The sequence below is a fragment of the Thermogemmatispora sp. genome (genome assembly GCF_042408735.1).
In the GTDB taxonomy this organism is placed as follows: Bacteria; Chloroflexota; Ktedonobacteria; order Ktedonobacterales; family Ktedonobacteraceae; genus Thermogemmatispora.
In genome coordinates this window covers 57,672-101,520 of sequence record NZ_JBHOQV010000198.1, presented here as the reverse complement: position 1 = coordinate 101,520, position 43,849 = coordinate 57,672, and the positions used below count along the sequence as shown (strand labels likewise).

The following is a 43,849-nucleotide window of genomic DNA, read 5'->3' as shown; positions in this document are numbered from 1 at the left end:
CCGCTCCTCGGGCGCCTTATCAATCTGGTCAAAGGCAATATACTTATTGACCGCGCTCGGAAGCACCCGCGACAGCACCCGCGTGATCGCGGCCGTCAGCGTCGTCTTCCCGTGGTCAATGTGCCCGATCGTGCCCACATTCACATGCGGCTTCGTCCGCTCAAACTTCTGCTTCGCCATAACCTCAAAGGCTCCTCCTGCAATTCGACCGTACTCGTGCGATGTAGTGATGAAGAGATAAGAAAAGAGCGACCGGCGCTAGACACACAGCAGCCGTCTCCTGAGACTCTCACTCAGGACACACGCCTCGTTGCGGCACCCGCGTATTGCTCTTTTGGCCAGGCTACTTCTTATTATGCTTATGCTTTCCGGCGTATTTTCAGGCGGATCGACGAGCGAGTGACCGAGCGCACGGGCCGGTCTGGCATCCGACCTGGCTTCTCTCGCCCTTTCGGATTCTTCGCCTCTTCTCAGGATGGTTATTGACGCAAGCCACCGGGAGAGGAAAGAATCTTCGAAGAAGGAGGGAAGCGGCGACGGTATCAGAAGACGGCAGCGAAATGTAGAAAGATCCGGCGCGGATATTCGTGAAGATGCATGCCTTAGAAAGCAGCAAGGCATCATCAGAAACCACGGGAGCCCGTGATGGGAATCGAACCCATGACCACAGTCTTACCAAGACTGTGCGCTACCGCTGCGCCACACGGGCCAGTCAGATCATCAGCGCATTCACACCAGGCGGCGGGCGTTTGCTCTCCTCCTCCAGCCACCTCTCTCTGCCTACGCGCTCGCGCTCAGCTTCTCCACGCTCGCACAGGTGCACCGCTGCCCTACAGCCGCCACTCCCTTTCGCCCACTCCCCTCGTCCGTCCGAGCGTACGCCCTGTTGAGGCATGCCGCTTGTGCGCTGGTGGGCAGTGAGGGATTCGAACCCCCGTAGGTTTCCCAGCTGATTTACAGTCAGCCCCGTTTGACCGCTCCGGAAACTGCCCACGGGAAATCAGTCAGTTGCAGTCAGCAGCTCGCTGTCTGTCTGGCTGACGTGTCCATTATAGCTGACGGGGCAGATGATGTCAAGCACTTTTCTGGGGAGGTTGGCGAAGAGCACTGCTGTTTAGGAAAGTCTGGGGGCCTGCCATTGTCGCAGGGCAGTTTTGCTGGTATAATCTCCTGCGTCGAAGAAAATGCGCTTCCCCACCAGCACGGGTGTGACCCTCGCGCCAGCCTGCAGCAGTTCGGCCCGGTGGCGCCGGATGCTGTTTTCTGGTCAGGACGGAACAGGACGAAGGAAGGAAGAAGGAACGAGGTATTCTCTATGGCGACGAATTGCGACTTCAAGCGCTCTTCTTTGCTCGCTGAGCAGTATCAGCAGGAGATGGAGCTGATCTCTCAGGCCCTCCTGGAGGAAAGTGAGGAGGAACGCGAGGAGCGCCTGAGCCTGGTCGAGCGCTCTTGGCCTCTCACCAGCGCTTGCTTCTACGCCCAGCGCGAAAGCGGCGATGCTTCAAGCCGTACCTCCACCGTCTCCGCTCACCGGTAATGACTACCCTGCGCCAGATGCATGCTGGCCTTTTTTGTGGTATCATTTCGTTACTGAGCACCATCTGGATTTATTATGTGATGTGTTAAGGTAGGGTGTCTGGATAAAACGCTATGCCTCATCCACCGGAGTTGCCGCCTGAAGCATTGACGTATCATACGCCTGTGCAGTTCGGTATGGTATACTGGGTGAATTTTGGCTATCCCGCCCTTCCCCCCGGCATCGAGGAGAAACGCATCCTGGATTGGCACCCGGCACTGGTGGTCTCCGCTGAGCCGTTCTGTCGCCATGCCGGCGCCGTCAATGTGGTCGCCTTGACTTCTTACCGGGGCAAGCTCCGTCCCTATCACCACCTGCTCCTGAAGCGGGATTATCCGCTCCTGGATACCGATAGCCTGGTGAAAACAGAGCTGCTCTATCCCGTTCTGCGAACTTTGCTCGCCGACCAGTATGCAATTTGCCGACTCCACGATGCGGATCTCTACGCCATTATGGGGAAGATCGCTAATAGCCTGGGCATTACAATGTATTATTCTCTGCATTGACGATGAGGATGCAACCGCCTGTGGGCGGGCGAACGAGCAGACAGGCAGGCGAGCAAGCGAACAAGCAAGCAAGGAGGCCAGCAGGAGAGCAGGTGGACTGCAGACTGCAGTCTGGGGATCTTCTCTCGCGGTCCAACCGCGCTGGCTTCGCCCGCTCTCTGAACGGCCTCGCTCTCCCCGCTTCTCGCTGCGGATCGCCCCGCCTCTGCTGGGCGTTCTCTTTTGATCCTCAGAGGATGCTGCGATGTTGCGTCTTCTTCCTTCGATCGGCGCTCTCTTGCAGTCGCCCGAGGGCCTGCAGCTGAGCGCTGAGTTCGGGCGCCCTCTGACGACGCGTGCCCTGCGCCAGGTGGTGGCAGAGGCACGCGTGGCCCTCCGTCAGGGCGCTCCTTGCCCTTCACCTTCCGAGCTGCTCTCTGCCGCGCGCCGCTGGCTGTCGGCAACGCTCCAGCCTTCGCTCCGTCCGCTGATCAATGCGACTGGGGTGATTATTAATACGAACCTGGGCCGCGCTCCTTTGAGCGCCGCCGCTCTGCAGGCTATGCAGGCTGTGGCTCAGGGCTACGCTAATCTGGAGTACGATCTGGAAGCTGGCGAACGTGGCTCTCGTCATGTTCATGCCGCCTCGTTGTTGCGCGAGCTGACTGGCGCCGAGGCGGCCCTGGTGGCAAACAATAATGCCGCGGCAGTTCTGCTGGCGCTTTCGACCTTAGCGGCTGGCCGCGAGGTGATTATTTCTCGCGGGCAGTTGGTAGAGATCGGCGGCGGTTTCCGTGTGCCGGATGTGATGCGCCAGAGCGGCTGCATCCTGGTTGAGGTGGGCACAACTAATCGCACACGCTTGAGCGATTATGCGGCGGCAATCTCGGAGCGTACGGCCCTGCTGCTGGCGGTCCATCCCAGCAATTTCCGCCTGACTGGCTTCGTGGAGTCGACTCCTATCCACGATCTGGTGAGGCTGGCCCACGATCATGGGCTGCTGGTGATGGAAGATCTGGGCAGCGGCTGTCTGCTTCCAAGCGAGCGCTATGGGCTGGCCCACGAGCCTATGCCCCAGGAGAGCCTGGCCGCAGGCGTCGATGTGGTCTGCTTTTCCGGGGATAAGTTGCTTGGTGGGCCACAGGCGGGGATCATTCTGGGACGGGCGGCCCTGGTGGAGCGTATCGCCCGCCATCCGCTGATGCGGGCTTTGCGGGTGGACAAGCTGACGCTGGCGGCTCTGGAGGCCACGCTGCGCCACTATCAGCGCGGCGAGGCCGAGGAGGCTATTCCGATCTGGCGCATGATCGCTCTACCTCTTTCGCGGCTGCAGGAGCGCGCGGAGCGCTGGGCACGAACTCTGCAGGCACAGGGATTTGCGGCCCAGGTGCGCCCCGGTGAGTCGACGATCGGTGGTGGGTCGTTGCCAGGGGAGACGCTACCAACGGCGCTGCTGGCGCTGGAGGCGGGACAGGTGCCCTGTTCTTTGGAGGAGCTGGCGCGCCGCCTGCGTGCTCGTCCGCTGCCGATCGTGGGACGTATCCTGCGCGATGCGCTCTTGCTTGATCCACGCACAGTGTTGGAGGAGCAGGACGAGGAGCTGCTGACTGGCCTGCTGGCTTGTCTGCGTGGAACCTAAGTGCTTCTCCCTCCGACCAGCTCGCCTGACTGGGAGTTCGCCGCGGACGAGGTGGCGCCCGCAGGCCCTCTGGGATGGGACGGGCAGGCTTCAGGTATAGATGGCGAAGGTTCGTGTTGAGAGAGGATAAGGCGCAGATGGGCCGCCTGGAGGAGATGCCCTGCTCCTCCGCGAGGATCGATGGTCCTCATGAGAGCCGCCCGATCGTCAGCGGAGCGGCCAGGGAGTGGGGCACTGCCAGACAGGAAATCAGCCACATAAGGGCCTGTAGCTCTCGGGCTGCATCTGCTGGATCGGCTCAGGGTCGCAAGACCTGGGGAGTGCTCAGGCCGTGCTCGCTGCGGAAGCGCAGGAGGCAGCACAGATGCAGAGCACTGCCTCGGAAGCTCTCTGCTGGCCGAAGCAGCGGAGAAGAGTAGGCCCAGATAGGCATCCCTGAGATGGCCGCTGCTCCCCTGATCAAGAGCGATCCGGTGGCGAATGGCTCCCAGCATGGGTTTGGGGGTCTCGCTTCCGGCTCAGTGGCTGGAGATGGACGGCCCTCTGGTGAGGGCAGCAAGCGGTCGAGCAGGGGCGGCATGAGGACAAGGCTGGTACTGCCGACGCTGATCCAGGACAGCAGAGGGATGCCGGGGTGAGGCGAGGATTATGCCATCTCACACCAGGCTGCGCCAGCGCCCGAGGACCTGCCAGCTCCCTCTTCCGCAGAAGCTGCCGGCGAGCAACACTCGGGGTATGTGCTTCCTTGCGGAGGCCAGGGAGCTGGCCATCTCCAGCCAGGGCCTGGGTCGGCAAAAGCTGCGATCTGAGCGACGAGGAGAGCCATCCACCTGTTCTGTCCTCAGGCCAGGTTCGCGTCGTGGGATTGCAGCCAGAGGGGACAGGGATTCCGGCCCGCGCGGCTCCCCGGCGAACCAGGCTCAGGGTTCCATGAAAGCGGTTGTCCTCAGCTCCCGGCCAGCCTGCTACTGCTACCGGCAATAGGTAGGGTTGCCGTTGGCTCTAGGCAGGCTGCCAGGCGAGCGCGCGGATGGGTCTGCCGGTGAGCCTGACAGGCCGGGCGCCCATCCTAGCGCTCCTCTTCTTTGAGCATGCGGATGTAGCTCTGATAGCGTCGTTCGTTGATCAGGCCATCCCTGACCGCCTGGCGGATGGCGCAGTTCTCCTCGTCGGCGTGGAGGCAATCGGAGTAGAAACACTCACCCAGATAAGGACGGAATTCGACGAAGCAGCCAGCCAGGTCTTCTTTGGGGATATTCCAGGCGGCCAGGGCCCGGATCCCGGCGGAGTCCGCCAGCCAGCCACCGCTGGAGAGCGGATAGAGCTGCGAGCCGGTTGTGGTATGGCGTCCCTTGCCGGTGGCGGCGCTGACCATGCCGGTGCGCAGAGCCATGCCCGGCTCCAGAGCGTTGACCAGCGAGGACTTGCCGACGCCAGAAGGGCCAGTGAAGAGGGTGATATGGCCCTTGAGCAGCTCGCGCAGTTGCTCGATGCCCTGGCCGGTCTCACAACTTGTCCACAGGAGGCTATAGCCAAGCTGCTGATAGAGGGCTGCGGCCTCTTCAACGCTTTGGTCATGGGGCAGGTCAACCTTGTTGAGGCAGATAATCGGGTGCAGCTCGGCGTGCTCGCAGATGGCCAGGTAGCGGTCGAGCATACCGAAGTGAGGCTCTGGCTGGGTGGTGGCGAAAACAATCACCACCTGATCCAGATTGGCGAGCAGCGTCTGCGATCGGGGATTGCTCTCGCGCGAGCCAACGTCGCGCCGTGCAAGCTCGCTCTGGCGCGGCAACACCTCCTCGATCACGCCCGTCTCGGCATCCAGCCGCCGCACTCTGACGCGGTCGCCAACGCTCAGACGCGCAGGCAGGGCGGCGACCTCCGCTTCTGCGCGCTGCTGCCGGGCCAATGGACCGGTGACCCGTCCGCGCGCCGGACGCCCGCGGGCGGCCTCAGCTAGAGCCTTCTTGAGCTTCCCGCGGAGTGTACAACGCAGCCTCCCCTGATCGGTATAGACCTCGTAAATGCCATGTGCTCCGCTCAGCACTATACCGGTCAGCAGTTCCATCTTGTACTTGCTTGCTTTCTTTCTCTGAGCACCCTCAAGCGTTCAGCGTCCTCGTTTTTCGTTCAGGTGTTGGTCTCCATCTCCACCCCAGGTCTCCTTTCTGGACAACAAGAGGCCCAAGGTGGGATGAGACAGAGAAGCTCGCTGATGTCTGACCTGCACGTCTGCCTGTCATCGATGTGCAGAGGAGAGAGTCCTTTCCCCCAGTAGCTCCCCCGTTCCGAAGCGAAGTGCAGGCCAGAGAAGAGAGGCCTTTTTCGTCTCTCCAGACAGATTACAGGAGAGACAGGCACTTTGTCAATGGACTCGCCAGCCCGCATGAGAGGTGTCGGGCGCAACAGGCTGGCGCTCTGGTTGATGTGCTGCCTCGGTTCGGCTGGTCCGCCGCTGATGAAGCGCGAGGTCGGGCATCGTCTTGCCTGACTCGTTCGTTGGCGAGCGTTGAGGAGGCCAGCGCAGCGGCCTGGGAGATTTGACGTTTTCCGCTTGAATGAGCTAGCCTGAAACAGTGGTGACGATTGACTGGCTGGTCCGGTCTGGTTTGCTCACGAGCAGGCCAGCCAGTGAGTCGACCTGGCACATATGAGGAGAGGGGCTATGTCCTTGATTGTTGGTCTGGCAAGCGTTGTCCTCATTCTCTCGATCCTGCAGGACGCTTTTGAAACGGTAGTATTACCGCGTCGTGTCTCACGGCGCTTTCGCCTGGCCCATTTGCTTTTCCGGGTGAGCTGGTGGCTGTGGCGTCGCCCCGCCCATCTTGTACGCACTGCGGCCAGGCGAGAATACTTTCTGAGTCTGTATGGACCGCTCTCGCTCCTATTCCTGTTGGTGATCTGGGCCGTAGGTCTGATCAGCGGCTTCGCCTTGCTGCAGTGGAGCCTGGGAGCTGCCATGCACGCGCCCGAGCGCCAGACCTCGCTGAGCACGCTCTTCTATTTCAGCGGGACCACCTTCTTTACACTAGGACTCGGCGATATCGCGCCGGCAGCGGGCCTGCCGCGGCTGGTGACGGTGATCGAGGCAGGCACGGGCTTTGGTTTTCTGGCTTTGGTGCTGAGCTATTTGCCGGTGATCTATCAGGCCTTCTCGCGGCGTGAGGCCAGCATTGCCCAGCTCGATGCGCATGCCGGCTCGCCACCCAGCGCCCTGGAGCTGCTGCGCCGGCATGCGCGCGGGGAGCAGTTCCCTGAGCTGGTGCGTCTGCTGCGCGAATGGGAGCGCTGGGCGGCAGAGCTGCTGGAGAGCCACCTCTCCTATCCTGTCCTGCTCTACTACCGCTCACAGCACGAGCGCCAGTCATGGCTGGCGGCCCTGACGACTCTCCTCGACACCTGCGCGCTGATTATCGCCTATCTGGATGACCTGCCAGCGCAGACCGCCTGGTTCACCTTCGCGATCGCACGCCATGCCGCAGTCGACCTGGCTCAGATTTTCGACGTGAAGCCACGGTCGGCAGAAGCAGATCGCCTGGTCGGAGAAGAGCGCGCCCGTTTGCTGGCGGGACTAGAGGACCTGGGGCTGTCAGCCTCGCCGGAACGTGAGCAGCGCCTCACCGAGCTGCGGACGCTTTACGAGCCGTTTGTCCAGAGCCTGGCCCGGCGCCTGGAGATGACTTTGCCCGCCTGGGCGCCGACGAAAGTCATCGACGACTGGCAGACCAGCCCCTGGGAGCATCTGGCCGCTAACCTGGATGGGCTGGCCTGGCAGCGCAAGATGCTCAAGCTTCAGCACCAGTTTGAGGCCATCAAGCCTGGCGCTCAATCACCAGGTGAGACCAGCGCCGAGCCAGAATGAGGCGCCCGGCAGCCGGCTTCTCGGGGCAAGGAACCTGGTGGGGATAAATGCGCAGGTGCAGACGCTCATCGCCTGGGAACAGGAACCAGCCGGCAGGACGGCCCGCCCTATCCCAGGCGCGCAGAAGCGCGAGCAGACGGCGGGCCAGATATTCGGCCCCGCCAAAGCAACGCACCATGATTTCACAGGCGGCCGGGTTGCTCTGTCCGCTGCTGCTCGCCTGCCGCCAGCCCGGAGGCAGGGCCAGGAGGGCGATCTGATTGTCGGCCACGATTCCGACGGTCACGCGCGTCTCCAGGCCAGTGATCTTGAAAAGCCAGGGCAGCCCGGCCAGAGCGGGATCTTCGCGCTGAGCCACCAGGCTGCAGGCCGCCGGCTCATGCTGGGAGAGCCAGGAATTGAAGGCATAGTGAATCTCGTGCAGATTGGAGAGTATGCCGCTGGGCAGGTCGTACCAGGGACCGGTGAGGGTGCGATAGAGGGCGGCCCCATCGATGGGCTGATAGTTAGTCAGGCGCAGTTGAAGGGCGGGACTGGCCTCCGGCCCTGGGCCTAAAGCGAAGATCCCCCCTGCCTCGGCGAAGGGACCACGCAGCATCATGAAGGCGCAGCAGCGAACCGAGACGCTCTCGAGATGGTCCCCCTGCCACTCCAGAGCTACCGAGAATTGGGCATCACGGACTACCAGCGGCAATAGCAGCCGCCCATTGGGCTTCAGCTGCTCGTACCAGGGAGCAGCGATATCGCCCGAAGCCACCGTCAGAATAATACGATCGTAAGGGGCGGCTGGCGGATAGCCCTGAGCTCCGTCGCCGCAGATCACGCGCACCTGCCCATAGCCGGCAGCCTCCAGATGAGCGCGCGCCCCCGCCACCAGGTCCTCATCGATGTCGACCGTCACTACGCTGCCGCTCTCCCCCACAATATGGGCCATGAGAGCGGCGTTGTAGCCGCTGGCGGCCCCAATCTCCAGCACGCGCTGGCCAGGCTCCAGACCCAGTTGCTCCAGCATGATGGCCATAATAGCCGGCTGCGAGGAAGAGCTAATGCAGACGCCGTCGACCACCTTAAGGGGGACAACCTGGTCGCGATAGACCTCTTCGAGCGGGACACCGGGCAGAAAGAGGTGCCGGGGCACGGCCCGGAAGGCAGCCTCCACTCGGGCTGTCCGCAGGAAGCCGCGTGCTTTCAGGTGCTCAACAAGAGCCTGCTGCAGCTCCTCCAGAGGCGCCTGGCGCTGAAGCGCGCCGTTCTGGCGCGCCGGATCGGGATCAGGATGGCGCACCGGACCTGCTTCCATAAGGCCCTCCTTTTCTGCCTCTCTGCCTGCTGTGCTGGTCAGGGAATCTCTCGCCGGTGCCAGTCCGTCAGCTGCTGGTAGGCATGGGCGATTCTCAGAACGGTCGCTTCGTCAAAGGCATTGCCCACCACCTGAAGGCCGAGAGGGAGACCAGCCCGGCTGAAGCCACAGGGAAAAGCCACAACGGGTAAACCGGCCAGGTTGAAGGGCAGCGTGAGACGCAGAGAGGCGGTGGTGGCCTCTTCGCGCTCTCCCTCGATGCTAATCTCCTGATCGATCTGGGCGATGGGAATGGCTGGCATGGGTTGAGCGGGCAGCACAAGGGCATCAACGCGCTGCAGTACGGAGCGCAATTGCGTAGAGAAGGCCCGCCGCTCTTGCTGAGCGCGGAGATAGTCGATGGCACTGATCTGCTCCCCCTGCTGCAAACGGCGCAGAGTGAGAGGACCATAGAAGGCAGCGCGCTCGTTGAGCCAGCCGCGCTCTCGATGAGCAAAGGCCGCCTCGGGAAGCTGGATGGTGCGGAAGGTAGCGAGCGACGGTCGGCTGAGAGCCACTTCGCTGATCTGGGCCCCGGCCTCCTGGAAGATGAGAACCGCAGCGCGCCAGGCCGCACGCACCTCCGGATCGAGCGGCGCCACAAACTCCTCCGGCGGCAGCCCCAGCCGCAACCCCTGCAGCGAGAGCGGTCCACGCCCCTCCGGCCCCTCAATAAGGAGCGCCGACGAGCGCGAGGGAGGGCCAGAGACGCTCTCAGGATCGCGCGGGTCATAGCCCGCGATGGCGTCGAAAAGCACGGCGCAATCCTCGGCGCTGCGGCCCAGAGGCCCCACGTGGTCCAGCGAGCGCGAGAGAGGAATGACCCCATGACAGCTGACACGCCCATAGGTCGGCTTCAGCCCGGTGACGCCGCAACAGGCCGCCGGAATGCGGATCGAGCCGCCGGTATCTGTACCAATGGCCCCAGAGCACATGCCGGCAGCCACCGCCACGGCAGAGCCACCACTGGAGCCCCCCGGGACATGGTCACGCTGCCAGGGATTGCGCGTCGGCGGCGTGAAGACCCCCAGACCGAACTCATGGGTGTTGGTCTTGCCAATGATAATCGCCCCATGCCGCCGCAAGTGCTCCACCACGCTGGCATCCTCGGAAGCCACATAGTCAGCCAGCACCCGCGAGCCAGCGGTCAGAGGGACGCCACGCACAGCCACCAGGTCCTTGACAGCAATGGGAATCCCATGCAGAGGTCCCCGAAAGAAGCCGCGTCGCTGCTCACGCTCAGCCTCCTCGGCAGCCTCCAGAGCGGCATCACGCATCACGGTCACAAAAGCCTTCAGCTCGCCATCAAGCGCCTCGATACGCTCCAGGGCCTCGCTGACGAGTTCTCCAGGGGTCGTCATTCCAGAGCGGATATCATCCGCCAGCTCGCGAATGGATCGGTAGAGCATGCTTCCCTTTCACACTGCACGATGTACCCTTGCTTGCCTGGACAATGGGCAACTGGGCGGTTACGTCTTCCTCCTATTCTATCACGCCCCGACTACTGCCCCAGGCTCCAGTTCTCCAGACCAGAGACCAGGAAGGAGCAGGAAGAGTCCTTTTGCTCCCTCTGATCCCCTGGCCTGGGCAGCTTTGCCGGTCGAACCAGCTCAGCCAGGGATCCCCGCCGCCATGCAAGCACAGCGGCGGGTCGCTGATCGCAGCGCAGAATTAACTGACCGGACCCGACAATTGGCCAAGACCGTGAGTCGCTTCCTGTCCCGGCTTCCAGCGCAGATTAGGACGGCGCGCCGCCAGCGCCTGATCAAGCCGCCCGACCGGTGTAGTGTGAGGGGCCGTTTTGACAATCTCGGGATTGGTGCGCGCCTCCTCGGCAATCTGGCGCATGACCCTCACAAAGTAGTCAAGGGTCTCGCGCGTCTCGGTCTCCGTCGGTTCGATCATCAGCGCCTCATGGACAATCAGGGGGAAGTAGACCGTTGGAGCATACATGCCAAAGTCAAGCAGGCGCTTGGCAATGTCGTTGGCAGTGACACCGCTCTCTTGCTTTTGGCGCTGGGCCGTGGCCACAAACTCGTGCTGACAGAGCCGGACTTGAGGAAAAGCAATCTCGTAGTCGCTGGCCAGCTCGTGACGCAGATAGTTGGCGTTGAGAATGGCGCTCTGGGCGACGCGCAGCAGGCCGTCCGGCCCATAGGTGCGAATGTAGGCGTAAGCCCGCACAAGAACGCCGAAGTTGCCCGTGTTGGCGCGCACCTTGCCAATGGAGAGCGGCCCCGGATCAGCCCAGTAGTAGTTACCCTGCTCGTCTTTGGCTGGCAGCGGACCCGGCAAGAACGGGACCAGATGCTCTTTGACACCAATAGGGCCGGCGCCTGGCCCACCGCCACCGTGCGGCGTGCTACAGGTCTTGTGTAAATTGAAATGAACAACATCAAAGCCCATGTCGCCCGGGCGCGTGATCCCGAGGACCGCATTGGCGTTGGCTCCGTCGTAGTAGAGCTGGCCTCCGGCCTCGTGTACCAGGCGTGCGATCTCGACGGCGTTGCGGTCAAAGATACCGAGCGTGTTGGGATTGGTCAGCATGATGGCCGCTACCTGGTCACCCTGGCTGGCCAGCACAGAGCGCAGACGGTCCATATCGAGACCGCCGGTCGCCGGATCGGTCTTGATCTCGACAGCGCGATAGCCGGCCAGGGTAGCGCTGGCAGGATTAGTGCCGTGGGCGTTGTCGGGAATGAGCACCAGATTGCGATGGCCCTCCCCGCGGTGCTCGTGGTATGCCTTAATAAGCATCAGACCAGTCAACTCGCCGTGCGCTCCCGCAGAAGGCTGGAGCGTCACACGAGCCATCCCGGCGATCTCGGCCAGATACTGCTCTAGCTCGTACTGTAGCTGAATAGCCCCTTGCACGGTACTCTCGGGCTGGAGAGGATGGAGAGAGGCGAAGCCGGGCAAGGCGGCCATATCCTCATTCAACTTGGGGTTATACTTCATCGTGCAGGAGCCGAGCGGATAAAAGCCGGTATCGACCCCAAAGTTGCGCTGCGAGAGGTGGGTATAGTGACGCACAATCTCGATCTCGCTGACCTCGGGCAGCGGGGCAGGGTCCTGGCGCAGTAGATGGGGTGGCACCAGGCTCTCCAGTGGCTCGGCGGGCACATCCAGGGCCGGCAGCGTTGCGGCGCGCCGTCCCGGGGCCCCTTTCTCGAAAATCAGCGGCTCCACACTCATGCCGCCACCTCCTTCAGGGCCGCCACCAGGCGGTCGATATCAGCGCGAGTGCGCATCTCAGTCACGCAGAAGAGCATGTGATTGGCAAGCTCGGGATAGTCGCGGCCCAGGTCATAGCCGCCAATGATATCGTACCGCAGGAGGTGCTCCTGCAGGCGACCGGCCGGGACAGGGAGACGGATCACGAATTCGTCAAAGAAGGGACTATCGAAAGCGGGCGAGAAACCGGCCAGGGCCGCGATCTGGCGCTGAGCATAGTGAGCCTTCTGCAGACAGAGGGCGGCCAGCTCGCGCAAACCCTCCTTCCCCAGAGCAGCCAGATAGATCGTGGCGCCGACGGCCAGCAGCGACTGATTGGTACAGATATTGGAAGTTGCCCTCTCGCGACGAATATGCTGCTCGCGCGCCTGCAGCGTCAGGACATAGCCAGTCTGTTTGGCTCCCCCCTCTTCAACGGTCTGTCCGACCAGGCGCCCGGGCATCAGACGCAGAAAGCGCTCGCGGGCCGCCAGGAAGCCAAGGGCCGGTCCCCCGAAACTCATCGGGTTACCAAAACTCATCAGCTCGCCAACGGCAATGTCAGCCTTGTACTCCGCCGGTGAGGCCAGCAGACCGAACGAGGCAGGCTCGCTGGTGACGCTGATGAAGACAGCGCGACTGTGGCGGTGGATCAGCGGCTCGATAGCTTTGACATCTTCGATGCAGCCAAAGAAATTCGGTTGCTGGATGGCAACGGCGGCGGTCTCCGGTCCAATGGCGGCTTCGAGAGCGGCCAGCGAGGTGAGGCCGTTCTCCGTTGCTACTTCTCGGACACGGAAGCCGCGCGCCCGCCCGTAGGTACGCAGGACACGCCGATACTGGGGGTCAACGCCCGCCGAGACGAGCACCTCGCCCTGACCTCCTGGACCCAGGGCCATGAAGACGGCCTCGACCAGCGCGGTGGCGCCATCATAGAGCGAAGCATTGGCGATGTCCAGCCCAGTGAGCTGACAGACCATCGTCTGAAATTCGTAGATGGCCTGGAGCATGCCCTGGCTGACCTCGGGCTGATAGGGCGTGTAGGAGGTGACGAATTCAGAGCGACGCTGCAGGTGGGGCACCACACTGGGAACGGCATGCTCGTAGGTGCCAGCACCCAGAAAAGAGATAACCCGATCAAGGCTTTTGTTTCTGGCCGCCATCTCCATCATCAGCCGCTTCAGCTCCGGCTCGGCCAGAGCTGGAGGCAAATTGAGGGGACGGCGCAGGCGCACCTCCTCGGGCACTGGCTCTAATAAGTCTTCCATCGATTGTAAGCCCAGGCGCTCAAGCATGGCCTGCTGCTCCTGGGGCGTGTTCGGTATGTATCCCATCGTAGTCTTCATCTCCAGAACGGCGAACTGGAATCAGGCTCGGTCAGATCTGACGCTCGCTGGCTCACCCAAGCGACCACCGCCAGCCAGCGGCTGCTCAGCCCGCTGGCGTAGGACATCCAGACATCTGACCAATTGAGAGAGATGTGGCCCGCCAGCGCGCGGCGCCACTGTGGCTGCGCGCCCTCTTCGCCTCTCCCGGTGGCTGCCTGGGCAGGGAGAGGGCTGGTGAGCGGCAGATGGGCGGGAGAGAAGCTGCGGAGTAGCGGCATAGGCGGAGCGGGCCACGGCCAGGTAGTTAGCTAGCCAGTATAGAAGTAAGGGTAGTCAGCGCCCTTCGAGATAGGCAATGTATTGCTCAGCGCTCATCAGATCGTTCAATTCTGCTGGATTGCTCAGCTTGACTACCAGCATCCAGCCTTCCTCGTAAGGCTGCTCGTTGACCAGCTCAGGGTGATCCTTGAGCTTCTCGTTGACCTGCAGGACTTCGCCGCTGACCGGGGCCACCAGCTCCGAGGTAGCCTTCACCGACTCAATATCGCCAAACTTCTGATCGCGGCCAAGCTGCTGACCAGGCGCCAGGGGGATCTCGACATAGACGACATCGCCGAGCTGGTCCTGGGCGTAGTCCGTGATCCCAATAGTCGCCTGGTCGCCCTCGACGCGGACCCACTCATCGGTTTTGCTGTACTTGAGGTCAGCCGGATGATTCAGGCTCGCCATATCCTCTGTCTCCTTTTGCTCCTAGAGCATTTCTTTCTTGCAGTGTGTGCAGGTCAGCGTTCCCGCGTGCTGTGTCCCCGGCAATGAGCTGCCTGCTGCCGGCTCAGCGCGTCACTTGCGGCGCTTATAAAAGGGCAGAGTTACGAGGCGCGCGGCCAGGCGTCGATCGCCAATCTCGACCTGCACGAGGTGCTCGGGGAGGGCACGAGCCGCCTCAACATAGCCCATCCCGATGCTCTTGTTGAGCGTCGGGCTGGGGGCCCCACTGGTCACTACGCCGATGGCGCGCGGCTTCCCCTCGCTGTGCCCGCTTTCGCCGCTCTTATCGCTGCCATCATAGATAGTATAGCCGCCCCGAGGCACCCGGCGCTCCAGCATCTCCAGACCCATCAGCTTGCGCGCCGGCCCCTGCTCGCGGACCCGCAGCAGGGCCTCGCGGCCAATGAAGTCACCTTTTTCAAATTTTACCGTCCAGGCCAGGCCGGCTTCCAGAGGATTGGTTTGCTCGGTCAGCTCGTGCCCGTAGAGGCAATAGCCGGCCTCCAGGCGGAGGGTATCGCGTGCACCCAGCCCAGCGGGAAGCAGGCCATGCTCTTTGCCTGCCGCCAGCAGGCGCTCCCAGAGGAGAGGGGCCGTCTCCGCCTCACAGTAGAGTTCAAAGCCATCCTCGCCCGTATAGCCGGTGCGCGAGATCAGGCAGGTCTCCCCCGCGACCCTGCCCGGCAGGCAGCGATAATAGCGGATCGTCGTCAGCTCAACGGATGCCAGGGGCTGGAGAATGGCCTGGGCCGCCGGACCCTGCAGCGCCAGCAGGGCGGTCTCTGACGAGCGATCGATGATCTGGAGGTCCCTGAAGCGCCGGGCTTGCTCCCGCAGCCAGGCCAGGTCTTTGGCAATATTGGCCGCGTTGACAACGACCATGTAGCGCTCTTCCTCCAGACGATAGATGAGCAGGTCGTCGATGACGCCTCCCGTGGGCAGGCAAAGGGTCGTATAGAGCGCCTGGTTGATGGCGAGCCGCCCGACATCGTTGGGAACTACGTACTGGAGAAACGGCAGGGCCTCTGGACCTTCGACCTGGAACTCGCCCATGTGGCTGACGTCGAAAAGGCCAGCCTGGCTACGCACAGCCCGATGTTCCTCCAGAATGCTGCTGTATTGCAGCGGCATCTCCCAGCCCCCAAATTCGACCATGCGCGCCCCCAAGGCCCGGTGCTGCTCATAGAGCGGAGTGCGTTTGAGAGGAGCTGCTGCGGCATGCTCTGCTGTCATCGTTGACTCCTTGGCAAGGGTTCGAGGCTTGGCTTGGTGTGCCTGTACGATTGACGACGCTTCCACTATAACAGATTTTGCTGACAGCGTCGAATCGCCTGCCCCCGACCCCGGGCCGCCGCTCCCCCCACCGGCCCGGCAGAGGCAGACAGACTACCAGGCAGTCAGACAGGCAACCAGTTCGAGGCGACCGCAGGCGGCGTGGCACCTTATGGATCAGCCTCAATAGTCCAGCAGGCTCTGCAGCTCTTTCTCTGATTGCTTGCTGAGGGGAATCATGCTTTCCTGGGGATCATCAAGCTGGAGCGTGTAGCTGTTGCGCGTGAATTGGATGATGGCCTTGATATGCTGCAGGTTTACGAGGTAGGCGCGATGAGCCTTAAAGAAACCGCGTCCGCTGAGGCGCTGCTCCAGCTCCTGCAGGGTAAGATTGGTGGTGGCCTCTTCGCCGGAGACGGTACGCAGAACGGTTCGTCCGTCGCGGCTGGTGGCATAGAGAACCTCCGCAGGATCGTAGAGCATAATGCGATCTTCGCGGCGGGCGGTGATCTTATAGGGGACGTAGCGGGTCGGCGCGGTGGGATTCTCTGGCACCTGGCCTGCCTCCTCGGCGTGGTGTGCCGCATAGCTATAGTCGCCGCTGACACGTCCAGCCTCCAGCTCGACGACGCGCGTGCAGAATTTGCCGGCCCAGGCGAGATCCCTGGCAGAGAGCAGCACAGCGCTACCCTGGGCAGCCAGTTCCTGGATCAGGCGAGAGAAGAGCTGGGCCGTGTCCCAATCGACGCGCTCTACCGGTTCATCAAGCAGCGCCAGAGCCGGCTGTAGCAGCTGCAGATGGGCAAAGGAGAGCCGCCGTTTGGCCGAGGGCGAGAGCTGGCTGATCGGTTGTCGGGCCTGATCGCTCAGCCCAACTGCCGCCAGTACCTCATCGATGCGACGAGAGGGAAGAGCGTGCAGAGAGCAAAAGAAGGCCAGAAACTGCCGTGGGTTCAGACGCTCGTAGAGCAGGTCCTCCGCGAAGAGCAAGGCGACCCTGGCCCGCGCTCGACGATCGCGCAAGAGATCGCGCCCGTCCAGCATGACGCTGCCCCCGCTGGGCTTAAGCTGGCCAGCCAGCAGGCGCAGCAAGAGGGTTTTGCCACAGCCCGAGGGACCAACCAGTGCCACTATTTCCCCACCAGCAATACGCAGATGGGGAACAGAAAGCACGGTTCGCCCCTCAAAGGTCTTCTCCAGCCGGCAAATATCTAACTGCATGCTTCACTCTCCTCATCGCGCGCGGGCTATCGTCTCGCGTCCGCATCAAGCCAAGCTGAGCAATAACATTTCTCGCAAATCATTATATAGGAGAGCCGGTCTGGATAGAAAGAGCAGGTCGAGACCACCCGGCTACACCTTTTGCCCGGCAGAGGATACTCCACTCATCCTGGCTTTCGCTCCTCTCAGCCCCAATTGCTGAGCACTCAACCCGTCAGAAGAGCCGCTTAAGGCTCGCAGGGCGCCAACCAACCTTTTTTTGTAGCGCCAGGCCCTGGCAGATGCTACAGTCAGCTTAGAGCCAACGGCCAGGCGAGAGACCCTGACCAGATAGTCAGCAATACAGTTAATAGAGTCAATAGATAATAAAAAGGAGAGGAGAATATGGGACAGTTATCTGAGCCGGAGCTGATGATCGAAACTCACCAGCTTCGACGCACTTTCGGCCAATGTCAGGCCGTTGCCGATCTCAGCTTCAGCGTCAGGCGTGGGGAGATCTTTGGTCTGCTTGGCCCCAACGGGGCCGGCAAGACCACCACCATCCGCCTCCTCAGCGGGCAGATTATCCCCGATAGTGGGTGGGCCCGCGTGGCCGGCTGCGATGTCACCCGCGACCGTCTCCGCTTCAAGCAGCGCATCGGCGTCGTTTTCGAGGAGCAGAACCTGTATGAACGGCTTTCCGCCCGCACCAACCTGCGCTTCTCCTGCTGGCTCTACGGCCTGCCCGAAAAGCGTATCGACGAAGTGCTCACCTTAGTCGATCTGCGCGACCGGGCCAGTGAGCCGGTAGGGAAGTTCTCTCAGGGACTCAAGCAGCGCCTCCTCATCGCCCGTGCTTTGCTCCATCGGCCCGCCGTGCTTTTCCTTGACGAGCCGGGCCGTGGCCTTGATCCCATCTCGGCCCATACCGTGCGTCAGGTAGTGCAGCGTCTGAGCGAGGAAGGCATGACAATCCTGCTCACCACCCACCTGATGGAAGAGGCCGACCAGCTTTGCCAGCGCGTTGCCTTCATCGTCAACGGGCGTCTGGTCGCCAACGATAGCCCGCGCCATTTGAAACTGAGGCATGGCAAGCGTCTGCTGCAGGTCACTCTAGAAGAGCCAGACGGTCAAAGCCAGCGCCTGCATGACGTCATCCTCAAGCTAGACGATGCCCAGGACCAGCAACAACTGGCGTGCTGGCTGAGCGAAGGAAGAGTGCGCGCCCTCCATACAAAGGAGGCCAGCCTGGAAGAGGTCTTCTTCCAGCTCGCTGGTGTAGCGCTCTCTTGAACAGTCGCCTTCCTCCTTCACTGGCGCCAGCCAGTATCTGAGGGATGGAGGCCCATCAAATCGATCGAGCTTGCCTCTTTCAGCCAGAAGAGAAGAAGAAAGGATTAGGACCATGCATCTGCGCAGCATCCTGGCCATTGCCCGCAAGGACCTCATCGACACTGTGCAGAACAAAGCGGCCCTGGTGGTGCTGCTCCTGCCCATCTTCATGGCCGTACTCTTCAGCTTCATCAACAGCCTCATCAGTGGAGCACCAACGCGCCTGCTTATCTACAACCCGGCCCACTCGCCGGTTGAGCGCCTCGTCAGCGCCGCCTTCTCTGGATCCACGATCACGCACGCAGCGAGTGCCGCTGAGGTTGAGACAGCTTTTGGTCCTGATGGGACGCATAAGCAGTCGGCCTATGCCCTCGGCCTGATCGTCCCTCCCAACTTTGAGAGCGACCTGCGCGCAGGCCGCCACCCGCAGCTACAGCTCTTCATCAACGGCGATAACCTCGGTACGAGCCAGCGCGCCCTGCTCACCCAGGCCCTGATCGACTATGGGCGTCAGGTTGTCAACCCCGAGCCACCGCTTGCCGTCCTCACCAGCACCATTAATCCACCTCAGCCGAACACCTTCAGCGAGAACAGCAAAGCCTTTTTCATCATGTATGTGCTTGTCATGACCATCATGAACGCCACGGGCATCGTGCCGGGCCTGATCATCGAAGAGAAGGAAAAGAAGACCCTGCGGATGTTGCTGGTTTCACCGCTCTCCTTTGGCGACATCATTGCTGGCAAGCTCCTGCTTGGCCTGGCCTATCAGGTCCTGCTGCTGACCATCGTCTTCCTCATCATGCAAGGCTTCACCGGCAACCTGCCCTGGCTGTTGCTCTTCCTACTGATCGGGGCCTGCCTCACCAATGCTCTTGGTCTGCTCCTCGGCTGTCTGTTCAACACAGTCTCGGCCGCGGGGGCGGCCCAGGGGATCATCACCTTTTTCTTCATTGTACCGGCGCTTTTCGTCGGGCCGCTGGAACAGTTGGTTGGGGGCCAGTCCTTCATGACTATCATCAAGGCCATTCCGATCTACTACCTGGCCGATGGCATCTACAAGGCGCTGACCAGCCAGGCCCCAGCCAGTCTCATGTTGACCGACATGGGCATCGTGGGCGGAACCACCTTGCTCTTCTGCCTCCTGGCCGTCTGGAGCCTGCGCCGGCAGGCGATGGTGGTCAGCAGCATCTGACCCCTTGGCCGCCAGCGGCAGTCGGAGCGGGTCGATCCGCTCCTCCAGCCCAGCCTCCCGGCTCCCTCAGAGGCCCCAGCCTAATGACAACGAACGCAGCTTGTGATATCCTGTCTCGCGACAGGACGAGCACGAGCACAGCAGAGCTTCTCAGCGGCGGCGAGCGGGCGGGCGCGCAGTTCGTCGGCCCGCGCTCCGCCTTGCCCGCGCGCCTCTGGAGCCGAAACAGGAGAACAACCCATGCCGACAGCAATCTGGGGGGAGCCGGAGCCAGAACGCAACGAGGCTTATCCACTAGCTACCCTGAAGCAGCTAGTTCACCAAATGATGGTGCATTTCGCTGCTCAAGGGGCCTGCCTGGCACTGTACGACGCTTTGCCGGGACAGATGGTGATCAGGCTCCATGTGCGCCTGCGCAACGGTGGCGCAGGGGGCCTGCCTGGCCTGGGCCAGAGCGGCGCCGAGGGTGTTCATCGCGTCGGCAGGCGAACAACTATCAACCTGCAAGATCCTTCCTCCTCAGCCGTGGGGCGCCTGAAGCGCACCCCCGGGGCTCAGGACGAGCTGGAAGACGTGCCCCCGCTGCCAGGAAGCCTTTTCCCAGTGGGCAGCCGCTACGCACCAGGCCAGGACCTGATCGGCTACACCTGGCGTGAGAACCGCTCTTGTATCATGGAGCATGAAAGCTATATCTATGCCTTCCATGGACAGCGCAAGACGCCGCTCTCCCTCGACCTGAGACCCTACTGGTATTTCGCCGCCCCCATTCAAGAGCCGGTGCTCGCTCACGAAGAGAGCGGCCAGCGTCCGACGGCCCAGCCCCAGGTCTTAGGGGTCGTGGTCCTCTACAAGCTGGTCCCCTCGCCTGGCTTCGACCTCAAACAGCGCCAGGAGATCCACACTTTCACCGAGCGCATGGCCCTCTATCTGGAGAACCACCGCCTGCGCCAGATCCAGCGTCGCACCAGCGAGCACTTGCAGTCGCTGCAGCAGCTCAGCGCCATCTTCCCCTCGACCGTCAATCTGGCCTACCTGCTCGAGCAGGTCTATCAGTTCACGCGGCGTATCGTCGACGTCTCGGCCATGCTGGTCACCCTCTACGATCGCGATACGCGCATGATCTACGATGTCTATGCTGTACGCGATGGCAAGCCCGTTGAGGGCCTGCCCACCGAATCGGTCGAACCGCGCACCCGCCGACAGTGGTGGCGCGTCACCCAGGAGGAGAAGCGAACCCTGCTGCTCAGTCCCGCCCATCTGCGCCAGCATGAATACGACGAGCTGCTCCAGGGGGTCTGGGGCGATCAGCGCCAGGCCGAGTCGTTTCTGCTCCTGCCCATGAAAATGTTCAACCGCGTCATCGGCTCGGTCAGCCTGGCCAGCGCGCAGCCCAATGCCTACCGGCACGAGGATATCCAGGTACTGGAGACCATGGTCCAGATCATCACCGTCGGCATCGAGAATGCCCGCCTCTACGAGCGCTCACGGCGCCTGCTGCGCAAGGCCCGGCAGCGCGAAGAGTCGCTGGCAGCCATGAACAGCGCCCTCCAGTCCATTAGCCTCGTGCTCAACTTGCGCGAGATGCTCGACAACTTCGTACGCGCCGTGGCCAATCTTGTCGAAGCGGAGATCAGCGTCTTCTTCCAGTTAGCGCCTGACGGCCAGGAGCTAATCGCTCAGGCCATCTACGCCCGCAGCCACAAAGGGGCCAGCAACGAGGCGCTTTCCTTCATGCAGGCCGACAGCGAGAAGGAGCGGGCCTTGATCGAAATGATTCGCCTGCCCTTCAAGGGGTCTCTCTTGGAGCGGATGGCGAGCGAAGGGGCCTTCTTCTACCTGGATGCCGGCCTGGCTGAGGAGTTAGCCCAAACGGCCAGCGAGGGGGGAGCGATCTTCCTGCGCGAGACCCAGATTCAGCGCATGCTCATGATTCCGGTCCAGTACCAGACCGAGCTAATCGGCCTGTTGGCCCTACACACGCCGCGTCAGGACCGCGTCTTTCAGCCTGAAGAGATCGGCATGCTGCTGGCACTCTGCGGCCAGGCCGCCAGCGCCATCCGCAACGCCCAGCTTTTCGAGCAGATCCAGGAGGCCAATGCCGAGCTGCAGCGCATGAACACGCTCAAGGACGAGTTTATTGTGACCGCCTCCCATGAGCTACGCACGCCACTGAGCGCCATCAGCGGCTACGCCTCCCTGCTCAAGCGCCAAAGCGCGCGCGCCACGCCCCAGCAGATCCTGCGCTTTGCCAGCAAGATTGCCGCCTCCGCTCAACAGCTCAGCGCCCTGGTAGCCAACATGACCGAGGCCGCCAACATGGACGCCCTGGGGCGCAAGCTGGAGCTGCATCCTGGCCCTGTCGAGCTGCGCACCGCCGTGCAGATGGCAGTCAGCATCCTGAGCATCAACATCGAGCAGGAGATCCTGGTCAACGTCCCAGAGGGTATCTGGCTCCACTGCGATCCTCAACTGCTGCGCCAGGTCCTGACCAACCTGCTCGACAACGCCGCCAAATACTCCCCGCCAGAGAGCCAGATCGAGATCCGCGTGCGCGAGATGACGCTCGGCGAGGTGCCGCTCCCCGAAGAACAGGTCGATCACGAGGCCCTGATTGAGAAAGGGGCCGATCTACCAGTGGCGGTGGTGAGCGTCTGCGACCAGGGTGAAGGCATTCTGCCCGAAGAGCAGCACAAGATCTTCGAGAAGTTCGTTCGCGCCTCTCGGACGCTGACAACGCCCGTGCGAGGGTCCGGTCTGGGACTCTACATCTGTCGCCGCTTTATCGAGGCGATGGGGGGCAAGCTCTGGCTGGAGCGCAGCGTGCCCGGCGAAGGCTCCGTCTTTAGCTTTTATCTGCCTCGCACCAGTCCGCCGCCCGAAGCCCACGAACAGGAAGAAGAGGCGGCCAGCGACCACGAGGAGCCTGCCTGAGGCAGAGATTGGCGATGATGATCGGCCATCGCTGAGATGATAATCGACCTCCTGGCCTGCAAGTCCATGGCCCGCAACGACCGGGAGGCGAGACCACCGGGACTGCAGGGCAAGGAGCGTCTGCGCAGTTTCGCTCGCTGGACCTCTTGACTCTCTTGATGGACGGTAGCACGCTCTGCCGCAGGCGGGCCGCACGGCTAGAGCGGCGCCGTTACCCCCTCAGCATAGATCAGCCGGCCAGCGCCTTCTCTCTCAAGGTCAATGGGCTGACGCCCGAGCCTCGCCCGGCCGAGGCTGTCCAGCAGCTCCCAGCGCCTTTCCGCTCACTCTCTCCATGATCGTCAATCTTTGATAACACCGTCTCTCTCCCCCATCCTCTGTTGCCATGTTACCTACAATAATATATGAAAGACAAGAGAGAGCCAATGCTGATCGGGAGCGGCCCATATGAACCCATCCAGCATGTTTACCGACCTAGGTATCTTCGTAACATTTTCAAGTATAATACCGGTTTATCACCTTATCTATCGCTTCCTGCATATTGCCCCGTTTTTGCAAGGAGAGGGGCCAGATCTGCCGACCAGCCCCAGAAGGCAGGTTCAAGACGAGAGGCCAGAACCCAGGGTCGAGGCTGCCGCGCTGGCGCAGCGAGGCAGCATGTATCTGCGCCGGGGCCAGCCTCAGCGAGCCATCGAGCTGTACAGCCGCGCACTGGCCCTCGCTGGCGGAGAGGCCACCCTCTATCTACGGCGCGGAGAAGCCTGCTATCAGGCTGGCCAGTATCAGCAGGCCCTGAGCGACTGCGAAGCAGCCCTTCATCTTGAGCCGGCACTGGCCGAGGCTCATTATTTGCGTGGGCGCGCCTGCTCACGCCTGGCGGCGTATCAGCAGGCCCTGGTGAGCTACACGCAGGCTCTGGAACTTGGTCCGCAACTGGCCGCCGCCATTTATCCAGAGCGGGCCGCTCTCTATCTGCGGCTCAAAGATCACCGCGCGGCCCTTCATGACTACTGTCGGGCCTTGGAGCATAGTCCTCACGAGGCCTCGCTTGTTTTCCAGCGAGCCTTAGTCTACTTGCAGCTGCGCGAACCGCGCCGGGCCATAGCTGACCTCAACAGTGTGCTGCAAGCCCGCCCCAATTTCGCCTGCGCCTATCACTACCGCGCCCTGGCTTTCCTCTACCTGCAGAATCTGGCGCGAGCGCGCCAGGACTGCCAGCGGGCTACCACCCTCAACCCAATGCATATCGACCACGGTTGGCTGGCCTGCTGGGTGATGCTCTGCGAAGAGCGCCCCGATGCGCGCCTGGCCGGGCGCCTGGAGGCCCTGGCTCGCACGGCGCCAGAGCAGCCAGTAGCCCTGCTCTGCCAGGCGGTCAGCGCCTGGATACGCGGCGAGCAGGAGGTGGCCCAGGCCGCTCTCAGGGGAGCCCAGGCTGCCCTCGGGACCGATGAGCACTGGGGAGTCTTCTTCTGGCAGGCCGTCATCTGGGCTACCCTGGGACGAGAGAGCGAGGCCCACCAGGCTTTCCGCGAGGCCCTGATGCACGGACTCCCCTTGCCGCTGCTTTCTCCCCTGCGCTGGGCCAATCCGGGCCTCTACGCCCACTACGCGCGCGCCCTGCTGGAAGCCTGAACAAATCGACTAGCCAGCCAGCCAGCCGGTCAGATAATCAGCCGGGCCGCTAGAGGCTAAATCAGGAGCATCGCATCCCCAAAGCTGTAGAAGCGATACCGCTCACGAATAGCCTCCTGATAGGCTTTTTCAATGAGGGCCTTGCCAGCGAAGGCGCTGACCAGGAGAATCAGCGTCGAGCGCGGCAAATGGAAATTGGTGATCAGGGCATCCACCACCTTAAAACGATAGCCGGGAGTAATGAAGAGGCTGGTATGGCCATGATAGGCCCGCACCTGGCCACCGAAGAGGCTGGCAACGCTCTCCAGCACGCGCACCGAGGTCGTACCCACGGCAACCACTCTTCCACCCGTCCGTCGCGTCTCATTGACCAGCTCGGCTGTGGCCTCGTCGATATCGATCTCCTCGCTGTGCATCTTGTGGTCGCGCACATCCTCGACATCGACCGGGCGGAAGGTATCGAGGCCGACATGCAGGGTCACAAAGCCGACGCGCACTCCCTGGGTCCGCAGACGCTCGAGCAGCTCCGGCGTGAAATGGAGTCCAGCCGTTGGGGCCGCCGCCGAACCAGCAATGCGCGCGTAGACGGTCTGATAGCGCTCAGGATTCGTCAGCGGCTCATGAATATAGGGCGGCAAAGGCATGCGCCCTATCTCCTCGATAAGCCGGGCAACCGCCGGCGGCTCGCTCTGAGCCTGAGCATGGAGAGCCAGGAACTCAGGTGTCAGCTCGAAGCGGATAAAACGGCCCCCCGCCTCGGTACGACCCAGCACCTCGCCCTGCAGGCGCGGCGGCAGCCCAGCCATCCGATCTTCGCCGAAGAGGATGCGCGCCCCTTCGCGCAGACGCCGCCCGGGCCTGACCAGAGCCTCCCAGGTGTCCGCGCCCAGGTCGGCCCGCTGGGCCAGCAGCAGCACCTCAACCGCTCCGCCGGTCTTCTCACGCCTGCCAAGCAGACGCGCAGGGATCACGCGGCTCTGGTTGGCGATCAGCAGATCGCCCGCCCGCAGATAGTCGCCAATATCGCGAAAGTGGCGGTGCTCCAGGGTCCCCGTGGCCCGATGGACCACGAGCAAGCGCGAGGCATCGCGCGGCTCTATTGGCCGCTGGGCGATTAGCTCCGGCGGCAGCTCGTAGTCGTAGTCGCTGATCCGATAAGAAAGGCCGTCTCGCTCCCGAACCTCTTCCTCTGCCGGCTGTCGATTCTCGAAAGCCGATGGATCATCTTGCATTGCTCATCAACCCATTCCTATTCTTTTTCTCTTTTTATTTATATTCTTAAGCGGCTGGCAGGTTTTAACCCTTAAGTGGCTGGCAGGCTCCTCATCCTCTGTTGCTATCAGCAGGGGCATCAAGAGTATCTGGCGCACCTGCGCCTGCCATCAGAGCCGAAACCTATGATAGCACGTTCGGACCATCGGAGAAAGCTGAGCCTTGCCAGAGGCCGATCCCGGCTCTCCATGACAACCTGTCCAAAAGGACAGTTTTTGCCCCCAAGAGCCACCAGAGGAACGGTCTGAGGAATGCCTCCTTCTCTCAGAGTTGTTTTACGTAGATAGGATATGAAGAGAGTGTCTCGCAACCACAGCGCCCCAGAGTCTATGGAACAGGCAAAGAGATCTCTTCTGTGGATGCGAGTGCCTTGCCACACGACCTCTTCTCACAGACTATCCACACTATCACCGATCCAGAGATCAGGAGAGCGCTTCGCTCTTCTATTCAAATTATATACATAGTTTTTGATTTTTGTATCTATTGGGAGTAAGTGGAACAGGAAGGATAATGCAGCATCAAGATCCCCGACTATCAGAACTACGTACGGCAGATGAGGAGAAGACGAGCCGGCCCTACGAGGAGGGAGAGCGCAAGGCTCATGGTGACGAGTGGAAGAGGCAGGTAGGGCGAAACATTGCTCTTCCCGCAGTGGAGCTACGCCCATCGCCTGCCGGCAACTCAAATGGGAGCCAGCATGGTCAGTCGGCGTCTATCATCGAGACCAACAAATGGCTCGTTTTTGTTATTCTTGCCATTGGCGTCTTTATGGCCACCCTGGATGGATCGATCGTCAAGACGAGCTATACAGATTGGCTATTGTGATCAAACCCAGCTTCTTGCCCTCGTCCGTCAACTGATGAAACGTTGATTGCGCCTGCATAGGCAACTTTCCTGGCAGATCTCCATGATAGGCAGTCATGGAGATCTGCCAGGAACCTTCTAGTCTGGTGAAAAGCGCCTGTCCACTTCTGGAGAGACCTGAGAAGACGGCTCCGGCAGGGACTCTTGATGAGACATGGACCCATCAGGAGATACTCCAGTCATGGAGGCTTGTAAAGAAGGGAAAGGCCAACCAGCTAGCCGCTTAAGGCGACTGCGATAGTAAGGCCTCAGCCTTACTCGTATTGGTGGTAGTCCCTCCGAGAAGCAGATAGCTTCCTTCATTGTCCGCAGTTCTGCTGGCAGAATCAGCCACCTGCCTATTTCCTGTTCTCCCTCACTGTCAGAGGAGCTGCCACGGCTCACGCTTCTCGCAATGGCAGTAGTTTGACCAATTCTCTCAGCATAGACCTTTGCTTCTTCATGCCCAACCCCAGGGAGAATGATATGGGTCGCAGCATTGGCGAGGATAGTTTCACGGATCTCCTTTCCATAGAGACTGTCTAAGTGGGCAAAGTTCTGGACGGTGATGAATAGCCCTACCCCAGTTGAGCGCAGCATTGTGACATACTGCCCGATGTGTGGCACTTTCCCTGCGTTGGCAAACTCATCGAGATAGCAGGTGACGCCCCTCGGCAGTTTCCCACTCGCTTGTTTACTAGCTTGTTTCAATATAGTAGCGAACATTTGCGTCAGAAGGCAGGCGGAAAGAGGCTGCAATCGCTCTGCCTCGGTAGCGGGAATGCTCATATAGAGAGCAATGTTCCGCTCAGTCATAGCTACAAAATCAAGGTCATTGCTTGCAGTGAGGGTACGAAGCCGAGGGTCGGAGAGCCAAAAGAACCGACTGGCAAGATCAGTCATTACTCCTGCAGCGGTTTTCTCACTCAGCTCCAGACTCTTTAAAAATGTTCTTACTATAGCACGAGCGTTAGCAGAAGGGCTTGTAAGAAGAGTTTTTTGCAGTTCTTCAAAAGAGGAACCGCAGAGCAGGTCTACAAGGCTTGCAAGGGGTGGCACCTCTGGAGTGCTATGTCGCAAGTGAAGCACCGCCGCGGTGATCATGAGGTAGGCACAGCGATCCCAAAACGGGTCATTGCTCAGGCCTGTATTCTGTACCCAGCAGAGAGCAAACGTCTCTGCATCCTCCATTGAGGAGATCCAGGCCAGTGGGTTGTATCGGTGGCTCAAAGAAGCGGTAGGGGCAAACACCCAAACCGTCATACGCTGGGAAATCACTCCCGCTGTCAGTCTGACCAGCTCGCTTTTAGGATCAATGATGAAAAGGGAGCGTTGACCACGCTCCGACAGAAGTGCCGGAATGATCAGCCCTGCTGTCTTGCCTGCTCCTGTGGGACCAATGACAATAACGTGCCTCTCTAGCTGCCGCTCTTTCAAGGTCAGTTTGACCCATCCCCGGTATCCTAGTGGGAGCTGGCTCTCTCGACGGGCTTTGCGCGTCCACGGGAGGTAAGCCACAAGAGAACGAGCCTCCCAGAGCGTCGCCCAGTGAGCAGAGCCATGCACCCTAGAGGTCCTCAGCATCCTTCCTGATCGCCAGGGAAGCTGAAGGAGAAGGGCCACAAGGGCAAAGCTCATGAGGAGAGCTAGCTCCTGCGTCCTTCTTTGCAGGGTGGGATCGCTTTCATAGGCTACCCACCGAGCTGGCAGCCCGATGTTCCACCATTGCGCCCAGGCTACTCCTAGCGACTGCCTTCCCCAGTCAGGTAGGTACACGGTGAGGAAGGCAAGAGAGAGCAGAGCACTACGATAGGCAAGATCCAGCAGTCCCAATTGCCAGATGGCAATCAATGCTACCGTGAACAGTGCAAGGAAAGCCAGTAGCCAGGTTTTCATCGTCCCACCTCCCGCGACGTCTTTCTTTTCTCTCGGATCTGCCTAGTAAAGGCCTGCATCTCTGCCTCTTCTTGTTCCAGCTCCTTGAGGATCTGTCGAGCGATGGTTTGTTCCCGGACACTGAGATCGGAAGTACTATGTTCATGAGCGCATGTCTTCAGAAAGCTCAGATCCTGTCTCGATACCCTTACCGCCTTTGCTCTTCCTGCAGAATCCTCTCCACTGCCAGCTACCACTACATGAACGTGAGGATTGTCAGTATTGCGATGGATAGTTGCATACCAGTGAAGCGACTGATGCTTGTATGTTTCCCATTCACTCATAACGGCGCGAGTCCACTGTTGCCAATCACTAATGTATTCCTCACACGACGGCGAGAGAACCAGCTTGTGAAAACCTACCTCTGATTGGTGTTGGAGAATCTCCTCATACGCCTCTTTGATAGGGACACTACTGCGGTCCTTAGAGAAGAGGGAGCGATCTATTCGTTTTTCCTCTGGTGAGCGGGGTCGGTACACTAGATACTTTAAGTGACTTTTCAGCTTCGCTTGCACAGCTTTCCCCTTTACAAATCCAGTTGCCACGACGATCATCCTATACTGAGTCCTCCTCACTGAAGCGGCTGGCAAGGTCCTTTCCCACCTTAGCCTTCGCGTCGTTGTAAGCATCAAGCGCGAAATCCGGGTCATCTTTTGCGAGGGTGGCATACGCTAGCCGGCGGGCTAGCCCACCCTCACGAATCGCTCGGATGACGAGCGCTGCAAGCCGGTCATATCCGCGCTCCTGGCGTAGCTTCATTTCCGTCAGGAAGTCTTGGAGAGCGAGGAGCCTGCTTTGCAGCTCAAGCAGGCTCCTCGCTTGATTCAGAGCCTCCAGACAAGCGGTTGTGACAAGCGGTTGGAGCGAGTCATGGAGGCCCCCCATTCTCTCCTTCCTGATGAGATCAGCTACGAGCTGATTGACCGGTTTTCGTTCCTGCCTTGCTCGCTCTTTGAGGTAGAAAGCAAGATCAGCGGGAATCCAGATGTTGAGGCGATGCATCTCCATAGCTAGTCTCCTGTTGCTGCTCCAGGGCCTGGATCTCACGCGGTGACGAGATAGCAACTTTGTGTTCCTCCTGAGAGGCAAGGACCTTCAGAGGAATGTGGCTGTTCCGCACAAGGAGAAGTCCTTCTCCTTTAGCTGCTCCAAGGAGATACCTCCGTTCTCCCTCGCTGAGCTTGAGGGTTTGACAAACTAAATCAACCGCGGTGGCGTCTTGCTTCATAAGCATCTTTATTGCAGAATTCTTGAGGATAGTTCTTCCGTGATCTGAAGTTAAGAAATCTTCCACATCCTGGGATATTGTCCGCACGACAAGGTTATACTTCCTTGCTCGCCGCACGAGGTTGGCGAGAAATTGCCCTCCTTGAGGGAACTGGAGCAAAGCCCAGGCTTCATCGATAATCAGCATGCGCTGGCGAGGATGGCGCTCCCGGCGAAGCTGTGTCCACACGAAGTCGGTAACCAAAAACAGCCCGACAGGGCGCAGCTCAGCATTCAAGTCACGGATGCTGAATACCATGAGAGACTTGCCAAGCTGGATCTGAGATGCTTCCCCTGTGCGCGGAAAAGCGCTCAAAAAGCGATGAAGCCGGTCAACTATTTCAAAGTGGTCTGCGCCACAGGCACCTTGTTTGATGAGTTCATACAAGTCCCACATCGAGGGAGCAGGATGACAGTAAGTACTCGGATCGTAGGAGATGCCTGCTTCCGCATAGAGCCTTGCAATGCATCTGGCGAGGTAACCCTTTTCTCGCTGTGAAAGGCTCCCTCCCCTGTCAGCAAGCAGCAGATCGAAGAGTACCAGGAGTGATTGTATTTTTTCTTCAAGGATGTTCCGATCGTTGCTTTCGATTGGGTAGGGGAGTTCAAACGGATTCAACTGGAGTGCTCCATCAGAAAGACGAACCATGCTTCCCCCCACCCTGTTGCATAGGAGGCGATACTCATCTTCGGGATCAACAACGATAATCTCCCGCCCAAGGAGGAGATTTCTCACCACATTGACTTTCTCATCGTAAGACTTCCCAGCTCCACTCGTAGCAAATTTCACCTCATGTCCATTTTCTAGCTCCGAGCTAAACGGGTCGATGATGACCAGGGAGCCATTTGGGGCTAAGCCCCGCAGGGTCCCCCCTTCCATCATCAGGCCTGGGCTGGAAAAAGGGAATGCTGTAGTCAAGGCTCCCGTCGTCAGGACCTTAGTCCTCAGCGGTGAGCTAAGGACACCGCTCGGTAAGCCTAGCTGCCAGCCGGCGATTTGCTCCATCACCAAAGGTGTCGCTCGCAGATCCAGGGCATGGAGAACAGAGAGAAGCCGGCTCGCTCGCTCTTCCAATTGACGCCTTGCCTGGGCTCGCACCAGGAGATAGAGGCCGACACGAAAGACGCGCTCTTCCTGATTCACCAGTTTCTCCCGAAGATCCTCTACTTCTTTGGCTGCAGCAGCAATGTAAGGATCATGCGCACGCCCTCGCCGGGCTTCCAACAGTTGAGTGGCCCGATATCCCGTAAGCTGACGTGTGAGTCGCGATACGAAGGCGCTGGAGTCGATTGGCTTGATGTAGAGACAGATATCAACCATCTCATCGATCTGAATGAGTCTATCAAGCCAGCCTCCATATACTTCGTGAGGATAGCCAATAACGGCATAGCTTCTGATGAACTCATCAAGGTCACACTGATGAACCCGTAGGTGATCCAGGTGAACTTCCAGGTAACTGGGAGCCACTATCTCGCAGAGCTGGACAAAGCCCAGGTGATCCTGAACAGGAGACTGCTCAGAGGAGCGCTGATTTGTGCTCCGAGTAGCCTCCATAGCTCCCAAACGTTCCCAGAATGCTGGGAGCTTAGGTACGATTGGGCGTCCTGCAGCTTCGATCGCTTGGGAGCTGAGTGGATAGCGCCTTGCAGCCTCAGCATGCAGGCAGGAATGATAATAGCGAACCAGCTCTTCCCTTGAGAGCAGTCTCCTCGCCTGGAGTCCCATACGCCCGAGATCCTCTAGCAGGGCTGTGCAGCGAAGATCAAGCTGGCTGGCTGCTAGCTGTGTCCGCTCCACTGGCAAGGTCTTGCCTCTCTTGTCATGCTCTGCCGGGACCAGCAGGTAGAAGTGGCGTTGGACCAACGTCCGCTTTGCAGCAAGGCTCTGTACAAAGCGAACATGGTCTTCAGACAGTTGCTTCATTTCCTCTGCAGGTGTTGCGAACTGCCGAAGATAGGTGCTAAGGTCATACGGCTCAAGACGAATATGGATCATGATAGGGAAGGAGAGCCGGCTCAGGAAAGCGCGGAACCCTTCCAAAATTGCAATCTGCTCCTCAGATGACATTAAAGAGAAATTTATAGGCTTAACTTCTAACACAGACACATAATCGTAGTTATTCTTATCGCTTCTGAAACAGAGCATCTGATCTGCTACTTCAGCGAGGCGGATAAAGTCAAGAAGGTTACCAGGTTTCTGAAAAGGGAAGCTCAGCATAGCTCTTCTTCCTCCCCATGAGCTGAAGCGTGAACAAGGTCTTGCAGAGCCTGCTCTTCACAAAGGCCCCACTGCTCTGGCAAGGCGCAAACTAGGTAGCGCCTGGGTTGGCTTGCAAAGACGAGCCAGATAATGGCCCATTCTTCCAGCCCCCTAGAAAGGGGTTGAAAGAATGCTGCAAGTGCTCCAAGACCAGCCGGCAGAACTGAGAGCAGCACATTCAAGAAAAGCCCCCAGCCAGCGGTGTTGAGGAAGGTAAGATAGCCTGCTGCCAGTCCTGAACCGATCAGGAGGCATTGGCGTGCAGTGAGGCCAAAGATCACATGGTCTTTTACCTCTAGATGGATTGGGACCCTTTGTCTGTAAAGCTTCATCGCTCTTCACCCTCCCAGAATGCGACTGATGATTGCTTGAATCGCACCGGCTGCAATGATGAACCCGAGGCCAATTGCAGCCATGATAGCTGCGGTCTTTGCAAGCATATTGCGCCGCTCGCTACCGAACGAGGTCATGAAGATCATTCCCACTATTCCCATGACGACAACGAATAGCCCCAATCCCAGGGCGTGGACAAGCGCGGCAAGATTATTAGACCAAGTAGTGATCTCAGGAAACATAACTCCTCCTTTCTCCTCACCTAGGAGAGAATAGCGAGGACATATCGGCGAGTTTCATCAGGGAGATGGTCAAGCCAGTTTGGATATGCCAGTGCTGCATCGACTGCGCCTGAACCTGCGTTATAGGCCGCCAAGGCCTTCGCGTAGTCCCCTCCATATCGATGGAGGTATTGAGCCATGAGGCGTGCAGCTCCCTGAAGCGCCTGGGCGGGATTCCAGGGATCAACCCCCAGGGCCTGAGCCGTTGATGGCAAAAGCTGCGCAATTCCCTCGGCTCCTGCAGGCGAGCGAGCCAGCGGGTTAAAACCACTTTCCTGCTCGATTTGCTTTAGAAAGATGACAGGGTTAATTCCAGCTTGCAGCGCGCTTTCATAAGCTACAGCGACGTAGGGAGAGCGAGGCAGGGACGGCAAGACCAAGCCAGGGCGCAGATGCCTGATATAACCTAGCACCGTGTAACCTGGCCATGTGTGAAGCTGAAGATCGGGTGGAAGAGGGAAGGTATTGAGCGGGCCTGGCCCGTTTGCCTGAGCGAAAGTGAGTTGTCCATCACGCCCTCCCAGTGGCGGCGTTACGGCTGTGACAACCGCTATATGTCCTACGCCCCCAAAGAAGGGAGAAGCCATCACTACCATGTCACCGGGCAAAGGCAAGCCCGTCCCGTTAGGGATCTCAACCCATCCTTTAGCACGCATCTCAGGACGCTGGTAATTGGGCCAGAAATCAACAGCATTCGAGATGGTTTCTAGAGGGTCACCCCCCAGCGCATATGCCGCTGCCACGAACATAACGCATTGGAGATTTCCATTGGCCCACGCAGCGCACCCTGGGCAGATCTGCTGCCAGTAGAGCAAGGCGGCCCGAGGGAAACCAGAATCATAGCACTGATCGTAGCCTTCAGGGCCACAATTGTGCAAATGCTCTGCCATCGCTAACGCGGCTTGTACTATTGCACTTCCATGAACATCACCGTTCATGGAGTTACTCATCCTCCCCAGAAAGGCGCTGATGATGACCACGGCCAGGCAAATGAATAGGAAAACAAGGAGCAAGCATACATACACGCATCGAAAGAGAAACTTCACTCTTCCACCTCCACCTCTTCAAAGCGAATCTCCTCTATCGTTACTCCCGCCTCTTGCTGAGGAGCTGACGGCTTACCTGTCTCTTGAGGCGAGCCGGAAGGAACAAAACGGATGCTGAGCAAATTCCCAAGGCCATGTAAAGGAGCAAAGACAAGCTGACGCATGAAGCCGGGAATAGCGACCGCTAGCAGCAAGACCCCCGTTCCGATCAGAAGGTTCAGAAGTTCAGCTTCCGGCTGACTGTTCAAAAGCCCCGCCGAGACAAGGCGTCCTCCAACGACCAGCGCAAGCACCTGCAGGAAACGCATCAGACAAAGATTCAGAAAAGTGGAGAGCCAGAAGCGAGCTAATCCTTCAGTATCTGGATGGAATAGACTAAAGAGGCATAATGGGGCTAATGGAATAGCCAATGCGACGGCTGCACACTGGAAAGCAGCTTCAAGCGCGAAGATGAATATGAGTATCGCTCGGATCAAGGTCATCGTTATGGAGAACAGAAAAGGAGCACTTCCAGGTGTATCAATTGATATAGGTGTCATTCCAATATGGTTCACCACCACATCACAAAGAGCATTATTGAAGTCTATAATAAGTTTTACCAAAACTAGACTCATGTGACTCAGCAACAAAGCGAATAGTATTCTGGGAATAGTCTCAACAGCGTCAGCGTACTCGATGAATGATCTATTCAAGATGAACCTCAGTCCTGTCCACAGGATAGCTGCACCGCCTCCGATCACGAGCGTGTCAACAACTCCGACCATCACTTTCCAGACTGTCTGGATTACTCGGTTCTCGTATGTGATCTCGGGTGGGATACGCACAGCCAAAGCGTGCGCCTGATTGAGTACCCACTGAGCAGCCTGCGCCAGGCTGTCAACGGCGCTCCTCAGCGCCTGCTCGACGGCTTTACAGGCATCGAAGGGGAAGATGATTTCTAGTGGGCCAGGGAAGAGGTCATTCAGCCAGCAGTGGCCCGGTGAGCCAATAGGAGGCTGACTGAGGCCAACACAGATCACCTGGTTCATGTCAAGCAAGAGGTCTCGTGGCCAGCCAATAGCAGGGAAAAGCTCCGAGGCGGGCTGGCAGGTCGATCCCACCATGTCATTCAAAGGATCTTCACATAGGATGGTATGAAGATACTTGGGGTTAATGGCCTCCACAGGAATGCCGAAGTCCCTGGGCAAAATCGTTGCTGCCGGCCCTGACTGTTGACAGGTCTGGGCAAGCACCTGCCCTTGAGGCGAAGTGGAATCGATGGAAAACGCCGAGAGCAGCCTACCCATCAAGAGGACGGCCACTATGATAGCCTGAACCATAACAGCCTCCTTCCTCTGCTTCTGTCTTTGCGTTCTTGAGACTCTTGATCTAGCCTGGATAGAAGAGTAGCAAGGAGGCGTCTAGAGAAGACAAGAAGCTTCTTGCGGAATCCTTCCCTCTTTTTCTAGCAGTGTTCCGTAAAAAGTATGCCGGTCTCCTCCACGCTTGTGCGGAGGAGACCGGCATAAAGGCTATCAGCGGAAATGCCAGAGCTGCAATCACAGACGTGCTCAAGAGTGACACAGGACATAACCATAGCGGTCTACACGACCAACGAATAGCGGGAGTTTCGCTTTTCGTAACTTTCTTCTTAAATTGTCCACATGTCTAAGAAGGAGATACCTCGCATATACGATATCAAGAGGGTCAAGTTTACTATTTAGTTTTGAAAAGAAGAGGGATTCTATTAAAACCTGATCGGGTACCGGATCAGGAAAATGTTTGAACAAGATCTTGAAGATCTCGTATTCCGTTGGGCTGAGCTTGACAGGCTGATTTTTTGCAAGCAGTCCATGAAATGGGTCGATTAACTTAATATCCTCTACTATATTGAAGCTTGATGTAATCATCGCTATCACCAAATTAAACAGTAATACCAATTCTTACTTGTGCACTAAAATTACGAAGAGCGAATAAAGGTTTTACTTTGCAATCCATTATAGCACAAGCTAGGGGTATATGGCAAATAAGAAAATGACTATAGCAATCTCAGCAACGATGAGCTGTCCCAAAATAGAGGAAAGGTGGCTCGCGGCCCACAGGAAGAGCCAGACGAACCACCCTTTAGAAGATCACCCTATCAGCTCTAGGGCTGATACCCCCAGACAGTCAGCAGTATGTACAGGGCACAGAACTCGTCTTGCTGCATCTCTGCCACAGCGAGCTGAGCTAAATGCTCTAGCTCCTGGGGCGTGCCCACTCCCATCTTGGCCAAAAAGGGCTGGATCAGTTCCAGGAACATCAGATAGTCTTTGAAGACGGTATAATGGGCCTCGGTTCCCATCGACCACTCGACAGCGCTGGCTCTCTGTTGTACCTCGACAAAGCCCGCCTGGCGCACCAGCCGCGGCAGCACTGGGGTAATGCCCACATGGCGCCCGTCTGCCGAGAAGCTCTGGCCCGCCTTCTTGAGCGCCTCGCAGAACAGCGCATGCAGGCGCTCCAGCGCCGGGCTGGTAGAGAGCGGCGTCTCTGCTTCGGTCAGGCGGACGATGCCACCCGGCTTGAGCAGGCGCCGGCACTCGGAGAGCAGCCGCGGCCAGGCATCCGGCAGCATGAAGCCAAAGAGCAGCCTCCCATTGATCAGGTCGAAAGAGGCATCGGGGAAGTCCAGCGGCTCCATGACATTCATCACCCGAAAGTGGACGTTTTCCAGACCGCGCGACCAGGCCTGCGCCCGCGCATACTCGATAACGCCCTCGCTGATGTCGACGCCGGTCACTTCTACTTTGGGATAGGCAAAGGCCACTTCCAACGCCCAGCCACCCGGACCACAGGCCAGGTCGAGCACCCGTCCCCCATCAGGCAGTGGCGGCCCTCCAGGAAACTCGGGGAAAAGACCCCCCATGCCTCGGGTCAGCATCTGGTCCTGGTGCATCAGGCGCGCCAACTCACCAGCGTTCTCTGGATCGATCACATAGGTGTTCTGCTTGGGCCTGCTCTCGTTGGTTGACTCCATAGTGCTCTCCTTGCATTCAGCTATGCTGATTATTCAATCAGCGCCTCCCATTCAGAGAGTTGCTTCGTCTGTGGCCAGCGAGTCTGCCCTTGCTTGAGCAACTGCTTGACTTCCGCCTGCCCATAGCGGCTTTTGCTACGCTGTATTCCCTCGATACTCGCCTGCAGCGCCTCCACAAAGAGGTCTTGATCTCCCAATGCCAACGCCACTGCCATCCTCTGTGGGTGCAGGTCGACCAGCCCTCTCCCGTCTCGCCATTCGGTATGATAGAGCCGCTGACTCTCTTCCAGTGCTTCCAAAGCCTCCCTTACTCGCCCTAAATTGAGGAATATTCGCGCTTTCCATAACGGTACACTATGGGGCGGCGTATCGGCAAGGGCATAGCCGGGGTCATTAGCAGGTACGGTCGCAGCATAGCGCATCTCAGCCTGCCCCAGGGCCTTTACCGCCGCTCTGTATTCCTGCAAGAGGCTATGAGCTTCAGCCTGTCCCATGAGTAAGGTTGCTTCCATTGCTGACGAGGTTGGCCCTCCATTGACTGCCAACCCGCGCTGGAACCACAAGCGCGCAGTCTCCGGCTGTGGTTTATAACCTTTCATCCCCGGGGCGAGATTGAAATTATAGCTATAGCCAAGGTAAGAGTAGACTGCCATCTGCAGTAGCGGCGCTCCCGCTAAACACGCATAGCGCTCGGCCTCTTGCAAATGGCGCAGCCGCTCCCCTGGCTGCAACAGGTGCCGCGCCGCTATCGCAGCAATTAGATGCCCCTCCGCTGCTACCTGAGCTGCCTCTTTCGACGTCTTTAGCAGACCAGGGTCCCTCTCCAGAAACTTGAGCAACCACCCCGTCACCTGCGCCACCGTCTCCACGTCTTCCGACAAAGACGTCCGCCACAGCGCTCCCACCAGGGTGCGTGCTATCGTGAGTTCTTCCTCCCTCGTCAGACTCAGACTGCCTGTGCCAGCCAGCAGCGCCAACCCGCTGCCGCCCGCCAGCAGGGTCAATGCTTCTCGCCGCTGCATCTCGTCCTCCTTCGGGGCTGTTCTGCTCTGCCGCCGCTGACGGATCAGCCCCAGTTCCGTCTCGGTCTTGCCATAGTACTGACAAATCAATTGGATCGTGTCCGCTCGCAAGGGCTTTCCATGCTCTGCCGCCAGTAAGGTTCCCACCGCGATTCCTATCTTACTCGCTTGCTCTCTTAAGCTAGCAAACTGCTGTGTGCGCAGTTCTCGCAAGCGGCTCATTCCGCCCTCCTCTTCACTTGCTCTTTCCAGAAGAGACAGCAAGAAAACAGAATCTCCCCTTTCCCTAGTGAGTATAACAGTGTGCATCACCTTGTTCAAGCTTTCCCGTTTCGACTGACGTGAAGTTGAAACCCAACCTGGTACAGAACCCCTTTACTGTCAAGCCTCAAGAGGATACTGTAGATTCTGAACGACCCACTATTGCGAGAAAGACAGCTCTAGATAACCTCTGTGTATCCATAAGCAAAAGATCACGTGTGTCTTCTGATTGATCATGTGGCAAGAGTCTATCTTAAGGACATCCGGTCGATGATATGAGAGGAAGGGAGAACGCTCATGGTGACAACGCCTGCACATTTGCTCTCTGATGTCACGAGCCGTCAAGACATCATTGCAGCTCTTCGGACAGAACTGGGGCCGGGCGAGGAGACCGAGCACCTCATCGATTGGCTCCTCGATATGTGGGAAACCATCGATCTTCTGATCGCCCGCTTCGGGGCGGCGCGCGCCTGGCAGATCATCGCCACGCCCGCCTCACTCTGGCCACAACCCATCAGCAGCGAGGAGCTAACTGCGCACCTGCGCGGCGAAGAAAATGCCCTCGTTGACCTCCCAGCGTTTCTTCGCTAACTCGAAAGGAGTCTGAGCATGTTGACACGACTCTGGAACTGGCTGCGTTTCTCCTCGGCTGAACAGCGGGCCGCCAGCCTCGTCAACCAGATAGAACCTGCACCAGAGAGCGACGGGCGCCGGCGTCTGCCGGACGTGCCCTACCTGCTGCCCAAGGATCTCGACGAGATCAACCGCCTGGACTTTCAGCATTATGTCCTGCGCCTGGCTCTGGGCCGGCTTACCTTCGCCCCCGTCGATGAGCAGCTCCGGCAGGGCGGACAGGTGCTCGACGTCGGCTGCGGAACGGGCCGCTGGGCCATCGAAATCGCCCGCCTCTACCCCCTCACTCATGTTACAGGCTTTGACCTGGAACAGGCCAAAGCGACCACGTCACCCCCCAACTATCACTTTGTCCAAGGGGACCTTCTCAAGGGCCTCCCCTTTGCTGAGCAGACCTTTGTCTACACTCATCAACGCCTCCTTGTGGCAGCTATCCCTCTGCAACAGTGGCCGCGGGTAGTCCGCGAGTTGTACCGCGTCACCGCCCCGGGTGGCTGGATTGAGTTGATCGAATTCGGCGTCGAGACGTACAATGCCGGTCCTTGCTTGCAGCAGCTCATCACCTGGGGGCGCCAGCTCGCTGCCTCGCGCGGCATCGACGGCACCCAGATGAGCCGCCTGGGCGAATGGCTCCAGCAAGCTGGCTGCCATCATATTCACACACACACCCTCTGGTTACCCGTTGGGGCTTGGGCCGGGCGCCTGGGTCTCCTCTTCATACGTGACTTCGTGAGTGGGTTCACTGGTCTGGAAGCCCTGGCCGTCCGTGCTTGCGGCATCACTCCCGAGCACTTTCGCCAGACCATCGCCGCTCTTGAGCAAGAGTGCGATCAGCTTCAGACACGTTATGCTTGCTATCTGGCCGCAGGTCAGGTCTGAGCCAAGATGCATCACCCTTTCCGGGGCCAGCACGATCAATCTGCAGAGACTTTCGGAGGAGTGAAGGCAGATGAGACGACGCGCTTTTCACTGTGGTCACCGAATCCCCCGACCGGGAGGACTGCGCCTACAGGACTGGCGCATTCTTGCCCTCGCACGCGAAGGATACAGCCATAGGGAAATTGCCACCCGGCTTGGACTCAAGTACCAGACCATTGCTTGCTACCTGCAAGCAATCTATCAGATCCTCGGGGTCCATTGCTTGCGGGAAGCCATCGAGTGTGCTCCCTGGTCGGAGTGCCCTCCTGAAGCCCTGCTAAACCTCGCCGAGCAGCGAGCAGGACAGGCAGACCGCTCTCACCCACGTTTCTGATCTCTTATCCCTGCCGTTGCACAGGGCAAGGAAGCCAGCCGGTGGTGTCCTGGGCGCTTGCTTGGTGCAAGCTGGCACTTGCACGGCACAAGCGCCCAGGCGCCTTCTCTCAGCCGCTTTTGCACTCGATCATCGGAGGAAGGAGTTGACATCTATGCCGTTACGCCAGGAGGACGCTCGCTTTGCCATCGGCCTCGATCTTATCTTGACGAACCCGTCCCGCACACACATCGCTCTGATCGTGCGTGAAGACGAAGAGTGCTATGCCTTGCTCGGGGAAAAAATGCACTGGGGAGAGCGCGCTGACCAGGCTTTCCTGCGCGCCTTGCGCGAAGAGCTGGGTTTGACAGAGATTTTGCCCAGCCACACCAATGGTATCCTCAACCGCAAGCTGCAAGCCAGCGGCATCCTGCGCTGGCAACTCGCCGGACTTTTTGGCCTCTTACGGCCCGAGCGTGATCCCCGCTTTCTCCAGACCTCGCCGGCCAAGCGCGCACAGGTCCTCTCTCTGGTCTACCTGGTCGACTGCGATCTACAGCGTCTCCTAGAGGCCGGCAGGCCCGGGAGCAGCGTCCTCCGACTAGAGATCTTTGGCATCACGGACTTACCCCCTCTTTTTCTTGATCACGCTGAGCTGATCAGAGACATTCTCGAGGCAGAGCAGCGCGGGAAACTGCCTCTACTCTGTTAGCACCGAGCTTTATCTTGCGACGCCTCGCGACGCAGGTGTCGCCCTGTGGGGCATACTGCCCTGCAGGGCGATGCCACAACACTCGCCCGAGACAGAGATACCAGCCCCTACACTGGCTTGCGTCACACAATCCTGTCCCACGGAGGAGGATCTGTTAGATGAACAGATATCCCTCGCTTCTACCTCCACAGGCAGCCTCACCCCTGCCAAGAAGGGCCAGATGAGCAGCCGTCTGTCTCCCTCACCCACCTGTGACGCCTCTTAGTCCGCGTAGCAGCAATGGGTCAGAGCGATCAGGGCCATGACTCCGGGCCAAGCCGTCCTGGAAGACTGACTGAGCTGGTAGCTGCAAAGCGTTCAGCGGGGAAAGCGGGTCAGCCGTGCACATCGGAACCATCTGCTCAGCTAAGCCCGCCATCGCGTTGATGAAAGCTGGCTGCTGAGGGAACAGGTGCGACCTCTCTTGATCGCTTGTGCCAGCACGCCAAGAATGCATTGGGTAGCTCTGCGCAGAGCTGGAGAAGCTAGTGCGCCAGACGCAGACAGGAAGCTGCTGGCAGCCTGAGAAGCCTTGTCTCTCTATTGACTACCACGCGACAGCGTACAACCCCGAGGGGCCGCCAGGGTGAGCAGACCCGGAGAGCAGAGCCAGCTCATCGCGGCCCCTCGGGGTAGTGCAAGATAAACCCCTCCCCTCTGTGGTGCAATGGATGCACCACAGAGGGGCTGGACTTGCATCCCAACGCAGCACCCACTGAGCAAAGCGATGTGCAAATACAGGTAGCTGCGGTCTGCTATCTGCACCTAATCTGCACAGATGGCAGGCTTGTCCTGCCCCTAGCTCCGAGGAGACTTATTTTCTTCTAGAAACTTCTTCAATCTGCTGAAATCCTCCTTCGTAATGAAAAGCCTCCGGTCCAGAGGGAACTTATGTTTTGGTATACCAAGAGCTACCAGGTACATATTGAAGGTGTTTCTGACGACTCCCAGCTCCTTCATAGCCTCCTCAAGCGAGACACAATCTTTCTTACTTAGCTCACTCATAGCTTTCTCCCTAGATGCTGAGATTTTGGCTTGCCCTGGGAGGCTCCAGCCACCTCGACATCGGCATTATAGCACTGGCTCACAGACCTGTCACTTAGATGGTGTTGACTTCTTAGTGGTCCTTATGATACTGTTAAGATGATCTTTTACTGATGATATCTTGACTGGTTACAGATCTCATCATGACTACTTCGCAGGAGCAAAGCCAATTGTAGCCCGGTGCCGACTAACTAAGGCTGCTGCAGAGCTGACCCAAGATGCATCTCTGCGCTTTGTCCTACCCGGGTCATGGAGAATCTCACCGATCAAGGGGAAATACTCTACCAGAGAATCTTTCCAAACTTTTCCATGCCTCGCTTTGCTATGGCCTTCCTCAGAGCCAAGCACACTGAGGAGGAAGGCCATGACGGAAGCAGAGCTGAAGGCCATCCAAGACACCTTAGTAGCTCTCTTCCTGGCTCCACCGCGCGGGAATGAGCAGCATACCCAGAGCACAGAGAAAACTGCTACCAAACCAAAGGCTCACCAGAGGAGAAGGAGGACAGGCAATGAAGCAGCAAAATTCAAAGAGGATCATGAGCCACGAGGATCTCTTCAATCCTGTCATTGATATAAAGAGAGATGCCTGCATATACGCGAGACAGTCCGATCGAGATCAGGTGATTGAGAACATTCAGTCACATATCTCACAGACGATAGATATGCTTGAATATGCAAAGAACAAGTTAGGGTTCAAGGATGACGGATCAACAGGAAAAGTCTACCTCTTTATCGAGAATGAAGTGATCGATAAAGACGGTAACAAGAGGATCAAAAGCGCATCAGGGACCTGGCCCATTGAGCGCCGGCCAGGTCTCCAGACGATCTGCAACTGGATTGAAGAGGGAAGAATTGGGGTTGTACTGACCTGGTCAATTGATCGGCTTTTCCGTGACGAGGACGGAATCGACTCCAATCGCTTCGTTAAGCTCTGTAGAGAGAATAATTGCTTGCTTCATGTTGCTAGCAAGGGGTTTACATATAACTTCTCAAATGAACATCATGTTCTTTTATTCCGATTTGAAGTGCAAATGGCCTCCTGGTATATCACTCATCACGTGAAATACACAATGCTTGCAAGGAGAGCGAAGGTTGTCAGTAACGGCAAGTGGGGCGGGCTGGGAAATGTTCCTGTCGGATACATGGTCTGCGAAGAGAAGGAGAGTGAATTTTATAAGAAATTCGTACCATACGAACCTCATGCAAGAATTGTAAGAAGGATTTTTGAGAGATTTATAGAGCTCGGATACAACTTTAGAAAACTTTATAAAGAATTAGCTGCAATGCCTGCTGTGTTTCCGCCCTTTCCCCCAGGGCAAAAGCCTAAGCACTGCTCGCAGCTCACACCTACTGCTGAAGGCTACAGCCTTTCTAAGGCATCTCTGGCGAGGCTACTTGTAAACGAGACCTACATTGGAGTCTTCCGAAGGCAGGTAGCAGGCGAGGAGATCTGCATAAAGAATAACCACCCGCCAATCGTTCCAGAAGAGATTTTCTGGGAGGTATATCGCCACTTGCGAGACACGTGGCCAGATGGGACCCCTACCGGGAGAACGAAGACTGCACACTATAGTCGAAAGGACTCACCGGAAGAGAGGAAACCCCTTCTCAACCTCACCTCGCCTGATGGATCAGTCAGGTGGGCACGCTACGAGGAGGGAGCAGGAGGCTGGTATTATAAGGTGGTGAAATATCACCCTCTGCAGCTCGGAGAGGAGTATATTCTCTCCGTGGACGCGGATATCATAGAGGGAGCAGTTGTAGAGAACCTTTTCAAGAAATTACGCCGTGCTAGCATTTTGGATATTAAGAGGCAGCAAGAAGAAGAGATGGAGAGATGGAGGTCCCATCAAATAAAGTTGCAAAAAAAGATAGATGCCATTCAAATGGCCATTGACTCAGCTATTGATGGTCTAAACCATATGCATTCACAGAAGGCCATCACAGAGGTAGAGCAAAGGATAGAAAAATATATAGACATGAGAGAGGAGGCGAAGAGGGAACTGGAGAGGATATCACAGGAGAAGCCGATCTTAGGAACTTTGGAAGAAGAGCTAGCCCGGCTGGAAGAGCAGTGGTCACACAAGCCCTTTGAGCTACGTCAAACCCTGCTCCAGCTCCTCATCGCTCAGCTCTCCCTCCATTACCTGAGTCCACATCTGTATGCCATCCGAGTTGAATGGAAGTGGCCTTCGTGGGGCACGGAAGAGGCCATTTTTCTGCGCCCCGTTGGAGGGAGGAGGTCGTGGACAGAGGAAGAGCTGTCTTTGCTTACAAAGCTCTACCCAACAGCCCCACAGTTGGAAATCTTAAAAGCCTTGCCCAGGAGGACCTGGGGAAGCATTACCTCGGAAGCTAACAAGAGAGGCTTAGTCAGACCGGGCAGGCCACGCCGCTCCTTTGAAAAATGGTTTGCATTCAAGGATATCGAGTGTCTTAGAGAGTTGGGCCTAAAGGAGGAGGACTTTGAGCGACATATCTATAACTCCAGGATCGCCTACCATACCACCTGGTCAACATCAGCTTGCCTGCCATATCAAGCTATTTTCATGTTCCTCTCAATGGGACGGTGGAATGGGTGACCATTGCCTACCTGGTGGCCACGGCATCTATGCTGTTGACTGCCGGACGGTTGGCCGACATGATTGGGCAAAAGCCGGTTTGGTTCCTGGGGCTAATCATCTTCACCCTGGGGTCGGCCATTTGTGGTGCGGCGCCCTCGCTCCTCTTCCTGGTCATCGCCCGTGGCTTCCAGGGCATTGGTGGCGCCCTGATGATGGCCATCTCGCCGGCCATGTTGACCAGCGCCTTTCCGCCCTCGGAGCGTGGGCGAGCTTTGGGGCTTAACGCAATCAACGTTGCTCTTGGGGTCAGCGTCGGTCCGACCGTGGGCGGTGT

Annotated in this window: 36 protein-coding genes and 2 tRNA genes (1 of these 38 running past the window's edge); 15 read left to right on the top strand and 23 right to left on the bottom strand. The window is 58.8% G+C overall.

Annotation, left to right across the window (positions count from 1 at the left end; genetic code table 11):
* The 3 genes from ACFMO7_RS21320 to ACFMO7_RS21310 all read right to left on the bottom strand — a co-directional run.
* On the bottom strand, positions 1-180 hold a 180-nt coding region (locus tag ACFMO7_RS21320), incomplete at its 3' end, for a GTP-binding protein (RefSeq protein ID WP_376797172.1).
* A 457-nt stretch (positions 181-637) separates the two neighbouring features.
* Positions 638-709 (bottom strand) — tRNA-Thr (locus ACFMO7_RS21315).
* A gap of 199 nt (positions 710-908) precedes the next feature.
* Positions 909-992, bottom strand: a tRNA-Tyr gene (locus ACFMO7_RS21310).
* 323 nt (positions 993-1,315) lie between these two features.
* Here ACFMO7_RS21310 and ACFMO7_RS21305 point away from each other — a divergent pair.
* The 3 genes from ACFMO7_RS21305 to selA all read left to right on the top strand — a co-directional run bounded on the left by ACFMO7_RS21305 (position 1,316) and on the right by selA (position 3,703).
* Complete coding sequence (locus ACFMO7_RS21305; protein WP_376797494.1) at positions 1,316-1,540, top strand: hypothetical protein; 225 nt, start codon at positions 1,316-1,318, stop codon at positions 1,538-1,540.
* Between the two features lie 176 nt (positions 1,541-1,716).
* Positions 1,717-2,085: a type II toxin-antitoxin system PemK/MazF family toxin gene (locus ACFMO7_RS21300; RefSeq protein ID WP_376797493.1), complete on the top strand. Its 369-nt coding sequence runs from the start codon at positions 1,717-1,719 to the stop codon at positions 2,083-2,085.
* A gap of 244 nt (positions 2,086-2,329) precedes the next feature.
* A complete protein-coding gene (gene selA, locus ACFMO7_RS21295) occupies positions 2,330-3,703 on the top strand; it encodes an L-seryl-tRNA(Sec) selenium transferase (protein ID WP_376797492.1) in 1,374 nt (457 codons plus the stop codon).
* Between the two features lie 1,069 nt (positions 3,704-4,772).
* Here the strand turns inward: selA and rsgA are convergent.
* A complete protein-coding gene (gene rsgA, locus ACFMO7_RS21290) occupies positions 4,773-5,771 on the bottom strand; it encodes a ribosome small subunit-dependent GTPase A (protein WP_376797491.1) in 999 nt (332 codons plus the stop codon).
* Between the two features lie 597 nt (positions 5,772-6,368).
* Here rsgA and ACFMO7_RS21285 point away from each other — a divergent pair.
* A complete protein-coding gene (locus ACFMO7_RS21285; RefSeq protein ID WP_376797490.1) occupies positions 6,369-7,565 on the top strand; it encodes a potassium channel family protein in 1,197 nt (398 codons plus the stop codon).
* Here the strand turns inward: ACFMO7_RS21285 and fxlM are convergent.
* The 7 genes from fxlM to ACFMO7_RS21250 form a co-directional block, all read right to left on the bottom strand.
* A complete protein-coding gene (fxlM, locus tag ACFMO7_RS21280; protein ID WP_376797489.1) occupies positions 7,516-8,865 on the bottom strand; it encodes a methyltransferase, FxLD system in 1,350 nt (449 codons plus the stop codon). The two genes, ACFMO7_RS21285 and fxlM, sit on opposite strands and share 50 nt — an antisense overlap.
* 38 nt (positions 8,866-8,903) lie before the next feature.
* On the bottom strand, positions 8,904-10,313 hold the full coding sequence (locus ACFMO7_RS21275) for an amidase (protein WP_376797488.1): 1,410 nt from the start codon (positions 10,311-10,313) through the stop codon (positions 8,904-8,906).
* Positions 10,314-10,575: 262 nt separating this feature from the next.
* Positions 10,576-12,099 carry an aminomethyl-transferring glycine dehydrogenase subunit GcvPB gene (gene gcvPB / locus ACFMO7_RS21270; RefSeq protein ID WP_376797487.1) on the bottom strand — a complete coding sequence of 508 codons (1,524 nt, stop codon included), beginning with the start codon at positions 12,097-12,099 and terminating at the stop codon, positions 10,576-10,578.
* Positions 12,096-13,451, bottom strand: a complete 1,356-nt coding sequence (gene gcvPA / locus ACFMO7_RS21265; RefSeq protein WP_376797486.1) for an aminomethyl-transferring glycine dehydrogenase subunit GcvPA — start codon at positions 13,449-13,451, stop codon at positions 12,096-12,098. Before gcvPA ends, gcvPB begins: the two co-directional genes overlap by 4 nt.
* A gap of 327 nt (positions 13,452-13,778) precedes the next feature.
* Positions 13,779-14,165 carry a glycine cleavage system protein GcvH gene (gene gcvH, locus ACFMO7_RS21260; protein WP_376797499.1) on the bottom strand — a complete coding sequence of 129 codons (387 nt, stop codon included), beginning with the start codon at positions 14,163-14,165 and terminating at the stop codon, positions 13,779-13,781.
* A 120-nt stretch (positions 14,166-14,285) separates the two neighbouring features.
* The gene (gene gcvT / locus ACFMO7_RS21255) at positions 14,286-15,446 is read right to left on the bottom strand and encodes a glycine cleavage system aminomethyltransferase GcvT (protein ID WP_376797485.1); all 1,161 of its coding nucleotides are present in this window, start codon (positions 15,444-15,446) and stop codon (positions 14,286-14,288) included.
* 222 nt (positions 15,447-15,668) lie between these two features.
* Positions 15,669-16,706, bottom strand: coding sequence for an ATP-binding cassette domain-containing protein (locus tag ACFMO7_RS21250; RefSeq protein ID WP_376797484.1), 1,038 nt, complete (start codon positions 16,704-16,706; stop codon positions 15,669-15,671).
* A 384-nt stretch (positions 16,707-17,090) separates the two neighbouring features.
* Here ACFMO7_RS21250 and ACFMO7_RS21245 point away from each other — a divergent pair, with 384 nt between their 5' ends.
* The 4 genes from ACFMO7_RS21245 (at position 17,091) to ACFMO7_RS21230 (ending at position 23,775) form a co-directional block, all read left to right on the top strand.
* A complete protein-coding gene (locus ACFMO7_RS21245) occupies positions 17,091-17,978 on the top strand; it encodes an ABC transporter ATP-binding protein (RefSeq protein ID WP_376797483.1) in 888 nt (295 codons plus the stop codon).
* Between the two features lie 112 nt (positions 17,979-18,090).
* Entirely contained in the window at positions 18,091-19,209 is a 1,119-nt protein-coding gene (locus ACFMO7_RS21240; protein ID WP_376797482.1) for an ABC transporter permease, read from the top strand.
* A gap of 240 nt (positions 19,210-19,449) precedes the next feature.
* Complete coding sequence (locus tag ACFMO7_RS21235) at positions 19,450-22,140, top strand: ATP-binding protein (RefSeq protein ID WP_376797481.1); 2,691 nt, start codon at positions 19,450-19,452, stop codon at positions 22,138-22,140.
* A gap of 447 nt (positions 22,141-22,587) precedes the next feature.
* Positions 22,588-23,775: a tetratricopeptide repeat protein gene (locus tag ACFMO7_RS21230; RefSeq protein WP_376797480.1), complete on the top strand. Its 1,188-nt coding sequence runs from the start codon at positions 22,588-22,590 to the stop codon at positions 23,773-23,775.
* Positions 23,776-23,831: 56 nt separating this feature from the next.
* Here ACFMO7_RS21230 and queA read toward each other — a convergent pair whose 3' ends face one another.
* Positions 23,832-25,007: a tRNA preQ1(34) S-adenosylmethionine ribosyltransferase-isomerase QueA gene (gene queA / locus ACFMO7_RS21225; RefSeq protein ID WP_376797479.1), complete on the bottom strand. Its 1,176-nt coding sequence runs from the start codon at positions 25,005-25,007 to the stop codon at positions 23,832-23,834.
* A 550-nt stretch (positions 25,008-25,557) separates the two neighbouring features.
* Here queA and ACFMO7_RS21220 point away from each other — a divergent pair.
* Complete coding sequence (locus ACFMO7_RS21220) at positions 25,558-25,872, top strand: hypothetical protein (protein WP_376797478.1); 315 nt, start codon at positions 25,558-25,560, stop codon at positions 25,870-25,872.
* Positions 25,873-25,989: 117 nt separating this feature from the next.
* Here the strand turns inward: ACFMO7_RS21220 and ACFMO7_RS21215 are convergent, their stop codons facing one another.
* From ACFMO7_RS21215 to ACFMO7_RS21170, 10 genes are all read right to left on the bottom strand, one after another.
* The gene (locus ACFMO7_RS21215) at positions 25,990-27,786 is read right to left on the bottom strand and encodes a type IV secretory system conjugative DNA transfer family protein (protein WP_376797477.1); all 1,797 of its coding nucleotides are present in this window, start codon (positions 27,784-27,786) and stop codon (positions 25,990-25,992) included.
* On the bottom strand, positions 27,783-28,379 hold the full coding sequence (gene mobL, locus ACFMO7_RS21210) for a relaxase MobL (protein WP_376797476.1): 597 nt from the start codon (positions 28,377-28,379) through the stop codon (positions 27,783-27,785). The genes ACFMO7_RS21215 and mobL overlap by 4 nt, the downstream gene beginning before the upstream one ends.
* Position 28,380: 1 nt before the next feature.
* Entirely contained in the window at positions 28,381-28,833 is a 453-nt protein-coding gene (locus ACFMO7_RS21205; protein WP_376797475.1) for a hypothetical protein, read from the bottom strand.
* Positions 28,796-31,309, bottom strand: coding sequence for a VirB4 family type IV secretion system protein (locus ACFMO7_RS21200; RefSeq protein ID WP_376797474.1), 2,514 nt, complete (start codon positions 31,307-31,309; stop codon positions 28,796-28,798). The genes ACFMO7_RS21205 and ACFMO7_RS21200 overlap by 38 nt, the downstream gene beginning before the upstream one ends.
* Positions 31,303-31,683 carry a PrgI family protein gene (locus ACFMO7_RS21195; RefSeq protein WP_376797473.1) on the bottom strand — a complete coding sequence of 127 codons (381 nt, stop codon included), beginning with the start codon at positions 31,681-31,683 and terminating at the stop codon, positions 31,303-31,305. The genes ACFMO7_RS21200 and ACFMO7_RS21195 overlap by 7 nt, the downstream gene beginning before the upstream one ends.
* 6 nt (positions 31,684-31,689) lie before the next feature.
* Entirely contained in the window at positions 31,690-31,926 is a 237-nt protein-coding gene (locus ACFMO7_RS21190) for a hypothetical protein (protein WP_376797472.1), read from the bottom strand.
* A 20-nt stretch (positions 31,927-31,946) separates the two neighbouring features.
* Positions 31,947-32,903 carry a transglycosylase SLT domain-containing protein gene (locus tag ACFMO7_RS21185; protein ID WP_376797471.1) on the bottom strand — a complete coding sequence of 319 codons (957 nt, stop codon included), beginning with the start codon at positions 32,901-32,903 and terminating at the stop codon, positions 31,947-31,949.
* Positions 32,904-33,007: 104 nt separating this feature from the next.
* Complete coding sequence (locus tag ACFMO7_RS21180) at positions 33,008-34,330, bottom strand: hypothetical protein (protein WP_376797470.1); 1,323 nt, start codon at positions 34,328-34,330, stop codon at positions 33,008-33,010.
* 806 nt (positions 34,331-35,136) lie between these two features.
* Positions 35,137-36,009, bottom strand: coding sequence for a class I SAM-dependent methyltransferase (locus tag ACFMO7_RS21175; RefSeq protein ID WP_376797469.1), 873 nt, complete (start codon positions 36,007-36,009; stop codon positions 35,137-35,139).
* Positions 36,010-36,038: 29 nt separating this feature from the next.
* Positions 36,039-37,253: a helix-turn-helix domain-containing protein gene (locus tag ACFMO7_RS21170; RefSeq protein WP_376797468.1), complete on the bottom strand. Its 1,215-nt coding sequence runs from the start codon at positions 37,251-37,253 to the stop codon at positions 36,039-36,041.
* A gap of 336 nt (positions 37,254-37,589) precedes the next feature.
* On the opposite strand from ACFMO7_RS21170, the gene ACFMO7_RS21165 reads away from it, so the two are divergent.
* From ACFMO7_RS21165 to ACFMO7_RS21150, 4 genes are all read left to right on the top strand, one after another.
* Entirely contained in the window at positions 37,590-37,883 is a 294-nt protein-coding gene (locus tag ACFMO7_RS21165) for a hypothetical protein (protein WP_376797467.1), read from the top strand.
* 18 nt (positions 37,884-37,901) lie between these two features.
* Complete coding sequence (locus ACFMO7_RS21160) at positions 37,902-38,804, top strand: class I SAM-dependent methyltransferase (RefSeq protein ID WP_376797466.1); 903 nt, start codon at positions 37,902-37,904, stop codon at positions 38,802-38,804.
* Between the two features lie 70 nt (positions 38,805-38,874).
* The gene (locus ACFMO7_RS21155) at positions 38,875-39,177 is read left to right on the top strand and encodes a LuxR C-terminal-related transcriptional regulator (RefSeq protein WP_376797465.1); all 303 of its coding nucleotides are present in this window, start codon (positions 38,875-38,877) and stop codon (positions 39,175-39,177) included.
* A gap of 154 nt (positions 39,178-39,331) precedes the next feature.
* Positions 39,332-39,868: an NUDIX domain-containing protein gene (locus tag ACFMO7_RS21150; RefSeq protein WP_376797464.1), complete on the top strand. Its 537-nt coding sequence runs from the start codon at positions 39,332-39,334 to the stop codon at positions 39,866-39,868.
* 837 nt (positions 39,869-40,705) lie between these two features.
* Here the strand turns inward: ACFMO7_RS21150 and ACFMO7_RS21145 are convergent.
* On the bottom strand, positions 40,706-40,912 hold the full coding sequence (locus ACFMO7_RS21145; RefSeq protein ID WP_376797463.1) for a hypothetical protein: 207 nt from the start codon (positions 40,910-40,912) through the stop codon (positions 40,706-40,708).
* Positions 40,913-41,460: 548 nt separating this feature from the next.
* On the opposite strand from ACFMO7_RS21145, the gene ACFMO7_RS21140 reads away from it, so the two are divergent.
* Positions 41,461-43,533, top strand: a complete 2,073-nt coding sequence (locus ACFMO7_RS21140; RefSeq protein ID WP_376797462.1) for a recombinase family protein — start codon at positions 41,461-41,463, stop codon at positions 43,531-43,533.
* A protein-coding gene (locus ACFMO7_RS21135; RefSeq protein WP_376797461.1) for an MFS transporter crosses the window boundary here: on the top strand, positions 43,476-43,849 show its 5' portion. It continues 1,003 nt past the right edge of the window; 374 of the gene's 1,377 nt are visible here — the first part of the coding sequence; it begins with the start codon at positions 43,476-43,478; its stop codon lies beyond the right edge, outside the window. Before ACFMO7_RS21140 ends, ACFMO7_RS21135 begins: the two co-directional genes overlap by 58 nt.

Coding starts and splice junctions, on each gene's coding strand:
- ACFMO7_RS21200 (WP_376797474.1), bottom strand. CDS start 31,309: ATGCTGAGCTTCCCTTTTCAGAAACCTGGTAACCTTCTTGACTTTATC.
- ACFMO7_RS21160 (WP_376797466.1), top strand. CDS start 37,902: ATGTTGACACGACTCTGGAACTGGCTGCGTTTCTCCTCGGCTGAACAG.
- ACFMO7_RS21220 (WP_376797478.1), top strand. CDS start 25,558: ATGCAGCATCAAGATCCCCGACTATCAGAACTACGTACGGCAGATGAG.
- ACFMO7_RS21155 (WP_376797465.1), top strand. CDS start 38,875: ATGAGACGACGCGCTTTTCACTGTGGTCACCGAATCCCCCGACCGGGA.
- mobL (WP_376797476.1), bottom strand. CDS start 28,379: ATGATCGTCGTGGCAACTGGATTTGTAAAGGGGAAAGCTGTGCAAGCG.
- ACFMO7_RS21275 (WP_376797488.1), bottom strand. CDS start 10,313: ATGCTCTACCGATCCATTCGCGAGCTGGCGGATGATATCCGCTCTGGA.
- ACFMO7_RS21215 (WP_376797477.1), bottom strand. CDS start 27,786: ATGAAAACCTGGCTACTGGCTTTCCTTGCACTGTTCACGGTAGCATTG.
- ACFMO7_RS21305 (WP_376797494.1), top strand. CDS start 1,316: ATGGCGACGAATTGCGACTTCAAGCGCTCTTCTTTGCTCGCTGAGCAG.
- rsgA (WP_376797491.1), bottom strand. CDS start 5,771: ATGGAACTGCTGACCGGTATAGTGCTGAGCGGAGCACATGGCATTTAC.
- ACFMO7_RS21250 (WP_376797484.1), bottom strand. CDS start 16,706: ATGCAGTTAGATATTTGCCGGCTGGAGAAGACCTTTGAGGGGCGAACC.
- ACFMO7_RS21240 (WP_376797482.1), top strand. CDS start 18,091: ATGCATCTGCGCAGCATCCTGGCCATTGCCCGCAAGGACCTCATCGAC.
- ACFMO7_RS21245 (WP_376797483.1), top strand. CDS start 17,091: ATGGGACAGTTATCTGAGCCGGAGCTGATGATCGAAACTCACCAGCTT.
- ACFMO7_RS21175 (WP_376797469.1), bottom strand. CDS start 36,009: ATGGAGTCAACCAACGAGAGCAGGCCCAAGCAGAACACCTATGTGATC.
- ACFMO7_RS21140 (WP_376797462.1), top strand. CDS start 41,461: ATGAAGCAGCAAAATTCAAAGAGGATCATGAGCCACGAGGATCTCTTC.
- gcvT (WP_376797485.1), bottom strand. CDS start 15,446: ATGACAGCAGAGCATGCCGCAGCAGCTCCTCTCAAACGCACTCCGCTC.
- ACFMO7_RS21170 (WP_376797468.1), bottom strand. CDS start 37,253: ATGAGCCGCTTGCGAGAACTGCGCACACAGCAGTTTGCTAGCTTAAGA.
- ACFMO7_RS21195 (WP_376797473.1), bottom strand. CDS start 31,683: ATGAAGCTTTACAGACAAAGGGTCCCAATCCATCTAGAGGTAAAAGAC.
- fxlM (WP_376797489.1), bottom strand. CDS start 8,865: ATGGAAGCAGGTCCGGTGCGCCATCCTGATCCCGATCCGGCGCGCCAG.
- ACFMO7_RS21185 (WP_376797471.1), bottom strand. CDS start 32,903: ATGAACGGTGATGTTCATGGAAGTGCAATAGTACAAGCCGCGTTAGCG.
- selA (WP_376797492.1), top strand. CDS start 2,330: ATGTTGCGTCTTCTTCCTTCGATCGGCGCTCTCTTGCAGTCGCCCGAG.
- ACFMO7_RS21150 (WP_376797464.1), top strand. CDS start 39,332: ATGCCGTTACGCCAGGAGGACGCTCGCTTTGCCATCGGCCTCGATCTT.
- ACFMO7_RS21300 (WP_376797493.1), top strand. CDS start 1,717: ATGGTATACTGGGTGAATTTTGGCTATCCCGCCCTTCCCCCCGGCATC.
- ACFMO7_RS21230 (WP_376797480.1), top strand. CDS start 22,588: ATGAACCCATCCAGCATGTTTACCGACCTAGGTATCTTCGTAACATTT.
- ACFMO7_RS21190 (WP_376797472.1), bottom strand. CDS start 31,926: ATGTTTCCTGAGATCACTACTTGGTCTAATAATCTTGCCGCGCTTGTC.
- ACFMO7_RS21285 (WP_376797490.1), top strand. CDS start 6,369: ATGTCCTTGATTGTTGGTCTGGCAAGCGTTGTCCTCATTCTCTCGATC.
- ACFMO7_RS21165 (WP_376797467.1), top strand. CDS start 37,590: ATGGTGACAACGCCTGCACATTTGCTCTCTGATGTCACGAGCCGTCAA.
- gcvPB (WP_376797487.1), bottom strand. CDS start 12,099: ATGAGTGTGGAGCCGCTGATTTTCGAGAAAGGGGCCCCGGGACGGCGC.
- ACFMO7_RS21145 (WP_376797463.1), bottom strand. CDS start 40,912: ATGAGTGAGCTAAGTAAGAAAGATTGTGTCTCGCTTGAGGAGGCTATG.
- queA (WP_376797479.1), bottom strand. CDS start 25,007: ATGCAAGATGATCCATCGGCTTTCGAGAATCGACAGCCGGCAGAGGAA.
- ACFMO7_RS21235 (WP_376797481.1), top strand. CDS start 19,450: ATGCCGACAGCAATCTGGGGGGAGCCGGAGCCAGAACGCAACGAGGCT.
- gcvPA (WP_376797486.1), bottom strand. CDS start 13,451: ATGGGATACATACCGAACACGCCCCAGGAGCAGCAGGCCATGCTTGAG.
- ACFMO7_RS21205 (WP_376797475.1), bottom strand. CDS start 28,833: ATGGAGATGCATCGCCTCAACATCTGGATTCCCGCTGATCTTGCTTTC.
- ACFMO7_RS21180 (WP_376797470.1), bottom strand. CDS start 34,330: ATGGTTCAGGCTATCATAGTGGCCGTCCTCTTGATGGGTAGGCTGCTC.